Source organism: Micromonospora sp. NPDC049301 (genome assembly GCF_040678715.1).
Classification (GTDB): Bacteria; Actinomycetota; Actinomycetes; order Mycobacteriales; family Micromonosporaceae; genus Micromonospora.
In genome coordinates this window covers 573903-631573 of the sequence record NZ_JBFAQO010000001.1, presented here as the reverse complement: position 1 = coordinate 631573, position 57671 = coordinate 573903, and the positions used below count along the sequence as shown (strand labels likewise).

Sequence of the window (57671 nt, the reverse complement as noted above, 5' to 3'; positions counted from 1 at the left end):
AGGCCATACCTCACGATGTGCGCGTACTCGGCGGCATAGAGGCTGGTGAACCAGGCCTCGTCGCGTCTCTCCGGTGGACCCACCCGAACTCCCCACTGCCTCGGCGACTCTCACCCTGGCTTGTGTCGGGAGCGGCCGAAGGATTACCGGACGGCAGTCATGGCACACGGGGTTCGGCGCCGTCCTCAGTGCCAGTTCATGCCGGCGTTCGCCTCGGTGGGAGCCGAAAGCTACGGTCCGATGACGGCGTTCGCGAGCGGCTCACCCGAGTCGTACCGCCGGAACTGGTCGACCAGTGCGGCACGGGCTGAGTGCCGTCGTACAGCGCGACGTCCAGGTCGCCAAGCTCGGCCAATGCGTCGGGGTGAGAGATCAAGTAGCGCAAGCCGCAATCATGCTGCTTCCCCGCATCCGGCAGCGGTTCGACCCGAACACGTCGCGTCCGGTGGAGCTTGGAGCGTTGTGGCGCGCTCCCATGGAAAGGGACGACCCCCGTCGGGGGGAGACGGGGGTCGTCGAAGGTTCGGCTCCGGGGGGGTCGAGCCGAACCACTCAGCGGTCACGGGGGGTGCAACCGCCGAGGGTCTGTCTGTTTGCCGAGATATGAAAGCTCGTCGTGGGAACAAGTCTGCCTGAGCGGGCCCGTCACGTCGAGTGGTGTTCACTCCACTCACTGCGAAAATCTCCTCGCAGAGTGTGAGCGCGATCACGCTGAGCGGAGGTGGTGGCGCCGGCCCGCAGGTCCGAGGGGTGGCCTGACCCCGGGCACCCGCCGACGATAGACCATCCGGCTAGACTTTCGCGCCGTGGGCCGAAGTGCCGCTTTCTTCGATCTGGACAAGACCGTCATCGCCAAGTCGAGCGCCCTGGCGTTCGGTCGGCCGTTCTACCGGGACGGGCTGATCACTCGGCGTGACGTGGTCAAGTCGGCGTACGCGCAGCTGATGTTCCGGCTGGGCGGCACCGACGAGCAGACCATGGCCCGAACACGGGACTACCTGGCCGCGCTCTGCAAGGGCTGGCAGGTGGAACAGGTCCGCCAGATCGTCGCGGAGACGCTGCACGAGCTGATCCACCCCTACGTGTACGCCGAGGCGGCCGCGCTGATCGAGGAGCACCAGGCGGCCGGCCGGGACGTGGTGCTGGTGTCCGCCTCCGGTGAGGAGATGGTCCGGCCGATCGGTGAACTGCTCGGTGTGACGGACGTGATCGCCACCCGGATGACGGTGCGGGACGGGCGGTACAGCGGCGAGGTCGAGTTCTACGCGGCCGGCCCGAGCAAGGTCGAGGCGGTCAGCGAGCTGGCCACCGCCCGGGGTTACGACCTGGCCGACTCGTACGCCTACTCCGACTCGTACAGCGACCGCCCGCTGCTGGAGTGCGTCGGTCACCCGAGTGTGGTCAACCCGGACCGGCAGCTACGCAAGCTGGCTTCGGAGAACGCCTGGCCGGTGCTGGAGTTCCGCCACCCGATCCCGCTGGGCCGTCGGCTGCGGGAGCGGCCCGCCGTCCCGGTGGCCGCGGCGGCCCTGGGAGTGGGCGTGGGCGTGGCCATCGGCATCGCCTGGTACGGCCGTCACCGCCGCACCCGCGCCGCCGCCACCGCCTGACCCCGACCCACCCATCGGCCGATCATGGACTCGTGGTGGGCGCATTGGCGCTCTTCACGTCTTTTGGGAGGCACCACAACTCCATGATCGACAGGAGAGGGGCGGGGCGTGCGGGGAGTCGGGGTCAGGCTGCGGCGAGGATCTCGTCGCCGATGGCGGTGAGCTGGTCGGCGCCGACCTCCACTGCCGCCATGTAGTGGCGCAGCCAGGAACGCAGCCCGTCCGGGGTGCCGGTGGCGAAGGCGCCGGCTGAGCCGACGTACTCCGGCTCCCGCTCGCGGTGACCGACGTCGACGGCGAGCAGGCCGCGCGGGTCGAGGCCGCTGGCGAGCAGCACCAGGCGCGCGGCGCCCCGGGCCACCACGCCGGACGGCCCGGCGAACGGGCGCAGGTTCAGCAGCTCCCCGTGGACCACGGCGGCGAGCACCAGCGGGGAGACCTTCGTGCCGCCGGCGACGAGCCCGGCCAGCCCGTCCAACCGGGCGGCGACCACGGGGTCAGCGACCGGCCGGCCCAGCTCGTCCTCCGGAACCATGTCCCGGGCGGCGAGCACGTGCAGCTTGGCGAGGGCCTGCCGGGGCGCTTTCGGCCAGAGCTCGCTCAGCCCCGGCAGTGCCCCGGCGACCCGCAGCGCACCCTGGAGCACCGGGTCGGTGACGGTGCCGGAGCGGACCGCCTCGCGCTCGTGGGCGGCCCCTTCGAGGGCGGCGCTGGCCACGGCGGAGCGGAGGCTGACCTCGGCCGCGACCTGGCCGCCGTGCCGGCGCAGCGCGCGGTGCCCGAGCGCCTGGTCGAACCGTTCGCGGGCCCGCTCGACGGCGGGAGCGATGTCGGCGAGCGCGAGCAGCGGGGCGAGCGGGTCCGAGGTCACCCCGCCACGCTAGCGACCCGGCCCGGCTGTCCGGGCCGCACCCGGCCGCAACGCGACCCGGGCCACCGCCCGCTCGACGCCCGCCCAGAGGGGCCAAGGTCAACACGAGGCCGCCGATATCGGTGCACCCGCCCGGGACACCGCGACATCGCCGACCACGTGTCGATCAAACACCCGCCACGGCCGCGCACAGGCCGCGCCGGGCTCGTATCGATCAAGCGACCCGTCGCGGGGACGGCCGTCGGGCGCGCGTTGGGGGCCGCTCGGCGCGACGGAGCGGGCAGCGGTCGCCTGCCGGAAGCGCCACGACTACCCTCGTGGCCAGCGAGACGCAGGTCACCCGAGGACGAGGAGTCACGGCATGAGCGAGGCATTGGCCAATCTGCTGAACGAGACGCGCCAGTTCCCTCCGCCGGCCGAGCTCGCCGCGCACGCCAACGTCACCGCTGACGCGTACGCCGAGGCCTCCGCCGACCGGCTCGCCTTCTGGGCGAAGCAGGCCGACCGGCTGGCCTGGTCGAAGAAGTGGGACGAGGTGCTCGACTGGTCGAACCCGCCGTTCGCCAAGTGGTTCGTCGGTGGGCAGCTCAACGTGGCGTACAACTGCCTGGACCGGCATGTCGAGGCGGGCCGGGGCGACAAGGTCGCCATCCACTGGGAGGGCGAGCCGGGCGACACCCGCACCATCACCTACGCCGACCTGCACGAGCTGACCTGCCGGGCGGCGAACGCGCTGACCGAGCTGGGTGTCACGGCCGGTGACCGGGTGGCGATCTACCTGCCGATGATCCCGGAGGCGGCGGTCGCGATGCTGGCCTGCGCCCGCATCGGCGCCGCGCACAGCGTCGTCTTCGGCGGTTTCTCGGCCGACTCGCTGAGCAACCGGATCCAGGACGCCAGCGCCAAGGTGGTCATCACCGCGGACGGTGGTTACCGGCGGGGCAAGCCGTCGGCGCTGAAGCCGACGGTGGACGAGGCGGTGGCGAGCTGCCCCTCGGTGGAGCACGTGCTGGTGGTTCGCCGTACCGGCGAGGACGTCGCATGGTCGGCGAAGGACCGCTGGTGGCACGAGACGGTGGAGACCGCCTCGGCGGAGCACACCGCGCAGCCGTTCGACGCCGAGCACCCGCTGTTCATCCTCTACACCAGCGGCACCACGGCCCGGCCGAAGGGCATCCTGCACACCACCGGTGGCTACCTCACCCAGGCCTCGTACACCACGCACGCGGTCTTCGACCTGAAGCCGGAGACGGACGTCTACTGGTGCACCGCCGACATCGGCTGGGTGACGGGCCACTCCTACATCGTGTACGGCCCGCTCTCCAACGGCGCCACGCAGGTCATGTACGAGGGCACCCCGGACACGCCGAACAAGGGCCGGTTCTGGGAGATCGTCGACCGGTACGGCGTCAGCATCCTCTACACCGCCCCCACCCTCATCCGGACGATGATGAAGTGGGGCGACGACATCCCGGCCGGTTTCGACCTGTCGTCGCTGCGGCTGCTGGGCAGCGTCGGCGAGCCGATCAACCCCGAGGCGTGGATGTGGTACCGGCAGCACATCGGCCGGGGCGAGCTGCCCGTCGTGGACACCTGGTGGCAGACCGAGACGGGCGCCATCATGATCTCCCCGCTGCCCGGGGTGACCGCGGCCAAGCCGGGCTCGGCGATGACGCCGCTGCCGGGCATCGTGGCCGACGTGGTGGACGACCAGGGCCAGTCGGTGCCCAACGGCGGCGGTGGGTACCTGGTGCTGCGCGAGCCGTGGCCGTCGATGCTGCGCACCATCTGGGGCGACGACAACCGGTTCCTGGAGACGTACTGGAGCCGGTTCGAGGGCATGTACTTCGCCGGTGACGGGGCCAAGAAGGACGACGACGGGCACATCTGGCTGCTCGGCCGAGTGGACGACGTGATGCTGGTGTCCGGGCACAACATCTCCACCACCGAGGTGGAGTCGGCGCTGGTGTCGCACCCGTCGGTGGCCGAGGCGGCGGTCGTGGGCGCGACCGACCCGACCACCGGCCAGGCGATCGTCGCGTTCGCCATTCCGCGCGGCACCACCGACATCGCCGGTGACGCGGGTGAGCAGCTCATCGCCGATCTGCGCAACCACGTGTCGAAGACGCTCGGCCCGATCGCCAAGCCGCGGCAGATCATGCTGGTGCCGGAGCTGCCGAAGACCCGTTCGGGCAAGATCATGCGTCGGCTGCTGCGCGATGTGGCGGAGAACCGCTCGCTCGGCGACGTGACCACCCTGCAGGACTCGTCCGTGATGGAGCTGATCTCCTCGGGGATGAGCGGCGCGAAGTCCGACGAGGACTGACAGCAGGCGTACACACCGGAGGGTGGCGGTCCGTGCGGACCGCCACCCTCCGTCATTTCTTACGGGTACGACACACACGGCCTCACCACTGTCACATCGGTCAGTCGGATGAGCCTGAGAAGCTGAACGGACACAGGCGGCAGGTCGCCCCTGTCCTTTCGCCCGGTTGTGATTTAGGTTCACGCAGGTTGGAAGAGTTCGACGTACATCACATCGATGATCGAGCGCTCCAACGTCCTCCTCCCCATGCCCGAGAAATGGAGCGGCATGAACCACAAACCGCAGTCCGGGTCGCGGCGGCGAATACTCGTCGCGCTGCCCGCCATCGCCCTCGCGGCCACGTCACTGACCGTGACCGGCAGCGCGGCAGCTCAGTCTTCGGCCCCCACCCCCCGGGCGGTCATCGGAGCCGACGAGCACTACATCAACTACGCGGAGCCCGAGGTGCAGCCGGACACCTCCGGCCGCGAGGTCAAGGGCAAGGGTGGCGTCTACACCCCGGCCGTCGACGCCGCGCGCGCCTTCGACCAGAAGCACGCGCGGGGCAACCCGGTGACCGCCCAGCAGCTCGCCAAGATCGAAGCCAAGTCGATCAAGACGGGCAAGAGTCCCCGGAAGATCAAGCAGGCGCCGACCACGCAGACGGCCAAGCTGCTGACGCTGCTGGTGGAGTTCAACGACCAGGCGAACGACGACTTCACGGGCGTGATGGTCCCGAAGACGGTGTTCGAGGACCGCACCTGCGTACCCGGCACCGTGCAGAACGGCCCGAAGCACAACAACATCGCGAACCCGGCGACCCTGCCGCACGAGGACAACAACTCGATGTGGGTGCCGGACTTCTCGCCGGCCCACTACGACAAGATGCTCTACAGCAAGACGGGCATCACCGAGCGGGTCCGCAAGGACCTCCGGGACCCCCAGGGCAAGCGGGGCATCGACATCTCCGGCCGCACGATGCACAACATGTACCTGGAGATGTCCAAGAACGCGTACACGGTCGACGGGCAGGCCAGCCCGTGGATCACCGTGCCGCACTCGGAGGGCTGGTACGCCGCCAACCGCTGCTTCCAGGACGCCGAGGGCAACTGGGTCCCGGGCCGGGAGCAGTCGATGAACGGCCACCCGGACAACCCGGCCGGCGCCGGCCGGCTGGCGACCGACGCGATCGACGCGCTCGCCGCGAAGGACCCGAGCTTCCCCTGGGCCAACTACGACATCGAGGACCAGGCCGACCGCGACGGTGACGGCAACGTCTTCGAGCCGGACGGCGTGATCGACCACCTCGTGCTGGTGCACGCCGGGCAGGGCAAGTCGCGCGGCGGCGGTGACCAGGGCGTGTACGCCGTCTGGGCGCACTCCTCGACGGTCGCCGGCGGCTACAGCATCCCGGGCACCAACCTCCAGGTGTCGAACTACATCGTGCAGCCGGAGGACGCCGGTGTCGGCGTCTTCGCCCACGAGTTCGGCCACGACCTCGGTCTGCCGGACCTCTACGACACCTCCGGCAACGCCGACTCGGACGTCGACTTCTGGGACCTGATGGCCTCGGGCTCGCACTCGGGTGAGATCTTCCAGGCGCTGCCGACGCACATGGGCATCTGGGACAAGTGGGTGCTCGGCTGGGCCGACCCGCTGACCATCCGCCCCGGCTCGAACCCCCGCGAGGTGAAGCTCGGGCAGACCTCGCGGACGCCGATCGACGCCGAGGACGGCATCAAGGTCGACCTGCCGGACAAGGTGACGACGCTGGCCACGCCGCACAGCGGCACCAAGATGTGGCACAGCAGCAACGACCAGGAGTGGGCGGACGTCAAGCTGAGCCGCTCGGTCGACGTGCCGGCCGCCGCGGACGCGAAGTTCTGGATGTGGAACAACTACATCATCGAGGAGGACTGGGACTACGGCTTCGTCGAGCTGTCGACGAACGGCGGGACGTCCTGGACCGAGGCGAAGGTGTACGACGAGGCCGGCAACGTGGTCACCACGCCCGACGGCTACCCGGACCCGAACGGCCGGATGAACGACTTCGGCGGCAAGAAGTACGGCCTGACCGGCAGCACCGACGGCTGGCGGCACGACTACGTCGACCTGTCGGCGTACGCCGGGACGACGGTGCAGGTGCGGCTGCGCCTGGCCACCGACGAGGCGTTCGAGGAGCGCAACTGGTTCGCCGACGACTTCTCGGTCACCGGCGGCGGCGCCACCACCTGGAGTGACGACGTCGAGGGCGGCGCCAACGGCTGGACGGCCACCGGCGGCACCTTCGTCGACACCACGGGCGCGGGCTGGAAGGTCAGCAGTGGCACCGAGATGCACGCGCACTACTACCTGGCCGAGTGGCGCAACTTCGACGGCTTCGACAAGGGCCTGAAGTACGCCTACGACACGATCTACTCGCACGACGCGTGGAAGGTCGACCGGATCTCGTACAACGCGCCGGGCATGCTGGTCTGGTACCGGGACACCGCGCTCGGCGACGTCAACCACGTCACCGGGCAGATGACCGCGCTGCCCAGCTACGGCGCGAAGGGCGGGTTGCTCATCGTCGACTCGCACTTCGACCCGTACCGGCGTACCGGTGCGGCGGCCGAGAAGGACCCGTCGGTGACGGACAACCTGCCCAGCCGTCCGCAGTCGGCGAACGCGGCCTTCTCGCTGAACCCGACGTACTCCTTCACCGAGTGCCTGGAGGCGGCCGACGAGCCGTACAGCGAGTACTGCACCAAGTTCCGGGCCCAGCCGGCGGTGAAGAGCTTCACCGACGCCAAGACCTGGTACCCGGGCATCGAGATGCGTGACGGTGCGCCGTACGCGCGGGACAACGACGCCTCGGTGGTGCTGCCGTCGCGGAACAACGCGCCGTACACCACCCGGGTCACCCACCCGGACGGTAGCCCGGCGCCCGAGTTCTACGGCGTGACCCTGGGCGGTGGCGCGATCGTGCTGGGCACCGGCAACCCCGGTGACCAGGGCGTCAACTTCGGCGTCTCGCTCACCGTCAAGAAGGCGGCGCGGGACAACTCGTCCGCGACGATTTACGTGACCCCAGCGAGGAACTGACCGAGCGAGATGGTCGCGCGAATCAGTAACTGACGACAGCGGTGTCGGTGGGGCCGGTGGCGGAGACGCCGCCGGCCCCACTGTCGTATGCCTGATCACATTGATCGAAATATGTCGTTGGAGAGGCTGTCGGCCGATCCATCCTGGTCAGCGTCGCTGATGAAGCGCAGGGGTGTGACGGTGGAAAGCATTCACAACAAAATCTTGCAACAAATCGACGCGCGCATCTTCCCACCCGTCCCGGCAGTGTCTATGTTCACCATTGGTCCCACTAGTGGGATCGATCTTTCACCGGCCCCGTACCCCCGTTGGGCCGGGTTCCCTCACACCGGAGGTACCACGTGCGCAAAGTCGCAGTGGGTCTGCTCGGGCTCTCACTGACGGCGACAGGCCTGGCTTTCGGCCCGTCCGCCTCGGCGGCGCCGGCGCCCAAACTGCCGGCAGCAGCTCCGACCGCCGCCGAACCGCAGGCACTGAAGGACGAACTTCCCGACAAGCTCGAGGACAAGCGTCGCGAGCTGCGTCAGCAGGGTCTCAGCGACGTGCTGAGCGGCCGTAGCAAGCCGATCGAGCGCAACGGAAGCACGGTCGTCAAGGTCGGCGAGACGGCCGGCACGGGCACCAACGCCCGGTCCTTCGCCGGCGGCCAGGAGACCAAGGATCAGTACGTCGAGCTCAAGCGTGAGCGCACCGACAAGATCTTCGTGATCCTGGCGGAGTTCGGCAACGAGCGGCACCCGTCCTACCCGGACAAGGACATCAACCCGGACATCGCCGGGCCGACGACCTTCAGCGGGCCGCTGCACAACCAGATTCCGCAGCCCAACCGGGCCGTGGACAACTCCACCATCTGGCAGCCGGACTTCAGCCCGGCGCACTTCCGCCAGCTGTACTTCGGCACCAACCCGGGCGACGAGTCGCTGAAGCAGTACTACGAGGCCCAGTCCTCCGGCCGTTACACGGTCGACGGCATGGTCACCGACTGGGTCAAGGTGCGGTACAACGAGGCCCGCTACGGTCGCTCGGACGACCCGATCCCGGACCCGCTGCCCAACCAGCCGGCGGACCCGCGCGACGATCGGGCTGTCTGCCCGCAGAACGTCTGCTCGAACACCTGGAACCTGGTCGCCGACGCCGCCAACCAGTGGGTCGCCGATCAGAAGGCCAAGGGCCGGACGGACGCGCAGATCGCCGAGGAGATGCGGTCCTACGACCAGTGGGACCGGTTCGACTACGACGGTGACGGCGACTTCAACGAGTCGGACGGCTACATCGACCACTTCCAGATCGTCCACTCCGGCGGCGACCAGGCCGACGGTGACCCGCACCAGGGTGAGGACGCCATCTGGAGCCACCGCTGGGCGGCCTTCAACAGCGCGCCGGTCGGCCCGCCGAACCTCCCGATCGGTGGCACCCAGATCGGCAACACCGGCGTCTGGATCCGCGACTACACGATCCAGCCGGAAAACGGCGGCCGGAGCGTCTTCTACCACGAGTACGGCCACGACCTGGGCCTGCCGGACGACTACGGACCCGCGGACAACAACAACGAGCACTGGACCCTGATGGCCCAGAGCCGGCTCGGTGCTAAGAACGACCAGGGCATCGGCGACCGTGGCGGCGACCTGGGTGCGTGGAACAAGCTCCAGCTCGGCTGGCTCGACTACGAGGTGATCGTGGCGGGGCAGAAGCGCACGCTCGATCTCGGTCCGCAGGAGTACAACTCGGCCAAGGCTCAGGCCGCCGTGGTGGTGCTGCCGCAGCGGGAGTACACCTTCAACTACGGCGCGCCGTTCGCGGGATCGAAGCAGTACTTCTCCGGTAACGACGACAACCTCAACCAGACCATGACGAGGACGTTCGACCTCACCGGCAAGTCGTCCGCCGCGATATCCCTCAAGGGCAAGTACGCCATCGAGGCGGATTACGACTACCTCTACTTCGAGGCGTCCACCGATGGCGGGAAGACCTGGTCCGACCTGGACGGCACCGTCAACGGCCAGCCGATCGGCGTCGACGGCGCTGGCCGACCGGCCCTCGACGGCAGCAGCAACGGCGCGTGGGCGGACATCAACATCCCGCTGAACTCGCTCGCCGGCAAGGTCGCCCAGGTTCGCCTGCACTACGTCACCGACGGTGGCGTCTCCGAGGGCGGCTTCTTCGGCGACGCGATCACCGTGACGGCCGACGGCCAGACGGTGCTCAGCGACGGTGCCGAGACGGACGCCGGCTGGGCGCTGAACGGCTGGGAGATCGTCGGCGCGACGTACACCCGCATGTTCGACAACTACTACATCGCGGGCAACCGCTCGTACGTCTCGTACGACAAGTACCTGAAGACCGGCCCGTACTTCTTCGGCTACGCGAACACCCGCCCGGACTGGGTGGACCACTACGCGTACCAGGAGGGCCTGCTCATCTCGTACTGGAACACCCGCTGGAACGACAACAACACGGCCCCGGCGTCGCCGTCCAACCCGGGCGGTCACCCGGGTGAGGGCCGCAACCTGTACATCGACGCGCACCCGCGCCCGATCTACAACCTGACCGGCGCTCCGTGGCGCGCCCGGGTCCAGGTGTACGACGCACCGTTCAGCCTCAAGAAGGCGGACTCGTTCACCCTGCACCTCAACAGCCAGCCGCAGTACATCCGCGGTCAGGCTGCGGAGCCGCTGTTCGACGACACCAAGAAGTACTTCTACGAGGAGCTGCCGAACCACGGCGTCAAGCTCCCCGCAGCGGGTGTCAAGATCAAGGTTCTGGAGCAGGACGGCACCTCGATGAAGATCCGGTTCAGCTGACCGCTGATCCCGCACCAACCAGCGACGCCCGGGCAGGTCACCTGCCCGGGCGTCGCCCTTTGGAAGCGAGCACGGGGAACCTGGTGGCCTGCGGGAACGTCCCACCACCGTGCTCCCTCTCCCACGCGTCACCCTGACGGCGACCGGTCTCGCCGCGCTCCTCCTGCTGCCCCTCGCCGCCTGCGCCGAAGCCGGAGACACCAGCCCCACGGCCGCCACCTCGGCCGCCGGCACCCCGATCAGCGGCGGCCCGACCAGCGGCGGCCCGACGCTCGGCGGGCCCACCCCCGGGGCTTCGGTGTCACCGGTGCCCCCGCCCGGGCGCACCGCCACGCCACCCCTGTCGCGCACCGTCCCGCCGACCCTCGGCACCCCGCCGAAGCCGCCCAAGCCGACGGAGCCGACCGAGAAACGGCCCACGGACCTGGTCGCCGGCCACATCACGCGGGGTGGCTCCGGACCCTGCTACGGGCTCGTCTCGGAAGACGGCGTCGAGTACGCCCTGCACGGCCCCGGCGCCGGCAACCTCGCCCAGGGCAGCTTCGTCACCCTCCGGATCAGCGCTCGATCGCCGAGGATCGACTGTGGTCCCGGCGTTCCCGCCAGCATCGTCGCCCCATGACCCGGCCGCCGAGATCCTGACCCTCCGTATCGGATCGGGCACCCTAAGCACATCAACCCGGCGAAGTCAACGGCGATACGGCCTCTTGACGACGGGGAAGATCCACAGCGACGATCGTCGATGTCCGATGGCGGACCGACGCCCTGCGCCGACCGCGCCGCTGACTGGCCCACCGGCCGCCGCCTCGGCAACGTCCACGGGGGTGGTCAGGCTTGTCAGGTGGAATCTGGTCGGATACCGACGGCAGCGGCACGGACCCGCTCTGGACGGTGCATCCCTCTCCCCTCGACACCGCCATGGTGTCGGCCGTGGAACTGCGCCTGCTGCTCGCCGCCCGCCAGCGGGAACTCGTCCGCGCTCACCACCGGTTGATCGACCAGTACGCCCGGCTGGAACGGCTGGAGGAGCACCGGAGTTCGGCCGCACACGGCCCCGACGACGTCGTCCGGGACTGGACCGAGTTCACCCGCCTCGCCGGCCGGCTGACCGCCGACGAGCCGGACGACTGCCGGGTGCTGCACGGGGTGCCGCCGGAGTCGACGACGGCAGGCCCGGAGCTGGCCACGGACCGCCGACACCTGACGATTCTCGACCGGCGGCTCCTCGAACTGCCCGGTGGCCTCGGCCGCGCCGACGGAGCTGCCCAACCGGGAGGTCGGATCCGGGTGGTCGCCGCCGCCCCCACCTCGATGGTGGTCTCCGGGAGCATGGCCGTGATCGCACCCACCGGCAGCGCGGGGTCGGCGGGCTGGGTGCTGCGCGCGCCGACGCTGGTCGAGTTGGCCGCCCACTACTTCGACGGTCTCTGGCGGCAGGCCCTGCCCCTGGCCGCCCGGTCGCCAGCGGGCGGAGACGCGCCATCGGACCTGCAGCTGAGGATTCTCCGGCTGGCCGCACACGGGGCCAAGGACGAGGCCATCGCGCGCAGCCTCGGGCGCAGCCCCCGTTGGGTGCGGCGGCATTTCGAGCTGTTGGCCGAGCGGCTCGGCGCCTCGAACCGGATGACCCTCGGCATCGCCGCCGCCCGCCGCGGCTGGATCTGACCTTGCAACTTGCGGAACGCTACCGCTTCGCCCTTCTCCGTGCTCGGAGCCGTCGCAGATCATCGACGGCAGCCGATAGAAACCCTACGGCGTACGTACGGGGAGAGGGACCACATTGAACACAAGAGTGAAGCTGGGGCGGGCCGTCGCGGCTCTCGCCGCGGTTGTCGTCGGCGGCGGCGTGATCACACCCGCGCCCGCCAGCGCCATTCCCCCCGACTTCGACCACGTCGTCTACTGGAACGACGTGCTGCTGGACGCGTTCCGCACCAGCAACGGGCCGCCCACCACGTTGTCCCGGGCCGGCGCCATGATGCACCTGGCGATGTACGACACCTCGGTCTCCCTGGGCACCGGTACGCCCTACCTCGCGCGGGTGTCCCGGATCCCCAACTTCAGCTACGACCGGGACACCAACCTCGACGTCGCCGCTCACGACGTCCTCCGCGCGGTCTTCCCCGCCCAGAGCGCGTACTTCACCACCAGGTACAACGAGGCGCGGCAGGCTGATCCGCCCCTGGGCGAACCGGGGCCGGAGGGCTGGAGCCGCAGCATCGGCGAAACGGCCGCACAGAACATCATCAACGCCCGGGCGAACGACGGCTCGACCAACAACACCGGGTACACCGCCAGCAACACCGCCGGGCAGTGGCGCCCCACCGGATCCGGCGCGGCGGTCGGCCCCAACTGGGGCTCGGTGAAGCCCTTCGCGCTCACCTCCGGCTCGCAGTTCCGCCCGCCGCTGCCCGGCGGCTTCAGCACGGTGTCGGCAATGCTGACCAGCAGCGCGTACGCCGCCCAGGTGAACGAGGTGAAGCGGCTCGGCTCCGCCACCGCGCCGGCGACCGACCGCAACGCCGACCAGACACAGCTCGCCTTCTTCTGGGCCAACGACGTCAGCGGCACCTACAAGCCCCCGGGTCAACTCTTCGAGCACACCCAGATCGTGGCGAGCCAGCGGACCACCGACACCCCCCGGCTCTTCGCCCTCGTCGCGATGGCCATGGCCGACGCCAGCATCGCCGCCTGGGACGCCAAGTACAACACCAGCATCGACCTGTGGCGACCCGAGACGGCGATCGCCGAGCCCCAGAGCGACGGCAACTCTGCCACGGTGCCCAACCCCGCCTGGCGCCCGCTCTCCGTCGACCGGAACGGCACCCGGTTCTCCCCGCCGTTCCCCGCGTACGTCTCCGGCCACGCCACCTTCGCCGGCGCGTGGGCCGGCGTCATGAAGCGGTACTACGGCACGGACGCGGTCAGCTTCGTGGCGACCACCGAGGACCCGAACGCGGCGGGCGTCACCCGTTCGTTCAGCAGCTTCAGCGCCGCGGCGACCGAGAACGCCCGCAGTCGGGTCTACCTGGGCGTGCACTACCAGTGGGACGCCGACGCCGGGTTGAGCACCGGTGACGCGGTGGCCAACCGGGTGTTCAGCACGTACCTGCGCTAGGCCGATCCACGGTCCCGGGTCGGCGGTCTGGAGACCGCCGGCCCGGACCCTTGCCTTGATGGGGGACAACCCGGGCTTCTCCCTGTTCAACGGGACCACCAGGGCCGCCGGGGAGGCCCGGGGTCCTAGGCTGTCTGCCATGACCGACCAGCGCGGCGGAGCCGTCGACGAGTCCTGCGTCCTCACCGAGGGGCCGTGGACGCACCGCTTCGTCGGCGCGAACGGCACCCGGTTCCACGTGGTCGAGGCCGGCACCGGGCCGATGGTGCTGTTCCTGCACGGCTTCCCCGAGCACTGGTGGGCGTGGCACCAAATGCTGCCGGCGGTCGCCGACGCCGGCTTCCGCGCGGTCGCGGTGGACCTGCGCGGCTACGGCGCCAGCGACAAGCCACCCCGGGGGTACGACGGTTACACCCTCGCCGCCGACATGGCCGGGCTGATCCGCGCGCTCGGCGAGCGGTCGGCGACCCTGGTCGGCAGCGGCGTCGGCGGCATGGTCGCCTGGACGGTGGCCTCGTTCCACCCGTCGCTGGTCCGGCGGCTGGTGGTGCTGGGCGCACCACACCCGCTGCGGCTGCGCGCCGCCATCTTCGCCGACCCACGCGGCCAGTTCGCCGCCTCCACCCCGGCGCTGAAGTTCCAGCTCCCCCGCTACGAGCACGTGCTGACGCGGGACGGCGCCGCAGCCGTCGCGGAGATCCTGCACCGCTGGGGCGGGCCGCGCTGGGTGGCCGGGCCGGACTTCGAGGCGTACGCCGAGCGGTGCCGGGAGGCGATGCGCATCCCGCAGGCCGCGTTCTGCGCGCTGGAGGGGTACCGCTGGGCGTTCCGCTCCCTGCTGCGGCTGCACGGCTACCGGTTCGTCCGCCTGATGCAGAAGCCGCTGGTCACCCCGACCCTTCAGCTGCACGGCGCACTGGACGTCGCCGCCCTGCCGCGTACCGCCCTGGGCTCGGGTCGCTACGTCGTCGCCCCGTACGAGTGGCGGCTGCTCGACGGGGTCGGGCACTTCCCGCACCTGGAGGCGCCGGAGCTGGTGCTCGGCGAGATCCTGCGGTGGGCCAAGTCCTGACCGGTCAGACCCGCTGCTCCCGCAGGTCGGTGACCTCGGCGGCCGGCGCCCACCCCTGGTAGACGCCGAAGTCGAAGACCTCCAGCCGCATCGCCTCGGCCACCGGCCAGCGGCCACCGGTGTACTCCACGCGCAGCCAGGCGTCGTGCTCGCCGAGCACGATGAACGGCTGCCCCTGCCAGGTGCAGGTGGTGCGCACGTACGCCAGGTCCTCGACCTCGCTGGCCGGCAGCACCCGGACGTACCGGCCGGTGCGGACCTCCTCGAAGCCCTCACCCGGCTCCGGCTGGTAGAGCCGGATGTCGTCGCCGTCCGGGCTGGCCTGGTATTCCCGGCCCTGCCAACGGGCCACGTAGCCGTCCCGCATCACGCCTCACCGACCCGTCGCCACAGCACCGCGTCCGTGTCCAGCACCGCGACCACGCGCTCGGTGCCGTCCGCGCCGATCCGCCAGAGCTGAGCGCCGTGCGGCAGCCGGGCGCTGTCCACCTTGAACTCCGCCACCACGTCGCTGCTCTCGCCCGGGGCGAAACCGTTGCCCCGGAACGGCGGGCGCTCGATGACCCAGCCCTCCATCGCCCGCATCGCCGGCTCGTTCTGGCCCCCGTAGGGAATCCGGTAGAGGCTCGGCCGGTGCGCCGGCCAGCGCAGCACGTAGATCTCCTCCGCCTCCCGGGCGAACGGCGAACCCGGGTAGCTGAGGCCCAGCGCGTCGTACAACTGGACCGGCGTGGTGAGGTGGGCCAGCTCGCCCGCTCGGTGCACGAAGCCGGAGACCCGGTCGTACCCCCGGTCCAGGTAGTACGCGAGCTGGCTGGGCGCGATCGCCTTCTGCATCACGGTCGGTCGGGCCGGATCGACCGCCGCCGGGGCGTACCGGGGGCGGGCCGCGGGCTCCGCCACGACCGGCGGCTCCTCCGGGTCCACCTCCAGGTCGTCGCCGAGCCCGACCTCCGCGGCCCAGTTGGCCAGCGCGACGATCTGCTCGCCGGGCAGCTTGGCGCCGACCGGGGTGCCCGGGTTGACGGCGAACGACCAGTCCTCGTCCGGCCAGCGCCGGATCAGCTGGGCGAACTTCACCCGGACCGTGTCGACAGCACCCTCGGCGTGGTCGGCGAGACGCTCCGGCGAGGTGTAGACCACCACGTACGTCTCGCCGTCCAGCTGCTCCGTACGCCAGACGAAGCCCGGGTCACCGGGGCGGCTGCCGCCTACCGAGTCCGGTGCCGCCGGCAGCAGCACCCGGGCCAGCAGCAGGGTGGACAGGAACGTGTCCGTGCTGCCGGCGCCGGCCGCGCCCAGCAGGTCCTCCTCGACCGTGTTGGCGGGCAGGAACTCGACCGGTGCCGGAGCCTGGGCCGGCACGGGCTGCCCCTCGCCGGCCGGGACCGTGCGCCCGCCGTCCGCGTCGGGCCGCGCCGGCGCCGCGCCGCTGGCCGTCCGGGATCGAGGCGGTTGTCCGCCGAGGCCCGAGGCGACCGGCTCCCCGCCGAGGGCACCGCCCGCCCGGCCCGTGCCGTTCACCCCTACCGGAGATCCGCCGAGGTCAGTGCGATCCGCACCGTTCGAACGGCCCCCGGCCATCTCGTCGGCGCGCACGCTGCCCGGAACAGCGCCCGTCGGACCGCCGGACCCGGGACCGAACGGACCCGGGTCGGACGACGCCGGGCCGAACGACGGGCTGAACGGACCCGGGTCGGATGACGGGCCGGAGGTGGCCGGGCCGGACGGCACCGGGTCGTACGGGCGCGGGCCGGAAGACGGTGAGCCGGACGACGGCGGGGCGAACGGCGGCGGGGCGGTGGATTCTGGGGCGGGCCGCGCGGCGGCGTCGACAACGCTGCTCGCCTCGGCCGGGTCGGTGAGGTCCCGGGACTCGATGATGGTGCCCTCGATGACGATGGGCGTGAAGCCGCGGCGCGGGGCGGGCGGGCCGGAGACCGGTTCCGCGATGGACGCCGACACCTCCTCCACCGGCTCGAACCGGCCCGGCTCGCCTGGCCGGCCACGCGGGATCGCCTGGGTCTCGTCCGCAGCGGGACCGGGCCGCCCCGCCCCGGTCAGCGGCGGCTCGCCGGTGACCCGACCGGGCGACCGGAAGGCACGGGTGGGCTCCTCTGCCAGTCGATCCGGCCGGCGGGGCGGCAGGGGCTGGGTGGTCTCGTCGTCCGGCGCCGGTGCGCGTACTCCCCTGGACGCGCCCAGGTCGCCGGCCGGCGACCGCAGTGGCCGGGTGGCGTCCGGATCCGGCATGGGAAAGGCCGCGCCTTCGCCAGGGGGCGCGTCGGCGGGACGACGGCGCGGGAAGGGCTGGCTGCCCCGCCCGAACCGGGACGGGGGCACCGCCCGGTCGCCGGGTCGTCCCCCACCCGAGGTCGGGCCGGTCGTCCGGTCCCGCTCGGACGCGGGCTCGAAGAAGGAGCGCCGGCCGCCCTGGGCGCTGCCGTTGCCGGCGGCCGGACCGTCGACGTCGGGGCCCGGCCGGGTCGCCGACGGCCGGCCCGCGCCGGGACCCGACTGGTCGGTCGGGACGGCACCGGGGTGGTCGGCGGGCTTCAGCGGCGCGAACCGGGACGCGGCGGACCGGGAGGCGGCGGGCACGGACTCCGTGCCCGCACCGCCGGGTCGGGGCGGGCCGGTCGGGTACCGCTGGCCGGCGGCGGGCATGTCGTCCCCGCCGGGTCGGCGCGACAGCTCACCCGGGCCGGGCGAGCGGGACGACGTGCCGGGCGCCGTCGGAGCGCCCACCCGGGGCACCGTGCCCCGCGTCGGCGCGGGCCGCCCGGGCGGGGTCGGGTCGGACCCGGACGGCGTCGACTCCGTGGCGGGCGGGACGTCGCGGCCGGTCACGCCCGTCCTGGACCGGGCGAGGGTCTCGGCGCGCTCCAGCCGGGCGCGGGCACCCATGGCGCGGCCGGGCAGCCGGACGTCACCCCGGGAGAGCTGTGCGACGAACCAGGCCGGCAGGTATCCCTCGACGGGCAACCCCGGGTTGACCGCGAGCCACCATTCCTGGTTGGGCCAGCCGACCGCGAGCTCGGTGAACGGGATGCGCCGGTTGCTGCCGGAGTGCTCGCCGAGACAGGTCCGCAGCGCGGCAGCGGAGGTGAAGGCCAGCACGTGGGTCCGCCCGCCGGTGGTCCAGGTGCCCCAGCCGGGGGCTGCCTGACCGGGCAGTGCTGGCGCGGAGACCGGCAACAGCAGATCGGTGCGGGACAGGAGACGGAAGTACAGCTCCTGATCGTTGGCGCGCAGCGCGTCCCGCATCGCCACCTCGGCCTCCGTGGCCGGCTCCCATTCGGTCACGGCCACCTCTCCTTCCGAGAACAGGCCACAGGTATCGCGTACAACCTACAAGGTGGTATCAAGATCACAATGGCTGGCCGGCGGCGGTCCGCCGGGGCACGGCTGAGGCGATAACATCCCGTCCCGGAGCCGACACCATACGGAGGCCGTCGATGTCCCAGTCGATTGCGCGCCCGGTCCTGGCGGGGCTGGCGGCCACCCTGCTCACCACCGCGGCAGCCCCGGCCGTCGCGGCCGGCGCCGCGCTCCGGGCGGCTCCGACCTGCGCGACCCCACTCGCCCCCGTACGGCCGGTCGCGGCCCTGCCCTGGCCGCAGCAGCGGTACGACCCCGCCCGGCTCGCGCCGCTGGCCACCGGCACCGGGGTGACGGTCGCGGTGGTCGACTCCGGGGTCGACCGGGTGCACCCGCAGTTGGCCGGGCGGGTGCTGGCCGGCACCGACCTCCTCGATCGGGGCGGGGACGGCCGCCGGGACTGCGCCGGTCACGGCACCGGTGTGGCGAGCATCATCGCGGCGGCGCCCCGACCCGGCGTCGCCTTCCACGGCTTGGCGCCGGGCGCCCGGATCCTGCCGGTGCGGGTGAGTGAGCAGCAGGTGGTGCAGGGGCGGGAGTCCGGGCGTACGGTCAGCGCCCGCGAGTTCGCCCGGGCCATCCGCTGGGCGGTAAACCACGACGCCGACGTGGTGAACCTCTCCGTGGTGCTGTACGCCGACGACCCGGAGGTGCGCTCCGCGGTGCGGTACGGGGTCGACCGGGACGTGGTGCTGGTGGCCGCGGCCGGCAACCTGCACGACAGCGGGAACCCCCGCCCGTTCCCCGCCGCGTACGACGGGGTGCTCGGGGTGGGTGCGATCGGCGCGGACGGCGCGCGGGCGAACTTCTCGCAGACCGGCCCCCATGTCGACCTGGTCGCACCGGGCAGCGAGGTGCTGACCGCCGCGCCCGGCCAGGGCCACCATCGGGTCGAGGGCACCAGTTACGCGGTGCCGTTCGTGGCCGCCACCGCCGCACTGCTGCGCCAGTACCGGCCCGAACTGACCGCCGCCCAGGTGGCGGAACGGATCGTCGCCACCACCGATCCGGCCCCCGGCGGGGGCGGTGGGTACGGCGCGGGCGTGCTGAACCCGTACCGGGCGGTCACCGAGACCGGTGGCGGCCGACCGGCCGGCCCCCGGGCGGTCACCGCGCTCGCCGACGACCGGGCCGACCCCGCGCTGGTCGCGCGCCAGGCCCGTCGGGCGACGGCCCGGGACCGGGCCCTGCTGCTCGGCACGGTGATCGGCACGACGGCTGGCGCCCTGGTGCTGCTGGCCCTGGTGCTGCCGCGAGCGGCCCGTCGACGCTGGCGCCCGGCCGAGCCGGCCTGACCCCGGCACCCGACGGCCCGGCTCGCCCGACAGGCGCGGCCAGGGCGCCGACCCGGACACGGTCGGCGCTCCCGGCCACCAATTCGGAAACACGCCCTAGATCACTGGAACAGCCCGGTGTTCTTCTTCTCGGTGTCCAGATAGTCGGCGGCGGAGTCGTTCACCGCCAGCCTGATGTCGCGCAGCATCGCCTGGAGATCCTGCGAGGCGGACCGCCACCGCGCCTGGCGCTGCTCGTACGCCTGCCGCGCCTCGCCGCTCCAGCTCGCCACCAGCGGTGCGGCGTCCCGTTCGAGCTGGCCGAGCTGCGAGTCGAGCGTGTTCAGCGCCTTCTGGATGTCCGTGCCGGCCTGCTGTAGCGCGGCGAAGTTGACGACCAGCACACCATGGTCCATCGGAACTCCCTCCCCAACGGGATCAGAGCGGCAGCTGGATGCCGCCGCGGTTGGTGCCGGCCACCCGGCTGGCCGCCTCGTCGTCCGAGACGTCGTACTGCCGGCCGGCGGTGCGGATCGCCCCGGCGGTCTCGCGCAGCGCCCGCTGCAGCGCGGCCTGGTCCTGTGACCACTGCTGCTTGACCTGCTCGAACGACCGTCCGCCGGCGCCACGCCAGGCCTGCTGCAACACCTCCAGCTCGGCCAGCAGGCCGGTCAGCATGGACTGCAACGACTGGTCGACCTGCTCGAACTTCGCGGCGGTCTGCTGCATCACCGCGGCTTGTGCCTGGGTCTGGGACACCCTGACGTCACCTCGTTTCCTCGGTCGTGACTGGCCGTCGACGCGCCCACTCCGGGGACGCGCCGGTCGCGTGGCCCGGTCGTTTGAGCACGGTGGACGCGGGTCAGCGAAGAACTTCGTGGCTGACGGTAGCGGCACGGTAGCGGTTCTGCTACCCCCCGCCCCTCGCCTGTGGACAACCACGACCGACATCGGTCGCTTACGATGTGCCGCAGCCCCGTCGCGGCGCGTGACGGGCCACGGGAGCGGCCGGCCGCCCGGCACGGCCCACACTGCTCGAGGAGGCGCGGTGCCGGCGACAACCACCGGAGGGCCGCATCCGGCGACCCCGGTCGGGTCGGGTGTCGTCCCGCCGATGACCGGGTCGGGTGTAGTCCCGCCGGTGACCGGGTCGGGCGGCCCCGCCGACACCGGGCCCGCGCTCGCCGAGCGCGACAAGGCCGGTCCACGGCCGCCGGTTGCCCGCTGGGCCCTCCACGGCCGGCGTGGAAGCACCGGGATGCGCGCCGGTCAACTGGTCACCGGGCAGGTCGCGGTGGCGCTCGTCCTCGCCACCCTGGGCCGGGGTGTGCCGGTCACCGTCGGGGCCCTGCTGGCGGCGCTGCTGCTGGTGACGGCCGCCTGGGTCCGGGTCCGAGGCCGGTGGCTCTTCGAATGGCTGGGCACCGCCGCCGGGCACCTGACCCGCCGCCGCGCGCTGGCCGGGCCGTCCGGCCCGGCCGAGCTGCTCGACCTGGTCGCCCCGGGCACCGTGGTCCGCTCGACGGAGCTCCCCGGTGGGCCGGCCGCGCTGCTGGAGGACACCGGCGGCATGGTGGCGCTGCTGGAGCTCGGCGATCCCGGCGACCTGCTCGGCGACACGTCCCGGGCGATCCCCACGCCGTCCGCCCTGCTGACCCCGGTCGGGCCGGAGGTGCCACCGCTGCGCGTCCAACTGCTGCTCGCCGGAACACCGGCGCCGGTGCCCGCGGTGGGCGGCACGGTCGGCACGTCGTACCGGCAGCTCACCGACGGGCGGCTCGCCGGGCGGGAGCGGGCGGTGCTGGCGGTCCGGGTGCTGCGGGTGGACGGCTGGTCGGAGGAGGACCTGCGGCGGGTGCTCGCCGGCACGCTGCGCCGCGTCGTCCGCCGGCTCGGGCCGCTGACCGCCCGGCCGCTCGGTGTGCCGGCGGCGCTGCGCGTCCTCGGCGAACTGGCCCACCACGACGGCCTACCGGTGCGGGAGTCCTGGCCGGTGCTCCGATCCGGCGCCCTGCTCCAGGCCACCTTCCGGCTGACCCGCTGGCCCGACGCCGAGGGGGCGGGCGCGCACCGGCTGGTGCCACGGCTGCTCGCGCTTCCGGCGACCGCGACGACGGTGTCGCTCTGCGCCGGCCCGCCCCCGGTCACCGGCGCGACCGGGGTGCCGACCGAGCTGACCGTACGCCTGGCCGCCGGGACGGCAACGGAGCTGACCGCGGCCGCTGAGGCACTGGACCGGCTGGTGACCGGCCTGGGTGGTGAGCTGCGCCGGCTCGACGGTGCGCACCTCGCCGGGCTCGCCGGCACGCTGCCGCTGGCGCAGGCCACCCCCGAGGCACAACAGCGGCCGGCGCCGGACAACTGGGAGCTGACCCTGGGCGAGGCCGGGATGATGGTCGGCACGAACCGGCACGGCGGGGCGGTCACCGTCCGGCTGTTCCGGCCGGAGAGCACCCGGGTGCTGCTGGTCGGCGGCGTGCGTGCCGCCCAGTTGGTGGCACTGCGCGCGATGGCGCTGGGTGCCCTGGTGGTGGTCCAGACCGCACGGCCACGCGCCTGGGAACGGTTCGTCCGGGGTGTGGGCGCGCCGGGCGGGACGATCCCGCTGATCCCGCCGGGGCGGCCGGTCGCCGACGGGGTGGGCACCGCGCTGCGGCCGTTGCTGCTGGTGGTGGACGCCGGGCCGGTGCCGGCCGAGGCCGAGCCGGGGCCGCCCTGGCGGGCCACGCTGGTGGTCCGGGACGAGCTGACCCCGGCGGACGCGGACGCGCTGACCCGGGCCGACCTGGCGGTGCTGCAACCGTTGGACGCCACCGAGGCCGCGCTGGCCGGCACCGCGCTGGGGTTGGGCGGGTCGGCCGAGTGGTTGACGCGGATCCGGGACGACATGGTGGCCGTGGTCAACCGGCGTGCGCTGCGGTGGGCGCTGCTCTCCCCCACCCCGATCGAGGCGCAGCTCATCGGCCGGCCGGCGCGAGGCTGACCCGTTCCGGTCGTCGATCACCGGGTTACGCGGGTGCCCCGTCCGTGGCACGATCCCCGCCATGGGTTTTCTGAAAGGGCTGCTGATTCGGCTGGCCACCACGGCGCTGGCCTTCTGGCTGGCCACACTCCTCATTCCGGGCATCATTCTGGAATCGACCTCCACCGTCGAGACGGTCACCACGCTGCTCCTGGTGGCGGCGATCTTCGGCGTGGTCAACGCGGTGCTCCAGCCGATCATCAAGACCGTCGGTTGTGGCTTCTACCTGCTGACCCTGGGTCTCATCGCGCTGGTGGTGAACGGGCTGCTGTTCCTGCTCACCAGCTGGATCGCCGACCAGGCCGGGCTGCCGTTCTCGGTGGACGGCTTCTGGCCCGCGGCCGTGCTGGGCGCGCTCTTCGTGAGCATCGTGACCTGGGTCCTCGGCGCCATCCTCGACCGGGACTGACCACGATCGACCGGCCCCGCCCGGGCCCCGGCCGTGGCCGGAGTCCGGGCGGACCGGTGACCAGAGTTCGGGAATTGGCCGGCGCGCGGGCCGACCCGGGCGGCTAGCGTCACGGGGTGTTCTCGCTGACCCGCGCCGACGGCCACCTCCTCAGCACCGATCCCCACCGGCTCGATCTGGACCGGGTGCACGAATGGCTGTCCACCGACGCGTACTGGGCCCTGGGGCGGGACCGGGAGACGGTCCTGCGGGCGTTCGCCGGTTCGCTGCCGTTCGGCGTCTACCGGCCCGGTGACGGCCGCCAGGTGGCGGTGGCGCGGGCGGTCACGGACGGCGCCACCTTCGCCTGGCTCTGCGACGTGTACGTGGATCGGGCCGCCCGGGGTCAGGGGTTGGGCGGCTGGTTGGCCGGCGCCGTCCGCGACCACCTGGCCGAGTTGGGCGTACGCCGGATCCTGTTGTGCACCAACGACGCGCACGAGGTGTACGCGAGGGTGGGCTTCACCCCGCTGGACGTGCCGGAGCGGTGGATGCAGCTCGACCGCCGGCCGCCCGTGACCCCGGTCACCGGAAAGGATCAAAGCGGAGGTTCACCCCTTACGGTGGAGGCGTGACGCCACTCCGCCTGGGATACCTCTACGGCCTCGGCGCGTACCTGCTCTGGGGCTTCTTTCCGCTGTACCTCAAGCTGCTGCGACCGGCCGGCCCGCTGGAGATCCTCGCCCACCGGATCGTCTGGTCGGTGGCCTTCGTGGCCCTGTTGCTGGCCGCCCTGCGCAACGTCGGCTTCCTGCGGGCGCTGCTGCGCCGGCCCTGGGCGCTGGCCGGGATCGTCGCCGCCGCCGCGCTGATCGCGGTCAACTGGGGCACCTACATCTACGGGGTCAACTCGGACCGGGTGGTGGAGACGGCGCTCGGCTACTTCATCAACCCGCTGGTGGTGGTGCTGCTCGGGGTGACGGTGCTGCGGGAGCGGCTGCGCCCGGCACAGTGGGTGGCGCTGGGCATCGGCGCGTCGGCGGTCGCCGTGCTCACCGTGGACTACGGCCGGCTGCCCTGGCTGGCGCTGACCCTGGCCTTCAGCTTCGCCGGCTACGGCCTGGTCAAGAAGCGGCTCGGGCTGCCCGCCGCGGAGGGGCTCTTCGTCGAGTCGGCGGTGCTGGCGTTGCCCGCGCTGGGTTACCTGGCCTGGCTCACCCGGCGCGCCGAGTCGACCTTCGGGCACGTCTCGGCCGGGCACACCGCGCTGCTCGTGCTGGCCGGCGCGGCCACCGCGATCCCGCTGCTGCTCTTCGCCGGGGCCGCCAACCGGCTGCCGCTGTCCAGCCTCGGCATGATCCAGTACCTGGCGCCGATCCTCCAGCTCGGCTGCGGTGTGCTGATCTTCCACGAGCCGATGCCACCGGCCCGCCTCGCCGGCTTCGCGCTGGTCTGGCTCGCCCTCGTCGTCTTCACCGCCGACGCCGTCCGCCAGTCCCGCCGCACGCGCGCCCGCACCCGCGCCGCCACTCCCCGCACCCCCGTTCCCGTCCCCTGACCCGGGTCAGGGGACGGCGTAGGAGAGGACCGGGGTGCCGTCGGCGCGTTGCAGCTCGACGCTGACCAGCTCGGCGTCGGTGAACCGGGTGGCGCCGGTGAACTGCAGGGCGTCGCCCGGCGCGGCCAGCCAGGACCCGATCTGCTCGGTGGCGCCGTCCGGGCCGCGCGCCACCAGGCGGAAGGTGTACGCCTTGCCGTAGCCGGTCCGCGGGTCGTACCCGCAGCGCATGGTCACCTCGGTGCCCCAGTCCGTGCCGGTCAGCCCGATCTCGGCGTGCACCGGCCCGGCGGAGGCCACCGGTCGCATGGCGACCATCGACACCTGCGGCCCGGGCGTCCCCGGTGAGCCCGGAATGCCCGGCGTGCCCCGCAGCACCGTCGCGGTGCCCACGCCGACCACCAGTGCCAACGCGGCGGCGACCAGCCCGGTCAGCGCGTACCGCCGGCGGGTGGCCCACCGCTCCCGGCGCCGACGGGCCCGGGCCTCGTCGAGCAGTGCGGGCACCCGGGGCGGGGCCGGCGGGGGCAGGAACTGCTCCAGACCCGCCGGGTCGAGGCGACCGAGCAGCCCGGGCAGGACGGCGATCTCGGCGACCGCGTCCCGGCAGGAGGCGCAGCCGGCGAGGTGCCGCTCGTAGGCCGCCCGCTCGGCGGGGGCCAGGGCGCCCAGCACGTACGCGCCGTCGTCGTGCGCGAACTCGCACCGGGTCATCCCGTCACTCCCATCTCAGCCAGGACCAACCGTAGTGACCGCAGCGCGTAGTGGGTGCGGGACTTCACGGTGCCCGGTGGCACGCCCAGCCGGGACGCCGCCTCGGCCACCGACCGCCCCTGGTAGAAGCACTCGACCAGCACCTCGCGGTGGGTCGGGCTGAGCCGGTTCAGCGCCTCGGCGACGGTCCACGCCTCCACGGCGCGCTCGGCCTCGTCGACCACCTCCGGCGGCTCGGGTATCTCGTCGGTGAACACCTCGCCGACCCGGGTGGACCGCCGTCGCCAGGCGTCGATGGCGAGGTTGCGGGCGGTGGTGAACAGCCAGGCCCGCACCGAGCCGCGTCGCGGGTCGAGCGACTCCGGGTGCCGCCAGGCCCGCAGCAGCGTCTCCTGGACCAGGTCCTCAGCCCGCTGCCGGTCCCCGTTGACCAGCCGCAGGGCGTGTGCGTACAGCGCCTCCGCGTGCTCGTCGTGCAGCGCGCGCAGCAGTTGGGCGTCATGGTCGCTGATGGCGGTCTCCTCGCTTCCGGCGCGCGTCCGGCGGTGCGTCCGCTCGTGAATACGTGCGGTCACGCCGATCGGTTCAGCCCGAGGTCAGACCGGTTGCGCCCGGCCGGCGTTCACAGAGGTGTTCACGCCTGGTTCACATCGCGGCCGACGACCGCTCACCACGTCCTCCTAGCGTCCCGCAGGTACGCCCGACCAATGACTGATCCCGCGTGCCACCGACCTTCCCCCAGGAGGCTCCTCCCATGAGCGACCGTCCCCGGCTGCTCCCGCTGTTGGGCGCCACCCGCCACGGCAGCCGTGACGCCATGACCTGTCTCTACCGCTGCGGAAACGCCTGCGACCACCCGATCCCGAACACCTCCGACAACGAGTACTTCGGAGACGTGGTGAACGCGGAGGTCTCGCGGCGCGGCGTGGTCCGGGCCGGCGCGGTCGGCGCGCTCGTCCTCGGCTTCGGTGGCGCGGCGGCCGGTGCGCTGGCCGGAGCGGCGCCCGCCATGGCCGCGCCGGACGTCCCGGACGTCCCGGAGGCGTTCGGCTTCGGACGCCCCAGCACCGGTGTCGGCAGCGGGGCCCTGACCTTCAAGCCGATCCCGCCGAACAAGTTGGACACCCTGGTCGTGCCGAACGGGTACGACCACGCAGTGGTGATCAAGTGGGGTGACCCGGTGGTGCCGGGCGCCCCCGAGTTCAACGTGCACAAGCAGACCGCCGCCGCGCAGTCGAAGCAATTCGGCTACAACAACGACTTCGTGGGCGTGCTGCCGCTGGACAAGCGGGGCGACCGGGCGCTGCTCGTGGTCAACCACGAGTACACCAACGAGGACCTGATGTTCCCGGGCTTCCCGGGCCTGGACGGGCTCTCGGTGGAGCAGCTGCGCACCGCGATGGCGGCGCACGGCATGTCCGTGGTGGAGATCGAGCGGGTCGCCGGCACCGGGCAGTGGACGCCGGTCGACAACGGCCGCCGGCCGTACAACCGCCGGGTCACCGCGCTCAGCACCAAGTTCGACCTGACCGGTCCCGCGGCCGGCTCGGCCTGGCTGAAGACCGCCGCCGACCCCAAGGGCCGTACGGTCGTCGGCACGCTGAACAACTGCGCCGGCGGCGTGACCCCGTGGGGCACGGTGCTCTCCGGCGAGGAGAACTTCAACCAGTACTTCGTCGGCGCCGACGGCGCCCCGGCGGAGCTGAAGCCGAAGCTGGACCGCTACGGCATCAGCACGGCCTCGCGCTACCCGAGCGGCAGCCGCAAGTGGGAGCGCGCCGACGAGCGCTTCGACCTGGCCAAGCACCCCAACGAGGCGCACCGGTTCGGCTGGATCGTCGAGATCGACCCGTTCGACCCGGAGAGCCGCCCGCGCAAGCACACCGCGATGGGCCGGTTCAAGCACGAGGGCGCGAACGTGATCGTGGCCAAGGACGGCCACGTGGTCGCGTACATGGGCGACGACGAGCGGTTCGACTACCTCTACAAGTTCGTCTCGGACAACAAGTTGATGAAGGGCAACTCCTGGGCTGCCCGCAAGCACAACCTGACGCTGCTGGAGTCCGGCACCCTGTACGTGGCGAAGCTGGACCAGACCAGCGCGGCGGAGATCGACGGCTCGGGCAAGCTCCCCGCCGACGGCGCGTTCAACGGCCGGGGCCGCTGGATCAAGCTGGTCAGCGGCAACCGGTCGTTCGTCGACGGGATGACCGCCGCGGACGTGCTCACCTTCACCCGGCTCGCCGGCGACAAGGTCGGCGCGACCAAGATGGACCGCCCGGAGGACGTCGAGCCGAGCCTGCTCACCGGCAAGGTGTACGTGGCGTTGACCAACAACACCAACCGGGGCGTCGGCAGCAACCCGAAGGCGGACGAGGCCAACCCGCGTAACGCCAACAAGCACGGGCAGATCCTGGAGCTGGTCGAGGACCGCGGCGACAACACGGCCGAGACGTTCGCCTGGTCGCTGCCGATCGTCTGCGGCGACCCGACCGACGCGTCGACCTTCTTCGCCGGGTACGACAAGACCAAGGTCTCCCCGATCTCCTGCCCGGACAACGTCGCCTTCGACGCCACCGGCAACCTGTGGATCTCCACGGACGGCAACGCGCTGGGCAGCAACGACGGCCTGTTCGCCACCGCCGTGGAGGGCCCGGAGCGCGGCCACCTCAAGCAGTTCCTGACCGTGCCGCTCGGCGCGGAGACCTGCGGCCCGTTCATCACCGGCGACAACCGCTCCGTCTTCGTCGCCGTGCAGCACCCGGGTGAGATCACCGGGGCCTCGGTGGAGAACCCGGCCTCCAACTGGCCGGACGGCGACTACGCCAAGCCGGGCGTGGTGGTCACCTGGCGCCTGGACGGCGGCCCGGTGGGCAGCTGACGTTGTTCCGGCGGTCCGGCGCTGGACCGCCCCGAGAGGCCCTCTCCCAGCCCGGGAGAGGGCCTCTCCGGCGTCCGGGTCAGTCGGCGGCGATGGCGTCGGCGACGGCGCGGGCCACGGTGAGCAGCTTCGCCCGGACCACCCGGGCGGAGGTCATCATCTCGCTGGCCGGCAGCGCGCACGCCAGCACGACGCGGCGTTCCATGTCCTTGTCCGGCGTGACCAGCACGGACGCGCAGGCCACGCCCTGGCGGAACTGGCCCAGCTCCAGTTGCATCCCGCGTCGGTCGCCGGCGGCCAGGTCGGCCTCGAACGTCTCGGTGCTGGTCAAGGTGGCGGTGGTGAACGGGCGCATGCCGTACTCCCGCAGGTAGCGGAAGCGTTGTTCGGCGCTGAGGGTGGCGAGCAGGGACTTGCCGAGGGCGGTGGCGTGCGCTCCCTCGTCGAAGCCGGGGACGAGGTCCTCCAGGTAGGGCGACCGGTGCCCCTCGGCGACCGCCGTGACGGCGACCTGGCCACCGACGAAGCGGCCCAGGTAGTGGCTGTAGCCGGTGTCCACGGCGGCGCGCCGCAGCGTCTCTCCGACCGCCGGCGGGCCCCGGAACGCGGTCACCAGCTCCCGGTAGCGGTCGGCCACCTCCAACCCCACGATGTACGTGCCGTCCTCCCGACGGATCACGTAGCCCTCGTAGGCGAGGGTGCGGACCAGGTGGTAGGTGGTGGCCACGGTCAGCTCGCAGCGCCGGGCGATCTGCTTCACGGTCAGCCCCTTCGGGGCGCGACCGACCGACTCGAGCACCCGCAGCGCTCGGGACACGCTGCGGATCAGGTCCGAAGGTTCTGCCAAGGGGTCGCGCACAACCACCTCCGCCGCCGGGGACTTACACCATATGAAAAACAGGCCGGGTGCGAAATGCCTGTTCGGGTCGAGGATGCCAGATCACCATCCACGCCTTGCACACCGCCGGTCACCGGGAGTGGTCCGAGCCGGGCTCGCGTAGGTTTGCCGAACGATGACAGACACCGCCTCCACCTCCGCCCCGGACACCACCCGGCCCCGCCCGATCCGGGCCAGCGCCGGCGCTGTCCTCACCACCGTCGCCTGCGTGCTGCCCGTCTTCCTGCTCGGTGGTCTCGCCGTGCAGATGGGCGCGGACCTCGGCTTCTCCCCGGCCGGTCTGGGCCTGGCCGTGGCGGTCTACTTCGGGGTCAGCGCGCTGGCCTCGGTGCCCTCCGGTCGCCTGGTCGAGCGGTACGGGCCGGCCGTGGTGGCCCGCTGCGGCATCGTGCTAGCCGCCGCGTCGATGCTGGCCGTGGCGGCGCTCGCCCGGTCGTACCCGGTGCTGGTCGGGCTGCTGGCACTCAGCTCCGCCGCGAACGCCCTCGGCCAACTGGCCAGCAACGCCGCGCTGGCGCAGCACGTCCCGACCCGCCGGCAGGGGCTGTCCTTCGGCGTCAAGCAGGCAGCCATCCCCGTCTCCACCCTGCTGGCCGGGGCGGCGGTGCCCACCATCGCCCTGACCGCCGGCTGGCGCTGGGCGTTCGTGGCGGCCGCCGGCGCGGCCCTGACGACGCTGCCCGCCGTACCCCGGCAGATGCCCGGCCGCGGCCGGCGGGCGGGCGCGGGGCGCGCTGGCCGGGCCACGGTGGCGCTCGTGGTGGTCGGTGCGGCGGCGACACTGGCCGCGGCCGCCGCCAACGCGCTGGGCACCTTCCTGGTGGACTCCGCGGCGTCTCGGGGCCTTTCTCCGGGCCTCGCCGGTCTCACCCTGACCCTGGGCAGCGCGGTCTGCGTGACGGCCCGGGTGGGCGCCGGGTGGTTGGCCGACCGACGCGCCACCGGCCACGTGGTGCTCATCGCCGCGATGCTGGTGGCCGGCGCCGTCGGGCTCTGCCTGCTCGCGCTGGCCGGCACGGTGCCGCTGGTGGTGGGCGTGGTGCTCGGCTTCGGCCTGGGCTGGGCCTGGCCCGGCCTGATGAACTTCGCGGTGGTCCGGCTGCACCCGCAGGCCCCGGCCGCCGCCACCTCGATCACCCAGACCGGGGTGTACGCGGGCGGCTGCCTCGGCCCGCTGACCCTCGGCCCGCTGGCCGCCCACCTCGGCTACCCGACGATGTGGACCACGGCTGCGGTGGCCATGCTGCTCGCCGCCGCCCTCATGCTCGTCGGCAGCCGCCTGTTGACCCTGCACCGCCGCCGGGGCGGGTCGCGCCGCAGATCAGCTGGTGCGGTCGGCGATGTAGTCGCAGAGCGATTCGAGGGCGCGGCGGGACGGGCCGTCCGGGAGCGGGGCCAGGCGCGCGCGGGCGTCCTCGGCGTAGCTGCGCACGGTCTCCCGCGCCCGCTTGAGCGCCGGGCTCTCCCGCAGCAGCCCCAGCGCCTCGGCGTGCAGCGCGTCGTCGGTCAGCGGGCCGGTGGCCAGAATTTCCCGCAGCCGCATCGAGGACGCGTCGGAGTCGTCCGCCGCGCACGCGTAGAGCACCGGCAGCGTGGGCACACCCTCGCGCAGGTCCGTGCCGGGCGTCTTGCCCGACTGCACCGACTCGGAGGCGATGTCCAGCAGGTCGTCGGAGAGCTGGAAGGCGACGCCGATCGTCTCGCCGTACCCGGCCAGCGCCTCGACGTGCTCGGCGGAGGCACCAGCGAACATGCCGCCGAACCGGGCCGACGTGGCGATCAGGGAGCCCGTCTTCTCGGCGATCACGTGCAGGTAGTGCGCGACCGGGTCGTCGCCGGCGCGCGGCCCGACCGTCTCCGCGATCTGACCGTGCACCAGCCGGGCGAAGGTACGCGCCTGCAACCGGACCGCCTCCGGGCCCAGGTCGGCCGCGATGTCGGCGGCCCGCGCGAAGAGGTAGTCACCGACCAGGATGGCGACCGAGTTGGTCCAGCGGGAGTTCGCGCTCGGCGCGCCCCGGCGCACGGCCGCCTCGTCCATCACGTCGTCGTGGTACAGCGTGGCCAGGTGGGTGAGCTCCATCACCACGGCCGCCGGAACGACCCGCGGGCCGGTGGGGTCACCGAACTGGGCGCCCAACGCCACCAGCAGCGGCCGGAACCGCTTGCCCCCGGCCTCGACGAGGTGCCGGGCGGCCTCGGTGACGAACGGGTCGGCGCTGGCCACACTGGCCCGCAGCTCGACCTCGACCGCGTCCAGCAGACCCAGCACGGACGCCTCGACGCGGGGATCGGCGAGATGGAGGCCGAGCGCGCCGAACTGACTCGTGCTCGCCCGGCCCCGGCGACCGCCGGAGCCGGTGGCACCTGAACGCTCGCCAGCCGGAATCACCACGCTTCAACCATGCCACACCCGTTCTACCTGCTCCGGGCCGGGGATACGCACCGGGGGCCGACACGCGAACGCGTGCCGGCCCCCGATGGTCGAGCCTCTGGTCAACGCACGAAGTCGGCGGCTCCGGCGGCCAGGTCGAGCAGCGGCGCCGGGGCGACGCCCAGCACCAGAGTGGCCAGTACGCCGATCATCAGCGCGGCGGAGGTGAGGCCGCCGGGCACGGTGACGGTCGGCGTGGACTCGCCCGGCTCGGAGAGCCACATCATCACCACGACCCGCAGGTACGGGAAGGCCAGCACCATGCTGGTCAGCACACCGGCGATCACCAGCCAGGCCTGACCGTCGTCCAGCGCCGGCCCGAAGATCGCGAACTTGCTGGTGAAACCGCTGGTCAGCGGAATGCCGGCGAAGGCCAGCAGGATGAAGGTGAACAGCCCGGCGAAGAACGGCGAGCGCCGGCCCAGCCCCGCCCAGCGGGACAGGTGGGTGGCCTCCCCGTCGTCGTCGCGGACCAGGGTGACCACCGCGAACGCGGCCAGCACCGAGAAGCCGTACGCGACCAGGTAGAACATCGTGCCGGAGAGCCCGTCCCGGCTCGGCGCCAGCACACCGACCAGCAGGTAGCCGGCGTTGGCGATCGAGGAGTACGCGAGCAGCCGCTTGATGTCGGTCTGGGTGACCGCGAGCACCGCGCCGACCAGCATGGTCAGCACCGCCACCGCGCCGAGCACCGGGGTGAAGTCCCAGGCGGCACCGGCGAACGCGACGTGGAAGACGCGCAGCAGCGCGCCGAACGCGGCGACCTTGGTGCAGGCGGCCATGAAGCCGGTGACCGGGGTCGGCGCGCCCTGGTAGACGTCCGGCGTCCAGACGTGGAACGGGGCGGCCGCCGCCTTGAAGAGCAGGCCGATGGCGAGCAGCGCCATGCCGGCGAAGAGCAGCACCGGGCTGGCCGGCGACTCGGTCACCGCCGCGTTGATGGTGGCGAAGTCGACCCCCGCCCCGCGGCCCGGGATGCCGGCGGTGAAGCCGTAGATCAGGGCCACCCCGAACAGGAAGAACGCCGAGGCGTACGCGCCAAGCAGGAAGTACTTCATCGCCGCCTCCTGGCTCAGCAGCCGCCGGCGACGAGCCAGCGCGCAGAGCAGGTACAGCGGCAGCGAGAAGACCTCCAGCGCGATGAACATCGTCAGCAGGTCGTTCGCCGCCACGAAGATCAGCATGCCGCCGATCGCGAACGTGATGAGCGGGTAGACCTCGGTGAGGCCGTTGCGCCCCTCGGCCTGCCGCCGGTCGTCGGCCGACTCGGCGGTGACCGCGGCCTGGGCGACGAACGCCCCGCCACGCTCCACCGAGCGGTCACCGATCAGCAGCAGCGCCATCGCGGCCAGCACCAGGATCGCGCCCTGGAGGAAGAGCGTCGGCCCGTCCACCGCGAGGGCCTGGCCGGCGGTGATGATCCGGTCGTCGGCGTTGAGGACCACCATGGTCAGCGCGGCGAGGACGGCCAGCAGGGCCAGCGTCAGCTGCACGACGTGCCGCAGGCGCCGGGGTACGAAGGCCTCGACCAGTACGCCGAGCAGCGCGACGCCCAGCATGATCATGATCGGGGCGAGCGCCGCGTAGTCGAGCGACGGCAGTTTCAACTCGGTCACTTTGCCGCCTCCTGGACGGTGCCGCCCACCGACGGGGCGGGGTCGGTCCTGCCGATGTCGTCCATGGTCGCCTGGACGGCGGGGTTGATCACGTCAGTGACCGGCTTGGGGTAGAAGCCGAGCAGCACGATCAGCGCGATCAGCGGGGCGACCACGACCTTCTCGCGCAGGTTGAGGTCGCGGCGCATGCCGTCGACCTCGGTCAGTGCCGGGTTGAGCGTGCCCTGGGTGGTGCGCTGCACCATCCACAGCACGTACGCGGCGGCCAGGATGATGCCGAGCGTGGCGATGACCGCGACCGGCTTGTTCACCGTGAAGGTGCCGATCAGCACCAGGAACTCGGAGATGAACGGTGCCGTGCCGGGCAGCGCGAGCGAGGCGAGACCGGCGAAGAAGAGCACCCCGGCGAGCAACGGGACCAGCTTGCCGGCACCACCGAAGTCACTGATCAGGGCCGAGCCACGCCGGGCGATCAGCATGCCCACCACGAGGAAGAGCAGGCCGGTGGCCAGACCGTGGTTGAGCATGTAGAGCACGGCGCCGGTCCCGGCCTGGGTGGTGAAGGCGAAGATGCCCACCCCGATGAAGCCGAAGTGCGCAATCGAGGTGTACGACACCAGCCGCTTGAGGTCGTTCTGGCCGACCGCCAGCAGCGCGGCGTAGACGATGCCGATCACGCCCAGCGCCAGCGCCCACGGCGCGAACCACTTCGACGCCTCGGGGAACAGCGGCAGGCAGTAGCGCAGGATGCCGAACGTCCCGACCTTGTCCAGCACGCCGACGAGCAGAGCGGCGGCGCCCGCCGGTGCGGCGCCACCGGCGTCCGGCAGCCAGGTGTGGAACGGGAAGAACGGGGCCTTGATGGCGAACGCGAGGAAGAAGCCGAGGAACAGCCAGCGTTCGGTGCCGGTGCTGATGTCGACCTGCGACAGCGCCTGCCAGTCGAAGGTCTTGCCGCCGACCACCCACAGCCCGATCACCGCGGCCAGCATGAAGAGGCCGCCGACGAGCGAGTAGAGGAAGAACTTCACCGCCGCGTACTGCCGCTGGTGGCCGCCGTAGCTGCCGATCAGGAAGTACATCGGCACCAGCATGACCTCGAAGAACACGTAGAACAGGAAGACGTCTGCGGCGGCGAAGACGCCGATCATCGTGCACTCGAGGACCAGCAGCAGCGCGAAGTAGACGGGCACCGACCGCTTCGACGACTCGGCGTCGTGCCAGGACGCCAGGATCACCAGCGGCACCAGCACCGCGATCAGCATCAGCATGACCAGCGCGATGCCGTCGGCGGCGAAGGTGAAGCTGACGCCCCAGTTCGGGATCCACGAGTACGACTCGCGGAACTGGAACCGGTCACCGCCGGCGTTGAAGCTGACCCACATCACCACCGAGAGCACCAGCACCAGCAGCGACCAGGCGAACGCCACCTGCTTGGCCAGCTCCGGCCGGTGGCGCGGCAGGAAGGCCACCACCAGGGCGCCGACCAGCGGCGCCACGGTGAGCACCGAGAGGAACGGGAAGTTGGACATTATGCGGCCTTACCTCCGTCGTCACTGCGTGGTCCGCCGGCGGGGGCGGCCGGGAAGAGGTCGATCACGCCAACCACCCGGCCTGCACCGCCAGGAACGCCGCCATCACCAGCAGCGCACCGGCCAGGATCGAGGTGGCGTACGAGCGGACGAAGCCGGTCTGCAGCCGCCGGAGCCGGCCCGAGCCACCGCCGACCGCGGCGGCGAGCCCGTTGACCAGCCCGTCGACGCCCCGGTTGTCGAGGAAGACCAGCGCCCGGGTGAGGAAGATGCCCGGCTTCTCGAAGACCGCCTCGTTCACCGTGTCGGTGTAGAGGTTGCGCCGGGCGGCGGTGACCAGCACACCGGCCGGCTGCGGCGCGGTGGCCGTACCGGCCCGGAACAGGAACCAGGCCAGCCCGGCGCCCAGCACGGTGACCAGCAGCGACAGCACGGTGATCACGGCGTGCGAGAGGACCGGCTCGTGCGCCTCCTCGTGCGCGCCCAGCCCGGCGGTCGCCGTCAGCCAGTCCGGCACCGAGGTGGCGAGCAGGAAACCGGCGCCGACCGAGCCGATCGCCAGCAGGACCAGCGGGATGGTCATCAGCGCAGGCGACTCGTGCGGGTGCTCGATGTCCTCGGTCCAGCGCTTCGGGCCGTGGAAGGTGAGCACGAAGAGCCGGGTCATGTAGAACGCGGTCAGCCCGGCACCGAGCAGCGCCGCCCCGCCGAAGAGCCAGGCGGTCCAGTCCGCCCGCTCGAAGGCGGCCACGATGATCGGCTCCTTGGAGAAGAAGCCGGAGAACGGGAACATGCCGATGATGGCCAGCCAGCCCATCATGAAGGTCAACCAGGTGATCTTCATGTACTTCGACAGCCCACCGAAGCGGCGGATGTCCACCTGGTCCTTCATCCCGTGCATGACCGAGCCGGCGCCCAGGAACATGTTGGCCTTGAAGAAGCCGTGCGCCAGCAGGTGCACGATGGCCAGCGCGTACGCCGCGCCGCCCAGACCGACGCCGAGGAACATGTAGCCGATCTGGCTCACCGTGGACCAGGCGAGCACCCGCTTGATGTCGTCCTTGGCCGCGCCGATGATGCAGCCGATCAGCAGGGTGAGCGCGCCGACGCTGACCACCACGAGCTGGAGGGTGGAGTTGGCCGAGAAGATCGGGTTGGACCGGGCGATGAGGTAGACGCCCGCGGTGACCATGGTGGCGGCGTGGATGAGCGCCGACACCGGGGTCGGGCCCTCCATCGCGTCCGGCAGCCACGCCTGGAGCGGGAACTGGCCGGACTTGCCGGTCGCGCCGAGCAGCAGCAGCAGGCCGAGCACCAGCACGGTCGAGCCGGCCAGCCCGGTGACGCCGTTGAACACCTCGTCGTACTGGGTGGTGCCCAGGGTGGCGAACATGATGAAGATGCCGATGGCCAGGCCGGCGTCGCCGACCCGGTTCATCAGGAAGGCCTTCTTGCCGGCGGTGGCGGCGCTGGGCCGCTCGTACCAGAAGGAGATCAGCAGGTACGACGCCAGACCGACGCCCTCCCAGCCGAAGTACAGCATCACGTAGTTGTTGCCGAGCACCAGCAGCAGCATGGCCGCGACGAACAGGTTGAAGTACGCGAAGAACCGGCGGCGGCCCGCGTCGTGCGCCATGTACTCCACGGCGTACAGGTGGATGAGGAAGCCCACGCCGGTGATCAGGAGCACGAAGACCGCGGCCAGCGGGTCGAACAGCAGGCCGAAGTCGACCCGCAGGTCACCGACCGCGATGAAGTCCCAGAGGCTCAGCTCGACCGACTTGTTCTCCAGGCCGCGCAGCTGGAAGAAGGACGCCAGGCCGAGCACGAACGCGGCGCCGATGGCGGCGACGCCCAACCAGTGCCCCCAGCGGTCGGCCCGCCGGCCGAGCAGCAGCAGGACGGCCGCGCTGACCAGCGGGATCGCCACCAGCAGCCAGACGCTGCCGAGCAAGCCCGTGGCCTCTGCGTAGTGCACAGTCTCTTCCACTTGCTTGCCCCTTAGTACTTGAGCAGGTTGGCGTCGTCGACACTCGCCGAGCGCCGGGTCCGGAAGATGGACATGATGATCGCCAGGCCGACCACGACCTCGGCCGCCGCCACCACCATCACGAAGAACGCCATGATCTGGCCGTTGAGGTCACCGTTGATCCGGCTGAAGGTGACCAGCGTCAGGTTGGCCGCGTTGAGCATCAGCTCCACGCACATGAACAGCACGATCGCGTTGCGTCGGACGAGCACCCCGGCGGCACCGATGGTGAACAGCACCGCGGCCAGCACGAGGTAGTAGTCGGGCGTCACTGGTCTGTCCCCTTCAGCGTGGTCTCCTGGGCGGTCAGCTCCCGCACCGGCAGGATGTCCGGCGTGCTCCGCTCGCTGAGCCGGCCGTCCGGCAGCCGCGCCGGGGTGGCCACCGAGGAGGAGGTCGCGAAGACGCCGGGGCCCGGCTTGGGGCCGGGGTAGTTGCCCGGGGCGAAGCGGGCCCGCATGGTCGACGGCTGGTCGATCTTGTCCTGCTTGCGCCGCTCGACGTGTGCGAGCACCATCGCGCCGACCGCCGCGGTGATCAGCAGCGCCGAGGTCAGCTCGAACGCGAAGACGTACTTGGTGAACAACAGCCGGGCGACGCCCTGCACGTTGCCCTCCGCGTTGGCCTGCTCCAGGCCCACCGCGGTCGTCCCCTCCAGCGCCCGGTAGAGCGCGCCGCCGACCAGGCCGGCGAAGCCCAGCCCGAGCACGATCGCGGCGACCCGCTGGCCGCGCAGCGACTCGATCAGCGAGTCGGACGCGTCCCGGCCGACCAGCATCAGCACGAACAGGAACAGCATCATGATCGCGCCGGTGTAGACGATGATCTGCACCATGCCGATGAACGGCCCGGCCTGGAGCACGTAGAACACGCCCAGGCACAGCATCGTGAGCACCAGGAAGAGCGCCGAGTGCACCGCGTTGCGGGCGGCCACCATCCCGATCGCGCCGAGCAGCGCGAGCGGCGCGAGGATCCAGAAGGTGACCTCCTCGCCGCCGGACACCCCGCCCGCCGCGGCCAGCACCGTAGACGTGGTCATGCTCCCTCTCCCTTGCCGGCCGCCGCACGCTGGGCGGCCTGCTCGGCGCCCGGGAACGTCACGCCGGGGTGCTCCTCGACCTGGTAGCGGCCGGGGCCCATCGGGGACGTCTCGGCTCCGGCGGAGGTGCCCGGGTTGTCCAGCGCGCCGACGTAGTAGTCCTTCTCGCTGTCGCCCAGCCGCATCGGGTGCGGCGGCTGCTCCATGCCTTCGAGCAGCGGTGCGAGCAGCTGCTCCTTGGTGAAGATCAGGTCCTGCCGGTTGTCCCGGGCCAGCTCGTACTCGTTGCTCATGGTGAGCGACCGGGTCGGGCAGGCCTCGATGCAGAGCCCACAGAAGATGCACCGGGCGTAGTTGATCTGGTAGGTGCTGGCGTACCGCTCACCCGGCGAGAAGCGCTGGTCGTCGGTGTTGTCGCCACCCTCGACGAAGATCGCGTCCGCCGGGCAGGCCCAGGCGCACAGCTCGCAGCCGATGCACTTCTCCAGCCCGTCCGGGTGCCGGTTGAGGATGTGCCGCCCGTGGTAGCGCGGCGCCGACACCGGCGGCTTGAACGGGTAGTCGGTGGTGACGACCTTCCTGAACATGTGCGAGAAGGTGACCCCGAAGCCCTTGAACGTTCCGGTGATCGTGCCCACGTCACACCTCCCTGGAGTCCGAGCCGGTGGCGATGTTGGCCGGCTCCCGCTCGGCGACCACGCGCGTGATACGCGGGCTCGGTGGTACCTGAAGATCCATCGGTGGCAGCGGGAAGCTCCCGTACGGGCGGCTGTCCACCTGTTCCTGCGTCGTCGGCTTCGGCTGCGGCCGGCGGTTGGGCCAGAGCAGCGTGGCGATCAGCAGGATGCCGGCCGGGATGCCGACCGCGATCAGCTTGCCGCGCGAGTCCCAGTCCTCGATGGAGCGCAGGCCCGACAGGACCAGGATCCAGACCAGGTTGATCGGCAGCAGCACCTTCCAGCCGAAGCGCATGAACTGGTCGTAGCGCAGCCGCGGCAGCGTGCCGCGCAGCCACACGAAGACGAAGACCAGCGCGATCACCTTGCCGAAGAACCAGAGCATCGGCCACCAACCGGAGTTGGCGCCCTCCCAGAGGGTGATCGGCCACGGCGCCCGCCACCCGCCGAGGAACAGCGTGGTGGTGACCGCGGACATGGTCACCATCGCGACGTACTCGCTGAGCATGAAGAGCGCGAACTTCAGCGAGCTGTACTCGGTCATGAAGCCGGCGACCAGCTCGGACTCGGCCTCGGGCAGGTCGAACGGCGCCCGGTTGGTCTCGCCCACGGTGGAGATGAAGAAGATGATGAAGCTGGGCAGCAGCAGGATCGCGTACCAGCCCGGCGCCGGGATCTCGGTGCCGAAGATGGTCAGCCGGGTGGCGTCGCCCTGGGCGGCGACGATCCCGCTGGTGCTCATCGTGCCGGCGGTCATGAACACCGCCACGATGGAGAGCCCCATGGCGACCTCGTACGAGATCATCTGGGCGCTCGACCGCAGGCCGCCGAGGAGCGGGTACGTCGAGCCGGAGGCCCAGCCGCCCAGCACGATGCCGTAGACGCCCATGGAGGAGCAGGCCAGCAGCACCAGCACCGCCACCGGCACGTCGGTGACCTGCAACGGCGTGTGGTGGCCGAAGATGCTCACCATCGGGCCGAACGGCACCACCGACAGCGCGGTGACCGCGCAGATCACCGAGATGGTCGGGGCGAAGAAGTAGACGACCTTGTCGGCCGCCTTCGGCAGGATGTCCTCCTTGAAGGCCATCTTCAGGCCGTCGGCCAGGGTCTGCAGCAGGCCGAACGGGCCGACCTGGTTGGGGCCGGGCCGCACCTGCATGTAGCCCACCACGCGCCGCTCGAACCAGACGCCGAGCAGGGTGGCCAGCAGACCGAAGGCGAACGCAAAAACGATCTTGATGAGGACCAGCCACCACGGATCCCGGCCGAAGTCGGCCAGCGTCGGGTCCTGGGCGAGGTATGAGGCGGTCACTGGTTACCCCCAGCGTTGAGGAGCGGACCCGAAAGACCGGACTCGTCCGCCGCCACCCGCCCGGCCGGGACGGCCGTGCTCGGTGCGGGAACGGAGATCCGGACGACCGCGCCGGACGTCACCCCGAGGCTGCGTCGCACGGTCGAGCCCGGTGAGTTGGTCGGCAGCCAGACCACGCCGTCCGGCATCTCGGTGAGCTCCGCCGGCAGGGTCAGCGCCCCCCGGTCCGTGCCCACCGTGACCGCGTCACCGTCGCTGACGCCGAGCGCCTCGGCAGTGCCCTTGCCCAGCCGGACCACCGGCGGACGGGCGGTGCCGGCGAGGTGCTCGTCACCGTCGGTCAGGGTGCCCAGGTCGACCAGCTGGTGCCAGGTGGCCAGGACGGCCTGCCCGGCGCCCGGGTGCGGCACCGAGGCCGGGGCCACCGACGGCGCGGCCGGTCGCTGCGTGCGGGTCGCCGGCAGGGTGCCCAGCTCACGTCGCACGCTCGGCACGTCTGCGGTGCCGAGCCGCACGTCGAGCAGCGCGGCAAGCGCGTCGAGCACCCGGCCGTCGGTCATCGCCGCGGTCTGCAGCACCGCCTCGAACGGACGCAGCCGACCCTCCCAGTCCAGGAAGCTGCCGGCCTTCTCGACCACCGGGGCGATCGGCAGCACCACGTTGGCCCGCCGGGTCACCGCGCTGCCGCGCAGTTCCAGGCTGACCAGGAACGGCACCGCGTCCAGGGCGGTCTCGGCCAGCCGTGGGTCGGCCAGGTCGGCCGGGTCGACACCGCCCACCACCAGCGCGCCGAGCTGCCCGTTGGCCGCCGCCGCCAGGATCTGGTCGGTGTCCCGACCGGCCTGGCTCGGGATCACCCCGGCCGGGATGTCCCACGCCTCGCCCAGCTCGGCCCGCGCCGCCGGCTCGGTGACGAGCCGGCCACCGGGGAGCAGGTTGGGCAGGCAGCCGGCGTCGACCGCGCCGCGGTCACCCGCGCGCCGCGGCACCCAGGCCAGCTTCGCGCCGGTACGCCGGGCCACGTCCGCCGCGGCGGAGAGCCCACCCGGCACACTGGCCAGCCGCTCGCCGACGATCAGGATCGCGCCCGGCGCGCTCAGCGCCTCGGCGACCGTGGCGTGCTCGGCGAGCACGCTGGCCTCCTCGCCCGGCACCACCCGGGCCAGCTTGGCACCGAGCTTCTCCAGGCCGCGGGTGGCGAACGGCGCCAGCGCGTACACCGTCAGGGTCTTCTTCAGGTACGCCTTGCGCAGCCGCAGGAAGAGGATGGGGCACTCCTCCTCCGGCTCCAGACCGACCAGCACCACCGCCGGCGCGTTCTCCACGTCGGTGTAGGTGACGTCGGTGACCCCGGCGACCGAGCTGGCCAGGAAGTCGGCCTCCTCGCGGGAGACCGGCCGGGCCCGGAAGTCGATGTCGTTGGTGTTGAGCGCGACCCGGGCGAACTTCGCGTACGCGTAGGCGTCCTCGACGGTCAGCCGACCGCCGGTGAGCACCGCCGTGCCCTGCCCGCTGTCCCGGGCCGCGCGCAGACCCTCGGCGGCCACGGTGAGCGCCTCACTCCAGGAGGCCTCGCGCAGCTCGCCGGTGCGCTCGTCGCGGACCAGCGGGTTGGTCAGCCGGTCGGTGGCCCGGGTGTACTGGAAGCCCCAGCGGCCCTTGTCGCAGTTCCACTCCTCGTTCACCGCGGGCTCGTCGCCGGCCAGCCGGCGCAGCACCTTGCCGCGCCGCCAGTCGGTGCGCTGCCCACAGCCGGCGGAGCAGTGCTCGCAGACGCTCGGGCTGGAGACCAGGTCGAACGGCCGGGCGCGGAACCGGTACTGGGCACCGGTCAGCGCACCCACCGGGCAGATCTGCACGGTGTTGCCGGAGAAGTAGGAGTTGAACGGCACGTCACCCGCGTCGCCCTCCTCGCCGTACGCGTCGTCCCGGTAGATGTTGATCTCCTCGGCGGACGACCGGCCCATCAGGTCGATGAACTTGTCGCCGGCGATCTCCTCGGAGAACCGGGTGCAGCGCTGGCAGAGCACGCAACGCTCCCGGTCCAGCAGCACCTGGCTGCTGATCGCCATCGGCTTCTCGTACTCCCGCTTGTGCTCGTGGAAGCGCGAGTCGGTGCGGCCGGTGGACATCGCCTGGTTCTGCAGGGGGCACTCGCCGCCCTTGTCGCACATCGGGCAGTCCAGCGGGTGGTTGAGCAGCAGGAGCTCCATCACCCCCTCCTGCGCCTTCTGGGCCACCGGGGAGGTGAGCTGGGTACGGACCACCATGCCGTCGGCGACGGTCTGGGTGCAGGAGGCGACCGGCTTGCGCTGCCCCTCCACCTCGACCAGGCACTGCCGGCACGCGCCGGCCGGGGCCAGCAGCGGGTGGTCGCAGAACCGGGGGATCTCGGTGCCCATCTGCTCGGCGACCCGGATCAGCAGCGTCCCCTTGGGGGCGGTGACCTCGACGCCGTCGATGGTGAGCGTGACGGTGTCGGTCTGCTTGGCTACGTCCGTCATCAGTGAGCTCCAACCAGCTGCTTGTCGGAGAGCTTCGGCGCGGTACGTCCCTCGATGTAGTCGAGGTAGTCCTGCTTGAAGTACTTCAGGGACGAGGTCACCGAGCTGGTGGCACCGTCACCCAGACCGCAGAACGAGCGGCCGAGGATGTTGTCGCAGGTGTCCAGCAGGGTGTCCAGGTCCTCGTGGGTGCCCTGGCCGGCGAGGATCCGCCGGTAGACCCGGACCATCCAGTAGTTGCCCTCGCGGCACGGGGTGCACTTGCCGCACGACTCGTGGTGGTAGAACTCCAGCCACCGGTACGTGGCGTAGACCGGGCAGTCCTGGTCGGAGAAGATCTGGGTGGCCGTGGTGCCGAGGATCGAGCCGGCCGCCGCCACCCCCTCGAAGTCCAGCGGCACGTCCAGGTGCTCGGCGGCGAGCAGCGGGGTGGACGAGCCGCCCGGGGTCCAGAACCGCAGGTTGTGCCCGGGCTGCATCCCGCCGGCCAGCTCCAGCAGCTCGCGCAGCGTGACGCCCATCGAGCACTCGTACTGGCCCGGGTTGGCGACCCGCCCGGAGAGCGAGTAGATCATCGGCCCGGAGGACTTCTCGGTGCCCATCGTCTTCCACCAGTCGGCCCCGCCCAGCACGATCGGCGGGACACTGGCGATGGTGCCGACGTTGTTCACCACCGTCGGGCTGGCGTACAGGCCGTGGGTGGCCGGGAACGGCGGGCGCAGCCGGGGCTGGCCCCGGAACCCCTCCAGCGAGTCGAGCAGCGCCGTCTCCTCGCCGCAGATGTACGCCCCGGCGCCCGAGTGCACCACCAGCTCCAGGTCGTAGCCGCTGTGCAGGATGTTCCGGCCGAGGTAGCCCTTGTCGTACGCCTCCTGGACCGCGTTGCGCAGCCGGCGCGCGGCGTGCACCGCCTCGCCCCGGATGTAGATGTAGGCGCGGTTGGCCCGGATCGCGTACGACGCGATGATCACGCCCTCGACCAGGGCGTGCGGGTCGTGGGTCATCAGCGGCAGGTCCTTGCAGGTGCCCGGCTCGCCCTCGTCGGCGTTGACCACCAGGTAGTGCGGCTTGCCGTCGCCCTGCGGGATGAAGCCCCACTTGAGACCGGTCGGGAAGCCCGCGCCGCCCCGGCCGCGCAGCCCGGAGTCCTTGATGAGCTGGATCAGGTCGTCCGGGTGGGCCTTGAGCGCCTTGCGCAGGGCGGCGTAGCCGTCCAGCTGCTCGTACGTGCCGATCCGCCAGGCGTCCGGCGACAGCCAGCGCTTGGTCAGCACCGGCGTCAGCTTGGCCAGCGTCTCCGGGCGGGGAGTGGTCACTTCTGGGCCCCCGTTTCGCTCGCGGCGGCCGAGGTCGCGCCACCGGCGCTCGCCGACGCTTCGTTGAGGTTGCGCTCCTGCGCGCCGGTGGAGTCACCGGCGGGCTTGCCGTCGCCGGCCGGCTCGTTGGCCGCCACGCCGGCGGCCTCCGCCTCCTGCGCGTCGCGCGGGGCCGGCGGCGAGGTCTCGGCCGGAATCTTGGTGCCGGGGGCGTCCGGCGCGGCGGTCCCCGCGTCCGGCTGCCGGGTCTCGGCGGTACGCACCTGCGGCGACTTGTCGTCCGGCGCCTTCACGTCCGGCGCGGTGCTGCCGGTCACCGCGGCGGCGGGAGCCGGCTCGCCGGCGCCGGCGTTGCCCGGCGTACCCGTCGGAGCGGACGCGCCGTCGCCACCCTTCACCGGGCCGACCTGCGGCGCGGGCGCCTCGGCCGGCTTCGCGGCCGCCTCGGCGGCCTTCGCCTTGGCGGCCGCCTTGTCGGCCTCCGCCTTGCTGCGGATCGGGGTGTTCGGGTCGAAGCCCGCCACCGAGACGCCGTGCTGCTGCGCCAGCCGCAGCCCGCGCAGGGTGGGCTCGCCCGGCCCGCCGTCGGCGACCGCGCCGTCCCGCTCGTCGGCGAAACCGGCGAGCTGCACCGCCATCTCCTTGAGCGTGCAGAGCCGGGCGCCCCGGGTCGGCATCGGCCGGCCGCCGGCGCGCAGCTCGTCGACCACCCCGACGGCGGTGGAGGAGTCCACGCCGTCGAAGAAGTCGTAGTTGACGGTCATCACCGGGCCGTAGTCGCAGGCCGCCAGACACTCGGCGTGCTCCAGCGTGATCTTCCCGTCGGCGGTGGTCTCGTCGTGCCCGACACCGAGGTGCTCGGAGAGGGTGTCGTAGACCTCCTGGCCGCCCAGCACGTTGCACATGGTGTTGGTGCAGACGCTGACCAGGAAGTCACCGGTCGGCTTGCGCTTGTACATCGTGTAGAAGGTGGCCACCGCGCCAACCTGGGCCTTGTTCAGCCCGAGCACCTCGGCGCAGAAGGCGACCCCGGCCGGGGAGACGTACCCCTCCTCGGCCTGGACCAGGTGCAGCAGCGGCAGCAGCGCCGAGCGGGACCGGTCCGCCGGGTAGCGGGCGATGATCTCGCGTGCCCGCTCACGGGTCGTTTCAGTGAAAGTCATCGGTCACAACCACCCATCACGGGGTCCAGCGAGGCGCCGCCGGCGATCACGTCGGCGATCAGGCCGCCCTCGGCCATCGCCGGGAGGGCCTGGAGGTTGACGAAGCTCGGCTCCCGGTAGTGCACCCGGTACGGCCGGGTGCCACCGTCGGAGACCGCGTGCACGCCCAGTTCGCCACGCGGCGACTCGATGCCGACGTACACCTGGCCCGGCGGGACCCGGAAGCCCTCGGTGACCAGCTTGAAGTGGTGGATCAGCGACTCCATCGACTGACCCATGATCTTCGCGACGTGCTCCAGCGAGTTGCCCATGCCGTCGACGCCGATGGCGAGCTGGGCCGGCCAGGCGATCTTGCGGTCGGCGACCATCACCGGGCCCGGCCGGAGCCGGTCCAGCGCCTGCTCGACCAGCTTCATCGACTCCCGGATCTCGGCGAGCCGGACCTGGTAGCGGCCCCACACGTCACCGTCGGGGTGGGTCGGTACGTCGAACTCGTACGTCTCGTAACCGCAGTACGGCATGGTCTTGCGCAGGTCCCAGGCGAGACCGGCGGAGCGCAGCACCGGCCCGGTGATGCCGAGCGCCACGCAGCCGGTCACGTCCAGCACCGCCACGTTCTTCGTGCGCTCGGTCCAGATCGGCTGGCCGGAGAGGAGGTCCTCGTACTCCTTGAGCTTCTTCGGCATCATCTTCAGGAACTCGCGGATCTTGACGATCGCCTCGTCCGGCACGTCCTGCGCCACGCCGCCCGGCCGGACGTACGCGTGGTTCATCCGCAGGCCGGTGATGGTCTCGAAGATGTCGAGGATGTACTCCCGCTCACGGAAGCCGTAGAGCATGATCGAGATCGCGCCCAGCTCCATGCCGGTGGTCGCCAGCCACACCAGGTGCGACGAGATCCGGTTGAGCTCCATCATCAGCACCCGGATGGTGGTGGCCCGCTCGGTGATGTCGTCGGTGATGCCGAGCAACTTCTCGACCGCCAGCGCGTACGCCGTCTCGTTGAACAGCGGCGCGAGGTAGTCCATCCGGGTCACGAACGTCGAGCCCTGGACCCAGTTGCGGTATTCGAGGTTCTTTTCGATGCCGGTGTGCAGATAGCCGACGACCGAGCGGGCCTCGCGGACCGTCTCGCCCTCCAGCTCCAGGATCAGCCGCAGCACCCCGTGCGTGGACGGGTGCTGCGGACCCATGTTGACCACGATCCGCTCGTCGTTGATCGGGTCGGTGCCCGAGACGACCGTGTCCCAGTCCCCACCGGTGACGGTGAAGACCCTGCCCTCGGTGGTCTCGCGTTCGGTCGCGTAGTTCGACGTGGTCACTGGTAGGACCTCCTCCGGTCCGGGGGCGGGATCTCAGCGCCCTTGTACTCGACCGGCACACCACCGAGCGGGTAGTCCTTGCGCTGCGGGTGGCCCTCCCAGTCGTCCGGCATGAGGATCCGGGTCAGGCTGGGGTGGCCGTCGAAGACGATGCCGAACATGTCGTACGCCTCCCGCTCCTGCCAGTCGGCGGTCGGGTAGACCGCCGTCACGCTGGGCAGGTGCGGGCTCTCGACGGAGACGGCGGCTTCCAGCCGGACCCGCCGCCGGTAGGTCATCGAGGTGAGCAGGTAGACCACGTGCAGCCGGCGTTCGTCGGCGCCGAGGTAGTCCACGCCGGACACCGAGGAGCACAGCTCGAAGCGCAGCGCCATGTCGTCCCGCATCACCTGGCAGACCTCGGCGATCCGCTCCGGGCGTACGTGCAGGGTCAGCTCGCCCCGGTCGACCACGACCTTCTCGATCGCGTCGCCGAAGGCCGGGTACGCCTCCTCCAGCGCGTCGCGGACCTCGTCGAAGTAGCCGCCGTACGGCCGGGCGGCCTCCTCGATCGGCTGGCGCTGGCGGACCAGGCCGCCGTAGCCGGACACGTCGCCGGAGCCCTGGTTGCCGAACATCCCCCGGCCGGCCGGGCTGGCCGGCGGGTACTCGGCCGGGGCGGTGCTGCTGGCGCCGGCCGGCGTGACCGGCACCGGCACCCCGCCGTCGTTGGGCTTGTCGGTGGGTGACGTCATTTCGGGCCTACCTGCGGGTGGAGGTGGTTCTGGGCGTTCATCCAGTTCTCGATCCGCAGCTGCTCCTCGCGCCCCTCGCGGACCGCCTTGGTCCACTCGGCACGCCGGGCCTTGTCGTTGCGGTACGAGGACGGCATGGAGCCGTAGGGCACGACCGGGACGTCGCCACGCTCCTGGCGGGCCGCCAGCATCTTGCGGCCGTTCGGGCCGAGCGGCTCGTACATGATCTTCTCGCGGAGCTTGAGGATCGCGTCGATGAGCATCTCGGGCCGGGGCGGGCAGCCGGGCAGGTACATGTCGACCGGCACGATGTGGTCGACGCCCTGCACGATCGCGTAGTTGTTGAACATGCCGCCGCTGCTGGCGCAGACGCCCATCGACAGCACCCAGCGGGGCTCGGCCATCTGGTCGTAGATCTGGCGCAGCACCGGCGCCATCTTCTGGCTCACCCGGCCGGCCACGATCATCAGGTCGGCCTGCCGGGGCGAGGCCCGGAAGACCTCCATGCCCCAGCGGCCCATGTCGTAGTGCGGACCACCGGCGGCCATCATCTCGATGGCGCAGCAGGCCAGGCCGAAGGTGGCGCCCCACACGGACGACTTCCGGGACCAGTTGACCAGCTTCTCCACCGAGGTGAGCAGGACGCCGGCGGGGAGCTTCTCCTCGATGCCCATCTGACGTTCCTTCCTCAGTCCCAGTCCAGGCCGCCGCGCCGCCACACATAGGCGTACGCGACGAAGACCGCGACGATGAACAGGACCATCTCCACGAAGCCGAAGATCGGCAGGGCGTCGAACGAGACCGCCCAGGGGTAGAGGAAGATGATCTCGATGTCGAAGACGATGAAGAGCATCGCCGTCAGGTAGAACTTGATCGGGAACCGCCCGCCGCCGACCGGCTGGGGGCTGGGCTCGATGCCGCACTCGTAAGCCTCGAGTTTGGCCTTGTTGTATCGACGGGGACCAGCAAAGCGGGCGGCGCCAACGGAGAACAGCGAGAACGCCGCGGCGAGGGCGAACAGCCCGATGATCGGTGCGTAAGGCGAGAGCGACATCGTTTTCTCCTGCTCGTCCTTCCCTGCCCTCAGTGCTTGACGAAAATCACACTATTCACGTCCCTCGCGGTGGCTGCCGGCGGGGGTCGATCTTTGTCCGTGTCGGGGCTGTGACCAGCCCCGACGCGGTCCATCTATACGGCTGGCGCTGCCTTCGTCATCGCGTTGATGACCCGGTCCATCGCGTCTCCGCCACGGGGGTCGGTCAGGTTGGCCAACAGCTTGAGCACGAAGCGCATCAGCGTCGGGTGCGGCATCCCGTGCTTGGTGGCGATCCGCATGATTTCCGGACGGCCGATCAGTTTCACGAAGATGCCGCCCAGCCGGTAGTAGCCACCGAGCCGGGCCTTCAGCTCGTTCGGGTACGCCATCAGCGCCCGCTCCCGCTCCGGGCCGGCCGGCCGCGCGAGGGCCTGCACCGCGACCTCCGCGGCCAGCTCGCCGGACTCCATGGCGTAGGCGATGCCCTCCCCGTTGAACGGGTTGACCATGCCGCCGGAGTCGCCGACCAGCATCACGCCACGGGTGTAGTGCGGCACCCGGTTGAAGCCCATCGGCAGCGCGGCGCCGAGGATCGGGCCGTCGGCGTTGGCCTCGTCGGTCATTCCCCAGTCCTCCGGGGTGTTGGCCAACCAGTCGGTGAGCAGCCGGCGGTAGTTGGTCTTGCCGAACGCGGAGGACGAGTTGAGCACGCCGAGGCCGACGTTGACCCGCCCGTCACCGAGGCCGAAGATCCAGCCGTACCCGGGCAGCAGGTTGTCACCGCTGTCCCTGCTGCGCAGCTCCAGCCAGGACTCCAGGTAGTTGTCGTCGTGCTTGACCGGGGAGCGGTAGTAGCGGCGGACGGCCACGCCGATCGGCCGGTCCTCCCGCTTGGCCAGCCCGAGAGCGAGCGGGAACCGGCCGGAGACGCCGTCCGCCGCCACGACCAGCGGAGCGTGGAAGGTGGCGGGCTCCTTGCCCGGGCCCACCTCCGCCTCGACGCCGGTCACCCGGCCGTCGCCGTCGAGCACCGGGCCCAGCACGTTGACGTTGGTCCGCAGCTTGGCGCCGGCGGCCACCGCCCGCTGGGCGAGCAGGTCGTCGAAGTCCAGCCGGGTGCGTACCAGCCCGTAGTTGGGGAAGCTGGCCAGCTCCGGCCAGTCCAGTTCCAGGCGTACCCCGCCGCCGATCACCCGCAGGCCCCGGTTGTGCAGCCAGCCGGCCTCGGGCGAGGTGTCCACACCCATCCGGACCAGCTGGCGCACCGCGCGCGGGGTCAACCCATCGCCGCAGACCTTCTCCCGGGGGAACTCGGTCTTCTCCAGCAGCAGCACCCGTACGCCGTGCCGCGCCAGGTGGTAAGCCGTCGCCGATCCACCGGGACCGGCGCCCACGACGATGACATCGGCATCGTGCTCCACCGCGGTCATCCGCGCCTCCTCCCGCACGCTCGTGAAATGCTTCACAAGCCAGACGGGACGAGTGTATGACCGGCGTCATACCTGCCCAGGATCAGGGGTACCTAACTCGCCGATGTGACAGTCGACGACCGTCCACAGCAGGCAGGTGTCAGGCCGGGCTGGGCGCGTCCAGGCCCGCATCGACCCGGATGGTCTCCGGCAGGTGCTCGCGCAGGGCGCCACCCGCCGCGCGGTCCAGTGCGGCCAACACCTCGGCGACGACCTGCCGGACCTCCGCCGGGTCGGCACCCGCCAGCGCGCGCAACTGCGCGATGAGTTCGGCCGCGTCGTCGTCGGTGGCGGCCACCGGGTCCGCCGGCTCTGCTCGGGTCATGCGGACGAGCGTACGGCGCAAAGTGGTCTAAAGGCCGATATTCACGAAACCGGAGGATTGTCCAGCGGTCAGGGCTGGGCTACTCGCGGATTCCCCGGTGCAGGGCGACCACGCCGCCGGTCAGGTTGCGCCACGCCACCCGGCCCCAGCCGGCCGCGGCCACCCGCCCGGCCAGCGCCGCCTGGTCCGGCCAGGCGCGGATCGACTCGGCGAGGTAGACGTACGCCTCGGGGTTGCTGGACACCGCGCGGGCCACCGCCGGCAGCGACCGCATCAGGTACGACAGGTAGACCGTCCGGAAGGCGGGGTTGACCGGGGTGCTGAACTCGCAGACCACCAGCCGCCCGCCGGGCCGGGTCACCCGGGCCAGCTCGCGCAGGGCCGCGTCGGTGTCGTTGACGTTGCGCAGCGCGAACGAGATGGTCACCGCGTCGAAGCTGGCGTCGGCGAACGGCAGCCGCAACGCGTCCCCGGCCAGCAGCGGCACCTCGGGCCGGACCCGCTTGCCGGCGTGCAACATGCCCAGGGACAGGTCCGCACCGACCGCGTACGCCCCCGACTGGGCCAGCTCCTGGGTCGAGACACCGGTGCCCGCGCCGACGTCCAGCACCCGCTCGCCCGGCCGCAGCCCGAGCGCCGCCCGGGTGGACCGACGCCAGGAGCGGTCCTGGCCGAAGGAGAGCACGGTGTTGGTCAGGTCGTATCGCTCGGCCACGCCGTCGAACATCGCGGCGACCTCGTGCGGCTGCTTGTCCAGGCTGGCGCGCTGGCCCTGCGGGGTACGGCTCACCCCTCCACTCTGCCAGCCGCGCCCCGACCGGTGGTCGCTGGGTGGCGCGGGCCGGCACGCGAAAGGGCGGGGTGGTCGCCCACCCCGCCCTCGCGTCGTGCCCTACCTCAGTCGGTCGACTTCTCGTCGCCCGGCGTGACCAGGACGACCTTGCGCCGGCGCGAGAGCACCAGCAGCGCCCCACCCGCGAGCAGGATCATGCCGCCGATGCCGCCGATCAGCCCGGCCTGCACACCGGTCACCGGCAGCCCGCCGCCGCCACCCGGGGCCGGTGACGTGGTCGCGCCCGGGGTCGTCGTGCCGCCCGGCGTCGTCGTGCCGCCCGGGGTCGGCGTCGCCGTCACCGTGGGCGTGGGGGTCGGGGTCAGAGTCGGCGTGGGCGTCGGGGTGGGCTGCGTGGAAAGGTCCACGAATGCCTCGAAGGTCGTGTGATTGTCCAGCTCGTCGGCCTCGGTGAAGGTCTTCCGCTGCGCCTGGGAAGCCACCTGCGGCTGCTCCTCCGGCTGCCCCTCGGTGCGGTCGAGGCCGTACGCGAAGAGGTCACCCTCGTGCAGCACCGGCTCGGTCACGTCCTCGCCAACCTTCACCCTGACGTCAGCGGTGTAGAACTGCCCCGGCTTGACGACCGCACCGGAGTCCTCGCAGAGCAGTTGGGCCTTGCCCGCGATCTCCTGCTCGAGACAGCCCTCCGGCTTCTGCACGAAGGTGACGCCGGCCGGCACGGTCAGGCCGTAGAAGATGCCGGTCGCCTTGCGGCTCCCGTCGTTGTACACGGCCCAGTCGAGCGGCACCGTCTCCCCGCGGGGAACCGGCTTCAAATCGGGCTCGTCGATCACCGCGCCGTTGACCACGACGTTGGCCTGGACATCCTGCACCCACGCGGTCAGGTCGTAGCCGGGCCGGGTCACCGTGATCGGAACCTCGACCGTGTCGTCCTCGACGATCTTCTCCGGGGTCTCGCTGCCGACGCTCACGGTCAGCACCCCGCCGTCTCCGCGGCCGCCCGTGCTGAACAGCGGAACGCCGAAGTCTTCGCTGGTGCCGGCGGGCAGGTCGCCGAGGAGACACATGTAGACGTCGCCGTGCGGCACGCAGCCGTCCGGGACGACGAACCCGACTCGCTTCGGCTTCAGTTCCTTGATGCGCACGGCGACGACGACGTTCTTCGCGTCCGCCGGACCGGAGTTGGTGACCGTGAACTTGAAGGGCTTCGCCCGCGCCTCATCGACGCCCTTGGCGAGGTTCGTGCTGATCGGGATGAGGGATATCTCGGCGGTGTCGGCGGCCTGGGCCGGTGCGGCCACGGTGGCCAGGCCACCGGCCGCGAGCAGGGCCACGACGCCGGTGCGGGCCAGTGCCGAGCGGTGGAACGCTGTCATCGGTCCCCCGGGGGTAGGGAAGAAAGAATGGTTGCGGAACGAGCGGACGTTATCGGAGGTCGATCTCCCGCGCCAGCGGGCGGGGCCGCTTTCATCCGTCCGGCCTGGAGTGAGCAGACGGTACGGGCGGAATGGTCACCCATCCCGCCCGTACCGCCGTGCGTTATGTGAACGGCCCGCGCGGGCCGATGGAGGACTGCCGTCAGGCGGTCGGCCGCTCGTCGGCCGGCGCCACCAGGATCACCCGGCGCCGACGGGAGATCACGAACATCACACCACCCGCGACCAGCACCGCCACCCCGATTCCACCAATCAGGCCGGCCTGCGGGCCGGTCACCGGCAGACCTCCGTCAGTGCCGCCGCCACCGCCCGGGGTGCCATCGCCGGGGTTACCGCCGCCGCCGCCGTTCGGCTTGGCTGCCACGATCACCGCGAAGTCGTCGACGTTGTCGCTCGGGTCCACGTCGTCCACCGTCAGCGTGGCGGCCGGGGCGACCTTCATGACCTCCGGCAGCTTTGCGGTGCCAGGCTTGCGCAGGCCCTTGGCGCTGGCCGGCAGTGTCCGCAGGGCGCTCGCGGTCACCGAGCCCGGCTTGAGTACGACCGGCGCCGTGACGTCGGCACCCACCACGATCGGGAAGACGAAGCCGATGCCGTCGCCCTCGGTCTGGAGCTGGATCTCCTCGGCCCGGCAAACCGCCGTCCGGTTCGCCGCGTCGTGCTCGCAGCCCTCGAAGGTGCCGTCGAAGGTAACGCCTGCCGGCAGGCTGACCGTGAGGCTCAAGCCGTCCGCCACCGCGTCACCGCTGTTGGCCACCTCGCCGTAGAGCACGGTGCTCTCGCCCGGGTACAGCAGCGGCGCCTCGGTCACCTCGTCGGGATCGAAGTCCTCGGTCAGCCGCTTGGTGACGTCCGCCGCCAGCACCCGCAGGTCGACGCCGCTCTCCTTGCTGATCACGATCTGCGCATCGGCCGAGTTGTTGTCCGGCGTGGTGTCGTCCGGCGACTCGATGGTCATCGTGATCGGCCCGGTGTACGGCTCATCCACATTCGCCGACCGCTTGATGAGCACGATCGGGAGCTCGACCGTCTCGCCCGGCCCGGGAATCTCCTCCTGCGGGATGACGCAGGTCCACAGCTCGGGCTTGGTGCTGCCCTCGCCGCTGCAGTCACCGCCGGCCGGGAACACGGCCACCTCGTCGAAGTCGATCTGCGAGGTGTCCGCCTTGACCACGAGCGAGGTCGGCGTACCCGGGCCGTTGTTCGACACCTTGGCGTACGCGCTCTTGTACCGGGCGCCCTCGGCAACCTTGGTGCCGACGATCGCCTCGATGGAGAGGTCCGCGCCGGCGGGCGCGGCGCTCGCCGGCGCCGGGAGCGCGGCGAACACGCCGGAGGCGAGCAGCGCGGCGGCACCGAGCCGCGCCAACGGGCGGTGACGGACATTCATGGATGCGGCCCCCGTGAGGAGTGGAGAAGGATACGGCGGCACGCTAACCGCCGACGATCATCTCCACCACCCCGCACGGGATAGCCTGCCACCGAATCGGCCGGGACCACCCGTACCGCCGAGGCGGCCGGGCGGGAGCATGAGCCACGGTCAGCCGAACGGCCGGGGCTTCGACGAGGGTCAGTTGACGTCGACCAGTGGCAGGGACCGGCCGGCACCGCCGCCGGGCAGTGCGATCGAGGAGAAGTGCGACACCACCCGGTCGTCGGTCGGGTCGTCGGCCGGCGTGTGGTGCACGGCGAGCCGGTTGTAGAGGGTGTCCCGCTGCGCGGGGATCCGGTCCGCCGAGCGGATCATGCCGATCAGCTCGTGGAGGTTGGAACGGTGCCGCGCGCCGGCCGAGGAGATGACGTTCTCCTCCAGCATGATCGAGCCGAGGTCGTCCACGCCCATGTGCAGCGCGAGCTGCCCGACGTCCTTGCCGGTGGTCAGCCAGGACGCCTGCAGGTGCGGCACGGTCTCGAAGAAGAGCCGGGCCACCGCGACCAGTCGCAGGTACTCCAGCGTGGTCGCCTGGGTGCGGCCCTTGAGGTGGTTGTTCTCCGGCTGGTACGTCCAGGGAATGAAGGACCGGAAGCCACGGGTGCGGTCCTGCACGTCGCGGATCATGCGCAGGTGCTCGATCCGCTCGGCGTGCGTCTCGCCGGTGCCCATCATCATGGTGGCGGTCGACTCGATGCCCTGCCGGTGCGCCAGCTCCATGACCTCCAGCCAGCGCTCACCCGACTCCTTGAGCGGCGCGATGGCCCTACGTGGCCGCTCGGGCAGCATCTCCGCACCGGCGCCGGCGATCGAGTCCAGGCCGGCGGCCTTGATCCGGGCGATGGCCTCGTCCAGGCTCACCCCGGAGACCTTGGCCATGTGCAGGATCTCGCTCGGCCCGATGGAGTGGATGACCAGCTGCGGGTACGCCTGCTTGACCGAGGCGAACAGCTCCTCGTAGTACTCGACGCCGTAGTCCGGGTGGTGCCCGCCCTGGAGCATCACCTGGGTCGCGCCCAGCTCGACGGCCTCGCCGCAGCGGCGCAGGATCTCCTCGGTCGGGTGCGTCCAACCCTCGGCGTGCTTCGGCGCACGGTAGAACGCGCAGAACTTGCACGCCGTCACGCAGACGTTGGTGTAGTTGATGTTGCGGTCGATCAGGTACGTGACGACGTTGTCGGGGTAGCGCCGCCGGCGCACCGCGTCCGCCGCCTCGCCCAGCGCGTGGAAGGGCGCCTCGGTGTAGAGCAGCAGGGCCTCCTCGGGCGTGATCCGCCCACCGTCCGCGCCGCGCTGCAGGATGTCGTCGATCTCCCGGCTCACCGTCACGCCATCGAGCCTACGTCGGCCCCGGTTCACCTCGCAGGGCCGGGGATGCTGATGTGATCCGGCACTGGACCGCCAGCATATTTCCAAGATCAAAATAAAATAGGATCAGATTGCTTGACATCACCTTCTACCGAGCGCGAACATCTTGTTCGAGGCTGCGGCTTGAAGGAGGCGCGAATGAGCGAAATGGACACCGCTCCGGGCATTGCCGCCCGATGCCGGGCCGACGGCGGACTAACGGAAGCAAACCTCGGCCAGTTGCGGGACGAGTTGGGTTATCGGAAGCTGGGCCGCTGGGTCCTGGTGGAGATCGCCGACAGGCTCAGGGCGAGCGGCCTCGGCTTCTTCCCTCCGGAACGGCTCGATGCCGAGCTCAACACCGAGCCCCGCCAGTGGCAGAAGGTGTGGATCTACGTTCGGGACGGTGGGCCCCGGGCCCGGGTGATCGACGCTGTGCTCCAGCCTGACGACTGCGACGTTCGAGCAGAGCTCGATGTCATCGGCAGCAAGAACCTGGTAGCCCTGACGCCCCAGCAGAGGCTGGATCGAATCCGGGACATCGTCAACGCCTGAACCGAGCCGGTTGGCCGCCACAGGAAGGATTCACGATCCATGAATGCGCACGTCTTCGTGGACGAGACGAAGGAGCGAGGGCTTCTCGTCGCGGCTGCGGTCGTGCTGCCGGCGGACGTGGCCGCTGCCCGCCGGACCATTCGCGACCTGATCCTGCCCGGCCAGCGCCGTATCCACTTCCACAAGGAGAAGGACGACAGGCGCCGACAGATAATCGCTGCTGTCGTCACGCTGTCCGCCCACGCCGTGATCTTCGATGCGAGGGGGCACCGCAACCCCAGGTTGGCTCGCGAAGCCTGCCTCGTCGAGCTCGTCGAGCACGCAGCAAAGATCAACGCTGCCCGCCTCATCCTGGAGCGTGACGATTCGACATTCAAAGCCGACCAGCGCCTGCTCTTCGAGCAAGTGAGAAGATCGGGGATGTCGGGCATCCTCCGTTATGACCAACTCAGAGCTCACGAAGAGTGCCTGCTGGCCATTCCGGACGCACTGGCCTGGTGCTGGGCCAAGGGTGGTCGATGGAAGACGTCCGTGCAGCGCATCGTCAGGGAGTCGCGACAGGTCTGACCAGGCCCGGGAAGCGCGAGACCCGGCTCACCCACCGTCCGGAAGGCTGCCGGGTCCACTTCCACGGAGCTACTGCCCCTGGCAGTTGCAGGCTACCTCTGTCCGGAGCTTCCGGACAAGGATATTGCGGTCGCACCTCTCTCGCGCAAGCTCAGCAGAGGATTCAGACATCCGTTGGTGGCCTAGCCACGCAGCCGATCAGCCGGCGCCCTCACGCGTCGTAGTCGACCGTGAGCTTGTCGGTGGTCGGGCTGGACTGACAGGTCAGCACGTAGCCGGCGGCGAGCTCGTCGGGCTCCAGCGCGTAGTTGCGGGCCATCGTGACCGCGCCGTCGACGACCTTCGCCTTGCAGGTGGAGCAGACCCCGCCCTTGCAGGCGTACGGCAGCTCGCCACGCACCTTCAGCGCGGCGTCCAGCACCCGCTCCTCGCGGCCCATGGTGAAGCTCGACGACCTGCCGTCCAGCACGATGGTGACCTCGGCCCCGGCGCCCGCCTGCTCCGCCGGACGGCGCACCGGCTCCGGTGGCGCGTCGACGTGGAACAGCTCGGTGTGCACCGCCGACTCGGGCAGCCCGCGCGCGGTCAGCACGGCCCGGACGTCGACCACCATCCCGTACGGGCCGCAGAGGAACCACTCCTCGATGACGTCGCCCGGCACGATGGTGGCCAGCAACCGGCCCAGCCGCTCGGCGTCGATCCGCCCGGAGAGCAGCGGTGACTCGCCCTGCTCCCGGGAGAGCACGTGCACCAGGTGCAGGCGGGTGGGATACCGGTCCTTCAGGTCGGCCAGCTCCTCGGCGAACATCACCGTGTTCGCCGTGCGGTTGCCGTACACCAGGGTGAAGGTGCTGGCCGGCTCGACGGCCAGGGCGGTCGCGACCAGCGCGAGCACCGGGGTGATGCCGGAGCCGGCGACGACCGCGCCGTAGTGCCGCACCCGGCCCGGCGCGAACGCCGTGGTGAAGGTGCCCAGCGGCGGCAGCACCTCGACGGTGTCGCCACCGCGCAGCGCGCCGCAGGCGAACGCCGAGAAGGCACCGCCGGGGATCTCCCGCACCCCGATCCGCAACCGGCCGTGCCGGGCCAGGTCGTCGGGGGTGGAGCAGATGGAGTACGACCGGCGCACGTCGGTGCCGTCCTCGGCCACCCGGCGCACGGTGAGGTGCTGACCCGCGCGGAATGCGAAGGTCTCCCGCAACTCCTCGGGTACGGCGAAGGTGACCGCCACGGCGTCGTCGGTGAGCCGGTCGACGGAGGCGACCGGCAGCGGGTGGAAGACCGGCCGGCGACGCACCGGCCGGGTGATGGTGACTGTCACAGCGCCTTCAGGTGGTCGAAGGGTTCGGAGCAGGAACGGCAGCGCCACAGCGCCTTGCACGCGGTCGAGCCGAACCGGCTGACCTGCTCGGTTTCCGGGGAACCGCAGTGCGGGCACCGGACCGCGAGGGTCAGCGGCACCACGCCGGCGGCGCGCACCGGGGCCGGCGGGGCGATCCCGGCGGCGGCGAGCTTCGCCCGCCCGGCCTCGGAGATCCAGTCGGTGCTCCACGGTGGGCTGTAGACCGTCCGGACCTCGGCGTCCGGGTGACCGGCGCCCGCCAGCGCGCGGCGGATGTCCGCCCGGATCACGTCCATCGCCGGGCAGCCGGTGTAGGTCGGGGTGATGGTGACGACGACCCGTCCGCTGGCTTGGTCCTCCTCGACCGCGCGCAGGATGCCCAGCTCGTCGATGGTGATCACCCGGATCTCCGGGTCCACCACGCTCGCCGCGGCCGCCCTCGGGTCGGTCGCAACCGCGGGGCCAACGTGCGCCGTGCTCCTCGCGCTCACCATTTCGCCCCGGGGTGGGCGCGGTGCAGCACCTGCATCTCGGCGAGCAGGTACGACAGGTGCTCGGTGTGCACGCCCGTCCGCCCGCCGGCCGGCGCCCAGCGGCTCTCCGGCCGGATGAGCGTCGCCTCGCCCAGCACCGCGCCGACGGTGTCGTCGAACGCCGGCCGCAGGGTGGCGGGGTCGACCGGGGCCACCGGGTCGGCGGCGAACAGCTCGT

The 57671-nt window shown here is 71.5% G+C and carries 49 protein-coding genes and 1 pseudogene (2 of these 50 cut by a window edge); 17 read left to right on the top strand and 33 right to left on the bottom strand.

Annotation, left to right across the window (positions count from 1 at the left end; all coding sequences use genetic code 11):
* Positions 1–83 carry the 5' end (the start) of a sigma-70 family RNA polymerase sigma factor gene (locus AB0K07_RS03005; RefSeq protein WP_363750504.1) on the bottom strand. 469 nt of this gene lie to the left of the window's left edge, so 83 of the gene's 552 nt are visible here — the first part of the coding sequence; it begins with the start codon at positions 81–83; the stop codon falls past the left edge of the window.
* A 723-nt stretch (positions 84–806) separates the two neighbouring features.
* Between AB0K07_RS03005 and AB0K07_RS03000 the strand changes: the two genes are divergently transcribed.
* Positions 807–1610 (top strand): HAD-IB family hydrolase, encoded by an 804-nt coding sequence (locus AB0K07_RS03000; RefSeq protein WP_363750502.1) that lies wholly within the window; start codon positions 807–809, stop codon positions 1608–1610.
* 124 nt (positions 1611–1734) lie between these two features.
* Here AB0K07_RS03000 and AB0K07_RS02995 read toward each other — a convergent pair whose 3' ends face one another.
* On the bottom strand, positions 1735–2481 hold the full coding sequence (locus tag AB0K07_RS02995; RefSeq protein ID WP_363750500.1) for an oxidoreductase: 747 nt from the start codon (positions 2479–2481) through the stop codon (positions 1735–1737).
* Between the two features lie 361 nt (positions 2482–2842).
* Between AB0K07_RS02995 and acs the strand changes: the two genes are divergently transcribed.
* The 7 genes from acs to AB0K07_RS02960 all read left to right on the top strand — a co-directional run bounded on the left by acs (position 2843) and on the right by AB0K07_RS02960 (position 14861).
* Positions 2843–4807, top strand: coding sequence for an acetate--CoA ligase (gene acs, locus AB0K07_RS02990; protein WP_363750498.1), 1965 nt, complete (start codon positions 2843–2845; stop codon positions 4805–4807).
* A 267-nt stretch (positions 4808–5074) separates the two neighbouring features.
* Positions 5075–7870 carry an immune inhibitor A domain-containing protein gene (locus AB0K07_RS02985; protein WP_363750497.1) on the top strand — a complete coding sequence of 932 codons (2796 nt, stop codon included), beginning with the start codon at positions 5075–5077 and terminating at the stop codon, positions 7868–7870.
* Between the two features lie 356 nt (positions 7871–8226).
* On the top strand, positions 8227–10671 hold the full coding sequence (locus tag AB0K07_RS02980) for an immune inhibitor A domain-containing protein (RefSeq protein WP_363751403.1): 2445 nt from the start codon (positions 8227–8229) through the stop codon (positions 10669–10671).
* Between the two features lie 109 nt (positions 10672–10780).
* Positions 10781–11293 carry a hypothetical protein gene (locus tag AB0K07_RS02975; protein WP_363750496.1) on the top strand — a complete coding sequence of 171 codons (513 nt, stop codon included), beginning with the start codon at positions 10781–10783 and terminating at the stop codon, positions 11291–11293.
* Positions 11294–11601: 308 nt separating this feature from the next.
* Positions 11602–12336 (top strand): helix-turn-helix domain-containing protein, encoded by a 735-nt coding sequence (locus AB0K07_RS02970; RefSeq protein WP_363750494.1) that lies wholly within the window; start codon positions 11602–11604, stop codon positions 12334–12336.
* A gap of 127 nt (positions 12337–12463) precedes the next feature.
* Entirely contained in the window at positions 12464–13789 is a 1326-nt protein-coding gene (locus AB0K07_RS02965; protein ID WP_363750492.1) for a phosphatase PAP2 family protein, read from the top strand.
* Between the two features lie 139 nt (positions 13790–13928).
* Positions 13929–14861, top strand: coding sequence for an alpha/beta hydrolase (locus AB0K07_RS02960; protein WP_363750491.1), 933 nt, complete (start codon positions 13929–13931; stop codon positions 14859–14861).
* Positions 14862–14865: 4 nt separating this feature from the next.
* On the opposite strand, the gene AB0K07_RS02955 is transcribed toward AB0K07_RS02960, so the two are convergent.
* Together AB0K07_RS02955 and AB0K07_RS02950 are read right to left on the bottom strand one after the other, a co-directional pair.
* Positions 14866–15231, bottom strand: a complete 366-nt coding sequence (locus tag AB0K07_RS02955; RefSeq protein WP_363750489.1) for a hypothetical protein — start codon at positions 15229–15231, stop codon at positions 14866–14868.
* On the bottom strand, positions 15228–18167 hold the full coding sequence (locus AB0K07_RS02950) for an SseB family protein (RefSeq protein ID WP_363750488.1): 2940 nt from the start codon (positions 18165–18167) through the stop codon (positions 15228–15230). Before AB0K07_RS02950 ends, AB0K07_RS02955 begins: the two co-directional genes overlap by 4 nt.
* Before the next feature lie 152 nt (positions 18168–18319).
* Here AB0K07_RS02950 and mycP point away from each other — a divergent pair, with 152 nt between their 5' ends.
* Positions 18320–19537, top strand: coding sequence for a type VII secretion-associated serine protease mycosin (mycP, locus tag AB0K07_RS02945; RefSeq protein ID WP_363750487.1), 1218 nt, complete (start codon positions 18320–18322; stop codon positions 19535–19537).
* Positions 19538–19638: 101 nt separating this feature from the next.
* Here mycP and AB0K07_RS02940 read toward each other — a convergent pair whose 3' ends face one another.
* Both AB0K07_RS02940 and AB0K07_RS02935 read right to left on the bottom strand, forming a co-directional pair.
* Positions 19639–19932, bottom strand: a complete 294-nt coding sequence (locus AB0K07_RS02940; RefSeq protein ID WP_363750486.1) for a WXG100 family type VII secretion target — start codon at positions 19930–19932, stop codon at positions 19639–19641.
* Positions 19933–19954: 22 nt separating this feature from the next.
* Positions 19955–20275: a WXG100 family type VII secretion target gene (locus AB0K07_RS02935; protein WP_363750485.1), complete on the bottom strand. Its 321-nt coding sequence runs from the start codon at positions 20273–20275 to the stop codon at positions 19955–19957.
* A gap of 499 nt (positions 20276–20774) precedes the next feature.
* On the opposite strand from AB0K07_RS02935, the gene eccE reads away from it, so the two are divergent.
* The 4 genes from eccE (at position 20775) to rarD (ending at position 24484) form a co-directional block, all read left to right on the top strand.
* On the top strand, positions 20775–22499 hold the full coding sequence (gene eccE, locus AB0K07_RS02930; protein WP_363751402.1) for a type VII secretion protein EccE: 1725 nt from the start codon (positions 20775–20777) through the stop codon (positions 22497–22499).
* A 61-nt stretch (positions 22500–22560) separates the two neighbouring features.
* Positions 22561–22947, top strand: coding sequence for a phage holin family protein (locus AB0K07_RS02925; RefSeq protein ID WP_363750484.1), 387 nt, complete (start codon positions 22561–22563; stop codon positions 22945–22947).
* A gap of 116 nt (positions 22948–23063) precedes the next feature.
* Complete coding sequence (locus AB0K07_RS02920; RefSeq protein ID WP_363750483.1) at positions 23064–23561, top strand: GNAT family N-acetyltransferase; 498 nt, start codon at positions 23064–23066, stop codon at positions 23559–23561.
* A complete protein-coding gene (gene rarD, locus AB0K07_RS02915; protein ID WP_363750482.1) occupies positions 23558–24484 on the top strand; it encodes an EamA family transporter RarD in 927 nt (308 codons plus the stop codon). Before AB0K07_RS02920 ends, rarD begins: the two co-directional genes overlap by 4 nt.
* A 6-nt stretch (positions 24485–24490) precedes the next feature.
* Here the strand turns inward: rarD and AB0K07_RS02910 are convergent, their stop codons facing one another.
* On the bottom strand, positions 24491–25198 hold the full coding sequence (locus AB0K07_RS02910) for a zf-HC2 domain-containing protein (RefSeq protein WP_363750481.1): 708 nt from the start codon (positions 25196–25198) through the stop codon (positions 24491–24493).
* The gene (locus AB0K07_RS02905; protein WP_357124632.1) at positions 25195–25710 is read right to left on the bottom strand and encodes a sigma-70 family RNA polymerase sigma factor; all 516 of its coding nucleotides are present in this window, start codon (positions 25708–25710) and stop codon (positions 25195–25197) included. The genes AB0K07_RS02910 and AB0K07_RS02905 overlap by 4 nt, the downstream gene beginning before the upstream one ends.
* Positions 25711–25952: 242 nt before the next feature.
* Between AB0K07_RS02905 and AB0K07_RS02900 the strand changes: the two genes are divergently transcribed.
* Positions 25953–28079 carry a PhoX family phosphatase gene (locus tag AB0K07_RS02900; RefSeq protein ID WP_363750479.1) on the top strand — a complete coding sequence of 709 codons (2127 nt, stop codon included), beginning with the start codon at positions 25953–25955 and terminating at the stop codon, positions 28077–28079.
* 79 nt (positions 28080–28158) lie between these two features.
* On the opposite strand, the gene AB0K07_RS02895 is transcribed toward AB0K07_RS02900, so the two are convergent.
* On the bottom strand, positions 28159–28938 hold the full coding sequence (locus tag AB0K07_RS02895) for an IclR family transcriptional regulator C-terminal domain-containing protein (protein ID WP_363750478.1): 780 nt from the start codon (positions 28936–28938) through the stop codon (positions 28159–28161).
* Between the two features lie 154 nt (positions 28939–29092).
* Between AB0K07_RS02895 and AB0K07_RS02890 the strand changes: the two are divergent.
* Positions 29093–30187 (top strand): annotated as a pseudogene (locus AB0K07_RS02890) (MFS transporter); the annotation flags it as partial.
* Between the two features lie 111 nt (positions 30188–30298).
* On the opposite strand, the gene AB0K07_RS02885 reads toward AB0K07_RS02890, so the two are convergent.
* The 21 genes from AB0K07_RS02885 to mqnC form a co-directional block, all read right to left on the bottom strand.
* A complete protein-coding gene (locus tag AB0K07_RS02885; RefSeq protein ID WP_363750477.1) occupies positions 30299–31372 on the bottom strand; it encodes a polyprenyl synthetase family protein in 1074 nt (357 codons plus the stop codon).
* Between the two features lie 101 nt (positions 31373–31473).
* The gene (nuoN, locus tag AB0K07_RS02880) at positions 31474–33027 is read right to left on the bottom strand and encodes an NADH-quinone oxidoreductase subunit NuoN (protein WP_363750476.1); all 1554 of its coding nucleotides are present in this window, start codon (positions 33025–33027) and stop codon (positions 31474–31476) included.
* A complete protein-coding gene (locus tag AB0K07_RS02875) occupies positions 33024–34559 on the bottom strand; it encodes an NADH-quinone oxidoreductase subunit M (RefSeq protein ID WP_363750475.1) in 1536 nt (511 codons plus the stop codon). Before AB0K07_RS02875 ends, nuoN begins: the two co-directional genes overlap by 4 nt.
* A gap of 64 nt (positions 34560–34623) precedes the next feature.
* Entirely contained in the window at positions 34624–36549 is a 1926-nt protein-coding gene (nuoL, locus tag AB0K07_RS02870) for an NADH-quinone oxidoreductase subunit L (RefSeq protein WP_363750474.1), read from the bottom strand.
* Between the two features lie 11 nt (positions 36550–36560).
* On the bottom strand, positions 36561–36860 hold the full coding sequence (gene nuoK / locus AB0K07_RS02865) for an NADH-quinone oxidoreductase subunit NuoK (protein ID WP_030486270.1): 300 nt from the start codon (positions 36858–36860) through the stop codon (positions 36561–36563).
* Positions 36857–37627 carry an NADH-quinone oxidoreductase subunit J gene (locus AB0K07_RS02860; protein WP_363750473.1) on the bottom strand — a complete coding sequence of 257 codons (771 nt, stop codon included), beginning with the start codon at positions 37625–37627 and terminating at the stop codon, positions 36857–36859. Before AB0K07_RS02860 ends, nuoK begins: the two co-directional genes overlap by 4 nt.
* Complete coding sequence (nuoI, locus tag AB0K07_RS02855; protein WP_363750472.1) at positions 37624–38265, bottom strand: NADH-quinone oxidoreductase subunit NuoI; 642 nt, start codon at positions 38263–38265, stop codon at positions 37624–37626. The genes AB0K07_RS02860 and nuoI overlap by 4 nt, the downstream gene beginning before the upstream one ends.
* A gap of 1 nt (position 38266) precedes the next feature.
* The gene (gene nuoH, locus AB0K07_RS02850; RefSeq protein WP_363750471.1) at positions 38267–39619 is read right to left on the bottom strand and encodes an NADH-quinone oxidoreductase subunit NuoH; all 1353 of its coding nucleotides are present in this window, start codon (positions 39617–39619) and stop codon (positions 38267–38269) included.
* Positions 39616–42123, bottom strand: a complete 2508-nt coding sequence (locus AB0K07_RS02845) for an NADH-quinone oxidoreductase subunit G (RefSeq protein WP_363750470.1) — start codon at positions 42121–42123, stop codon at positions 39616–39618. The genes nuoH and AB0K07_RS02845 overlap by 4 nt, the downstream gene beginning before the upstream one ends.
* The gene (gene nuoF, locus AB0K07_RS02840) at positions 42123–43439 is read right to left on the bottom strand and encodes an NADH-quinone oxidoreductase subunit NuoF (RefSeq protein ID WP_363750469.1); all 1317 of its coding nucleotides are present in this window, start codon (positions 43437–43439) and stop codon (positions 42123–42125) included. Before nuoF ends, AB0K07_RS02845 begins: the two co-directional genes overlap by 1 nt.
* Positions 43436–44602: an NADH-quinone oxidoreductase subunit NuoE gene (nuoE, locus tag AB0K07_RS02835; protein ID WP_363750468.1), complete on the bottom strand. Its 1167-nt coding sequence runs from the start codon at positions 44600–44602 to the stop codon at positions 43436–43438. Before nuoE ends, nuoF begins: the two co-directional genes overlap by 4 nt.
* Positions 44599–45924 (bottom strand): NADH-quinone oxidoreductase subunit D, encoded by a 1326-nt coding sequence (locus tag AB0K07_RS02830; protein ID WP_363750467.1) that lies wholly within the window; start codon positions 45922–45924, stop codon positions 44599–44601. The genes nuoE and AB0K07_RS02830 overlap by 4 nt, the downstream gene beginning before the upstream one ends.
* Positions 45921–46658 carry an NADH-quinone oxidoreductase subunit C gene (locus AB0K07_RS02825; RefSeq protein ID WP_363750466.1) on the bottom strand — a complete coding sequence of 246 codons (738 nt, stop codon included), beginning with the start codon at positions 46656–46658 and terminating at the stop codon, positions 45921–45923. The genes AB0K07_RS02830 and AB0K07_RS02825 overlap by 4 nt, the downstream gene beginning before the upstream one ends.
* Positions 46655–47332, bottom strand: a complete 678-nt coding sequence (locus AB0K07_RS02820) for an NADH-quinone oxidoreductase subunit B family protein (RefSeq protein WP_363750465.1) — start codon at positions 47330–47332, stop codon at positions 46655–46657. The genes AB0K07_RS02825 and AB0K07_RS02820 overlap by 4 nt, the downstream gene beginning before the upstream one ends.
* A 14-nt stretch (positions 47333–47346) precedes the next feature.
* The gene (locus AB0K07_RS02815) at positions 47347–47712 is read right to left on the bottom strand and encodes an NADH-quinone oxidoreductase subunit A (RefSeq protein ID WP_007454588.1); all 366 of its coding nucleotides are present in this window, start codon (positions 47710–47712) and stop codon (positions 47347–47349) included.
* Between the two features lie 134 nt (positions 47713–47846).
* Positions 47847–49124: a geranylgeranyl reductase family protein gene (locus AB0K07_RS02810; RefSeq protein ID WP_363751401.1), complete on the bottom strand. Its 1278-nt coding sequence runs from the start codon at positions 49122–49124 to the stop codon at positions 47847–47849.
* A 139-nt stretch (positions 49125–49263) separates the two neighbouring features.
* Positions 49264–49488: a hypothetical protein gene (locus AB0K07_RS02805; protein ID WP_363750464.1), complete on the bottom strand. Its 225-nt coding sequence runs from the start codon at positions 49486–49488 to the stop codon at positions 49264–49266.
* 79 nt (positions 49489–49567) lie between these two features.
* Complete coding sequence (locus tag AB0K07_RS02800; protein ID WP_363750463.1) at positions 49568–50278, bottom strand: demethylmenaquinone methyltransferase; 711 nt, start codon at positions 50276–50278, stop codon at positions 49568–49570.
* 107 nt (positions 50279–50385) lie between these two features.
* Complete coding sequence (locus AB0K07_RS02795) at positions 50386–51657, bottom strand: LPXTG cell wall anchor domain-containing protein (RefSeq protein ID WP_363750461.1); 1272 nt, start codon at positions 51655–51657, stop codon at positions 50386–50388.
* Positions 51658–51859: 202 nt separating this feature from the next.
* Positions 51860–53107 carry a hypothetical protein gene (locus AB0K07_RS02790; RefSeq protein WP_363750459.1) on the bottom strand — a complete coding sequence of 416 codons (1248 nt, stop codon included), beginning with the start codon at positions 53105–53107 and terminating at the stop codon, positions 51860–51862.
* 180 nt (positions 53108–53287) lie between these two features.
* Complete coding sequence (gene mqnC, locus AB0K07_RS02785) at positions 53288–54478, bottom strand: cyclic dehypoxanthinyl futalosine synthase (RefSeq protein WP_363750457.1); 1191 nt, start codon at positions 54476–54478, stop codon at positions 53288–53290.
* Between the two features lie 177 nt (positions 54479–54655).
* On the opposite strand from mqnC, the gene AB0K07_RS02780 reads away from it, so the two are divergent.
* Positions 54656–55051 (top strand): hypothetical protein, encoded by a 396-nt coding sequence (locus tag AB0K07_RS02780; RefSeq protein WP_363750455.1) that lies wholly within the window; start codon positions 54656–54658, stop codon positions 55049–55051.
* Positions 55052–55090: 39 nt separating this feature from the next.
* Positions 55091–55618, top strand: coding sequence for a hypothetical protein (locus tag AB0K07_RS02775; RefSeq protein ID WP_363750454.1), 528 nt, complete (start codon positions 55091–55093; stop codon positions 55616–55618).
* Between the two features lie 211 nt (positions 55619–55829).
* Here AB0K07_RS02775 and paaE read toward each other — a convergent pair whose 3' ends face one another.
* The 3 genes from paaE to paaC form a co-directional block, all read right to left on the bottom strand.
* Positions 55830–56939, bottom strand: coding sequence for a 1,2-phenylacetyl-CoA epoxidase subunit PaaE (gene paaE / locus AB0K07_RS02770; protein ID WP_363750452.1), 1110 nt, complete (start codon positions 56937–56939; stop codon positions 55830–55832).
* Positions 56936–57382, bottom strand: coding sequence for a 1,2-phenylacetyl-CoA epoxidase subunit PaaD (gene paaD / locus AB0K07_RS02765; RefSeq protein ID WP_363751400.1), 447 nt, complete (start codon positions 57380–57382; stop codon positions 56936–56938). Before paaD ends, paaE begins: the two co-directional genes overlap by 4 nt.
* A 65-nt stretch (positions 57383–57447) precedes the next feature.
* Positions 57448–57671, bottom strand: partial view of a 1,2-phenylacetyl-CoA epoxidase subunit PaaC gene (paaC, locus tag AB0K07_RS02760; RefSeq protein WP_363750451.1) — the end only. The gene runs 502 nt beyond the window's last position; 224 of the gene's 726 nt are visible here — the last part of the coding sequence; its start codon lies beyond the right edge, outside the window; the stop codon is at positions 57448–57450.

What these genes read in the sequence shown, in the direction of transcription:
- acs (WP_363750498.1), top strand. Translation starts at nt 2,843, where the DNA reads ATGAGCGAGGCATTGGCCAATCTGCTGAACGAGACGCGCCAGTTCCCT.
- AB0K07_RS02985 (WP_363750497.1), top strand. Translation starts at nt 5,075, where the DNA reads ATGAACCACAAACCGCAGTCCGGGTCGCGGCGGCGAATACTCGTCGCG.
- AB0K07_RS02960 (WP_363750491.1), top strand. Translation starts at nt 13,929, where the DNA reads ATGACCGACCAGCGCGGCGGAGCCGTCGACGAGTCCTGCGTCCTCACC.
- mycP (WP_363750487.1), top strand. Translation starts at nt 18,320, where the DNA reads ATGTCCCAGTCGATTGCGCGCCCGGTCCTGGCGGGGCTGGCGGCCACC.
- AB0K07_RS02940 (WP_363750486.1), bottom strand. Translation starts at nt 19,932, where the DNA reads ATGGACCATGGTGTGCTGGTCGTCAACTTCGCCGCGCTACAGCAGGCC.
- eccE (WP_363751402.1), top strand. Translation starts at nt 20,775, where the DNA reads ATGCGCGCCGGTCAACTGGTCACCGGGCAGGTCGCGGTGGCGCTCGTC.
- AB0K07_RS02925 (WP_363750484.1), top strand. Translation starts at nt 22,561, where the DNA reads ATGGGTTTTCTGAAAGGGCTGCTGATTCGGCTGGCCACCACGGCGCTG.
- AB0K07_RS02910 (WP_363750481.1), bottom strand. Translation starts at nt 25,198, where the DNA reads ATGACCCGGTGCGAGTTCGCGCACGACGACGGCGCGTACGTGCTGGGC.
- AB0K07_RS02900 (WP_363750479.1), top strand. Translation starts at nt 25,953, where the DNA reads ATGAGCGACCGTCCCCGGCTGCTCCCGCTGTTGGGCGCCACCCGCCAC.
- AB0K07_RS02875 (WP_363750475.1), bottom strand. Translation starts at nt 34,559, where the DNA reads ATGTCCAACTTCCCGTTCCTCTCGGTGCTCACCGTGGCGCCGCTGGTC.
- AB0K07_RS02860 (WP_363750473.1), bottom strand. Translation starts at nt 37,627, where the DNA reads ATGACCACGTCTACGGTGCTGGCCGCGGCGGGCGGGGTGTCCGGCGGC.
- AB0K07_RS02845 (WP_363750470.1), bottom strand. Translation starts at nt 42,123, where the DNA reads ATGACGGACGTAGCCAAGCAGACCGACACCGTCACGCTCACCATCGAC.
- nuoE (WP_363750468.1), bottom strand. Translation starts at nt 44,602, where the DNA reads ATGACTTTCACTGAAACGACCCGTGAGCGGGCACGCGAGATCATCGCC.
- AB0K07_RS02825 (WP_363750466.1), bottom strand. Translation starts at nt 46,658, where the DNA reads ATGACGTCACCCACCGACAAGCCCAACGACGGCGGGGTGCCGGTGCCG.
- AB0K07_RS02820 (WP_363750465.1), bottom strand. Translation starts at nt 47,332, where the DNA reads ATGGGCATCGAGGAGAAGCTCCCCGCCGGCGTCCTGCTCACCTCGGTG.
- AB0K07_RS02815 (WP_007454588.1), bottom strand. Translation starts at nt 47,712, where the DNA reads ATGTCGCTCTCGCCTTACGCACCGATCATCGGGCTGTTCGCCCTCGCC.
- AB0K07_RS02810 (WP_363751401.1), bottom strand. Translation starts at nt 49,124, where the DNA reads ATGACCGCGGTGGAGCACGATGCCGATGTCATCGTCGTGGGCGCCGGT.
- AB0K07_RS02805 (WP_363750464.1), bottom strand. Translation starts at nt 49,488, where the DNA reads ATGACCCGAGCAGAGCCGGCGGACCCGGTGGCCGCCACCGACGACGAC.
- AB0K07_RS02795 (WP_363750461.1), bottom strand. Translation starts at nt 51,657, where the DNA reads ATGACAGCGTTCCACCGCTCGGCACTGGCCCGCACCGGCGTCGTGGCC.
- AB0K07_RS02790 (WP_363750459.1), bottom strand. Translation starts at nt 53,107, where the DNA reads ATGAATGTCCGTCACCGCCCGTTGGCGCGGCTCGGTGCCGCCGCGCTG.
- AB0K07_RS02780 (WP_363750455.1), top strand. Translation starts at nt 54,656, where the DNA reads ATGAGCGAAATGGACACCGCTCCGGGCATTGCCGCCCGATGCCGGGCC.
- AB0K07_RS02775 (WP_363750454.1), top strand. Translation starts at nt 55,091, where the DNA reads ATGAATGCGCACGTCTTCGTGGACGAGACGAAGGAGCGAGGGCTTCTC.